Here is a 56,244-nt window from a genome sequence, read left to right as displayed (position 1 = left end):
TGGAGCGAAAACATCTTCCTCTTCGTATGGTTGTTGTAGTGGAATGTGTCCAAGGACATTCGTTTTCAAGGTTTCAGCAAGCTTCACGCCTCCACCACGACCAAAGACGAATTCCTTATTCCCTGTTTCTTTACTTTCGAAATACGCCATGTTTTCCACAACGCCGAGAATTTCATGATCCGTTTTTAATGCCATTTGACCTGCACGGGCCGCAACAAAAGCTGCTGTCGGGTGCGGAGTCGTGACAATGAGTTCTTTAGAAGATGGTAACATCGCGTGCACGTCAAGTGCGACGTCCCCTGTTCCTGGTGGAAGATCGAGGAGTAGATAATCCAAGTCTCCCCACTCCACTTCTTTGAAGAAGCTTGTCAGCATCTTACCAAGCATAGGTCCACGCCAAATGATTGGGGAATTGTCCTCTACAAAGAAGCCCATCGAAACAATTTTTACACCGAAGCGTTCAACAGGAATGATCTTCTCCCCACGAACGACCGGACGTTCTTCTACGCCCATCATATCCGGAACACTGAAACCATAAATATCTGCATCGATAATTCCAACTTTTTTCCCTAGGCGTGTCAAAGCAACAGCTAAATTGACCGTAACCGTAGACTTACCAACGCCACCTTTACCACTTGCAACCGAGATGAATTTCGTATCTGAACCGCCATCTAGCAGCGATTCCTCTTTTTGTTCTTCTGCAGCTGGTTGGAACCGCTGAATGACTTCGTCAGACAATTGATCGAAACGCAGGCCGACTGTAGCCGCTCCCCCGCTCTTCAGAGCATTCACAATGGTTTGTTGCAGCTCCATTTGTTCAGCTGTATTGGTTTTCGCAATGAGAATCTTCACACTGACGTGATTCTTCTCTTCTTTAATTTTTATCTCTTCAACCCCACCGGTTTCTTCTAACGTTTTATGTAAAAACGGATCCTGGATTCCATGAAGGATTTCTAATACTTGTTCTTGTGTAAGCAAGCCGGTTCACCATCCTTAGAAATTGTTTCATATGGCACTAGTATAACATACATGAAACGCTTTCTAAGTGATTTGCTCACGATCCATCAGTGGAAGGATATTCTCGCTCTGTCACAAAACGTAAAATACCTTGATAAATCGATGCGGCCATCTTTCTTTGGTAATCATCCGATTTCAACAACTCACGCTCTTGGTCATTTGATAAGAATCCTGCCTCAATTAGCGCACCAGGTGCTTCGACATGCTTAAGAAGATAAATATTATTCAAACCGAGCGCTTCTCTTGTGGTGTTTTCCAGGTTCGTGCGAATTTCGGACTGAATGAATTTCGCCAAGTTTTCACTTTCTTCTACGTTGGGGTTATAAAATGACTGTGCCCCTCTCCATTTTCCAGAAGGAATGGCATTCAGGTGAATACTTAAATAAAAGTCCGCTTCTTTCTCTTTCACATATTGAACGCGATTGCGAATGTCTTCTGATTTACGGCGCGACAAACTCCCTGCATCATCTGAGGAAAGATCCGTGTCTTCATACCTCGTCAAATAGACAAGTGCCCCTGCTTCTTGAAGGTAATCTTGTAAATAACGAGACATTTGCAGAGTGATCTCTTTTTCCTGTGTACCATCCGAGCCTTCTGCTCCTCCGTCTGGTCCCCCGTGTCCTGGATCAAGTACAATAACCTTGCCCGCCAAAGGTGATGACCAAACGGTCCAAGCGTCTTTCGCCTCTTGTATGGGATACGCAACTAAGCAAACAAGAAGCACAATACCACCTAACCATATGAATGTCTTCATCCGTCGAATCATTGTCTCCCCACTCCCTTGTACTCCCTATAACACTCTATGGGACAAGGCAGGAAGTTATGTATAGTGCGAGCAGATATTTTATGCATTCAAACATAAGAGTAAGGTGGGGGTGCAGAGTAGTATTTGGGGCTATATAAAGGGATCCTCATTTTAGTGTTAGACATTATAAAAAAGACTCCCAACCAATGGTTGAGAGTCTTTGTATAAAACGATAATTAACGTTTTGAGAACTGTGGAGCACGACGAGCACCTTTAAGACCGTATTTCTTACGCTCTTTCATACGTGCGTCACGCGTTAATAGTCCTGCGCGCTTAAGTGGTGTGCGGTATTCAGGATCTGCTTGTAGAAGAGCACGAGCGATTCCGTGACGGATCGCGCCCGCTTGTCCAGTGAAACCTCCACCATCAACGTTTACATGAACGTCGTAGTTGCCTTCTGTTTCTGTAACAGCAAGAGGCTGTTTCAGAATCATACGAAGTGTTTCATATGGGAAAAAGTCTTCAGCATCACGTTTGTTAACTACTACACGGCCGGTACCTGGAACAAGGCGTACACGAGCTGTTGAGCTCTTACGACGACCAGTACCGATGTATTGTACTTGTGCCACTTGATTACCTCCTTTAATTATCCGCGAAGTTCGTAAACTTCTGGTTGTTGTGCTTCATGCTTGTGGTCAGCGCCTGCATAAACATGAAGTTTCTTGCCCATTTTACGTCCAAGACTTCCTTTTGGAAGCATCCCTTTAACAGCAAGCTCTAGCATTTGCTCAGGGTATTTCGTACGCATTTCGTTCGCTGTACGTGACTTCAATCCACCTGGGTGGGTAGAGTGACGATAATAAACCTTATCGTTGATTTTGTTTCCTGTTAGTTGAATCTCACCTGCGTTAATGATGATTACATGATCACCAGTGTCAACATGTGGTGTGTAAGTTGGTTTATTTTTACCGCGAAGGATTACAGCAACTTCGCTTGCTAAACGGCCAAGCGTCTGTCCTGCAGCATCGACAACATACCATTTACGATCCACGTTGTTTTCATTTGCCATGAAAGTTGTGCGCATGTCGGTTTCCCTCCTGAATTGTTAGTTTCTCAAAGCTTTCGAATATTTATCTCAATACGATTAGTTCCGGGGCTAATCGTGGTATAGAAATAAAATGCCATAGAATATAATATAACACTCTCATCCCTGATGTCAAGAGTATGCACACCAGGAATCGTTGTTTTTTTAAATTTTGCTGAATAAAACTATATCATTGCCCATTGAACCCTTATCAGTCGTAGGAAACTTCCCACAAAAAGAGCCCTTGAGGAGGTGCGGTCTTCCCTGCAGACTCGCGGTCTTCAGCTGAAATGATGGCTGGGATGTCTGCTGCTTGGCGTTCGCCTAGTCCTACTTCTAATAAAGTGCCTACGAGTATCCGTACCATATTATATAAGAACCCCGATCCCTTAAAGACGAAAGAGACCTCTGGCCCCTCTGCCTTCACTTCTGCTTTAAAGATGGTCCGCACCTTATCTCCTTTAAGGTCTGTCTTCGGTGAACAGAAGGAAGTAAAGTCATACTCGCCTTCTAAGTATTCACACGCAAGGTTCATAGCCTCAATGTCCAACTGCGACCGAACATGATAACGATATAGCCTTTTGAATAAATCGGGTTCCTGTGCATTCCACACGAAATAACGGTACTCTTTTCCAGTCGTATCGTATCTCGCATGAAACCCCGGGTCTACAGTAGCTGCAGAACTGACTACAATATCATCTGGCAACAAAGAGGAGAGTGCCCGCCGCCAATTGGACTCTGGAATAGTCAGGGGCGTATCAAAATGGATCACTTGCCCTTTGGCATGAACACCCGAGTCGGTTCTGCCTGAAGCTGTCACCTTTACACGTTCTCCTTTATGCATTTTCTTCAACGCTTTCTCAAGTTCCGCCTGCACGGTATTGCCATTGGGTTGCACTTGGTATCCGGCATAGTTCGTTCCATCATATTGAATCACACAGCGTATTCGTTCCATAGCGGTTCCCCCAAGCTTAACTTCTCGTTAAAAACAGTCCGATGATTAAGAGTATAAAAAGAGCGTATAGATAGTAATCCAGTTTACTGATGCTCAACTCTCGTAATTTCGTCCTTCCTTCGCCTCCACGGTACCCACGTGCTTCCATAGCCATAGCCAGCTCCTCAGCGCGTTTGAAGGCACTGACAAACAAAGGTACCAAAAGAGGGATTACCGCTTTTATACGGTCTTTAAATGAGCCTGTACGGAAATCTACTCCCCTGGACGCTTGGGCTTTCGAGATTTTTTCGGTTTCCTGCATCAATGTCGGGATAAAACGTAACGAGATAGACATCATCAAAGCCAGTTCATGAACAGGAAATCGGATCTTCTTCAACGGACCGAGCAATTCTTCAATCGCATCCGTAATTTCAATCGGAGTCGTGGTTAATGTCAGCAATGACGTCACCAGAATCAACAGAAAGAAACGAAGGGAAATAGCGGCACCCTGGACGAGACCTTCCTCGTAAATTTTCCATCCCCATAAATTATAAAGAACGTCACCTTCTTTGGTCACAATCAAATGAAGCAAGAACGTGAAAATGATCAGGAACCAAACAGGCTTCAGCCCTTTCATAATATAAGGGAGCGGAACCTTCGAGCTCGCCGCAGCTCCAATAGCGAACAAGGCAAGTAGACCGTAACTCATAACAGAATTAGCAAAGAATACGATCAGAACAAAGAAAAAGATGATGGCGATTTTTGACCGAGGATCCAAACGGTGAACGAATGACTCTCCCGGTACATACTGACCGATTATCATTGAGTTACTCATGATCGCGGCCTCCTCTCACCATTTCGGCCAATTCCTTTGCTAACTCAGCTATGGTCTGCCCTTCATAAGGAATTTCAACACCGTGTTGTTCCTTCACCTTAGAAAGGAATTCAATCACTTCGGGTACATCCAGTTGAACATCTTCTAAAGCCTCTTTTTGTTTGAAAATATCGAGCGGAGGACCTTCCCGATACACCTCACCATGATTGAGAATGAGAATGTGATCCGCGTAAGATAAGGCATCCTCCATGCTATGGGTGACTAAAATGGTCGTCAACTGCTTTTCTTCGTGCAGCCGGTTAAACATCTCCATGATCTCCCGTTGCCCACTAGGGTCCAGCCCAGCCGTCGGTTCGTCTAAGACCAGCACCTCTGGATTCATGGCAAGTACACCCGATATCGCCACACGTCGCATCTGACCACCACTCAAATCAAATGGAGAACGATCGAGTAGCGAGTTATCTAATTGCGTCGCTTTCGCTGCGTCTTTCACTCTTGCTTGTACTTCTTCTTGATCGACACCGAAATTCTCAGGTCCGAATGCGATATCCTTCGCGACCGTTTCCTCAAACAGTTGGTGCTCAGGATACTGAAACACGACCCCTACTTTTTCTCGGAGTTCTCTAAGCTGCTTGTTCTTTACTCCAGCCTTTAATTGATAGGGACCAATGGTTACTTCTCCATCCGTCGGTTGGACAAGTCCATTCAAATGTTGAAGAAGTGTCGACTTTCCAGACCCGGTGTGCCCGATGATCGCGACAAACGATCCAGACTCGATCGAGAACGAGAGATTGTTAAGGGCCCTGTGCTCGAAAGGACTATTCGGTTGATACACATAGCTTACCTTGTCGAATCTAATGTCCATAGTTCCTCCAACAACTCCTGGTGATTAAGTGGCTCACGTGAAAGGGGCAGTCCAGCAGATTTCATTTCTTCTGCCAACTTACTTACAAATGGAGTATCTAAGCCAATTTCAACTAATCGATTTTTCTTAGAAAAAACGTCGCGTGGCGTTCCTTCCATCCACACTTCGCCATCGTTCATTACAATCACCCTGTCCGCCTGCGTCACCTCACGTAAATCGTGAGTGATTGTCACGACACTCAAACTTCTCTCGGATTGTAAATCACGAATGGTTTGCATGATTTCCATGCGGCCTTTGGGATCGAGCATAGCCGTAGCTTCATCAAAGATCATATATTTCGGTGAGACAGCGAGAACACTCGCAATGGCGACTCGTTGTTTTTGTCCTCCAGACAATCGATGGGGTTCTTGGCGTTCGTATTCCTGCATGCCAACAGCATCAAGACTCTCTTGGATCCGTTCAACCATTACCTCACGCGGCAGTCCATGGTTTTCCATGCCAAAAGCGACATCATCTCTCACCGTCGTCCCGACAAACTGGTTATCGGGGTTTTGGAAAACCATCCCTACTTGCTTCCTGACATCCCATATCGTTTCTGGAACCACTTTCTCACCTGAGACGTAAATCTCTCCTTCTTGCGGAAATAGCAAGCCATTCATCAACTTGGCAATGGTCGATTTACCAGAACCATTATGACCAATAATCGCTAACCATTCGTCCGAGTGGATTGTGAAACTAACATTCTTCAACACCCAAGGCGAATCGTCATGATATCGAAACGATACATTTCTAAACTCGATCTGGCTCTTTTCCATTCTCTATTCCCCCTCTGCTCACCTGACTATTTCCCAGGAAATACGACATGATTTCCTGTCTCTATCTTACTGATCTATTGCTTTTCTGACAAAAAATAAACCCTTGGATGCCACCAAGTCGAACGATAGCCCCGGCCGCATCCTTCTGTTAAAATTGCATAAAAAAAGGGCTGGATTCAACCTCTAGACGAGATTCATTCCTGCCCTTTTGCATCAATGGTATTCATTAAACTAGTTCAATGATCGCCATTTTAGCTCCATCACCTTTACGCTCGCCTAGCTTAAGCACGCGAGTGTAACCACCTTGACGGTCTTCATAGCGTGGTCCGATGTCAGAGAATAGCTTCTGTAAAGCTGTTTGGTTCCCCTCTTCATCAGCGTCAGCATTGTAAAGGAATGATTCAGCTTGACGACGGGCATGAAGATCGCCGCGTTTACCAAGTGTGATCATTTTTTCAACAACAGAACGAAGCTCTTTTGCTTTAGCTTCTGTCGTTTCCAAACGTTCATGAATAATCAAGTCTGTCGCTAAGTTACGAAGAAGCGCCATACGTTGATCTGTTGTACGTCCAAATTTTCTAGCCATTGATAATCCCTCCCTTTTCAGAAACTCTTAGATGTTCTCTATAGATCAATCGTCTTTTCTTAAACCTAGTCCAAGTTCATCAAGCTTGTACTTCACTTCTTCGAGGGATTTGCGACCAAGGTTGCGCACCTTCATCATATCCTCTTCTGATTTGTTCGCAAGCTCTTGAACCGTATTGATTCCGGCACGCTTCAAGCAGTTATATGAACGGACAGAAAGGTCAAGCTCTTCGATCGTCATCTCTAGAACTTTTTCTTTTTGGTCCTCTTCTTTTTCGACCATGATTTCAGCCTTTTGAGCTTCATCCGTTAAGCCTACAAAGATATTGAGGTGTTCCATATAGATTTTAGCTCCAAGAGAGATCGCTTCTTCCGGGCGGATGCTGCCATCCGTCCAGACATCTAAAGTGAGCTTGTCAAAGTTAGATGTTTGACCAATTCTTGTATTCTCTACTTGATACGTTACACGGGATACTGGCGTAAAGATAGAATCCACTGGAATCACGCCGATCGGTTGATCTTCGTGATTGTTTCCTTCTGCTGGACGATATCCTCGGCCACGCTCTGCAGTAATACGCATGCGTAGGTTTGCATTGCTATCTAATGTAGCAATATGAAGATCTGGATTTAGAACTTCTACATCACTATCGTGCGTAATGTCTGCTGCTGTTACTTTCCCTTGACCCTGAACATCGATCTCTAAAGTCTTCTCTTCGTCAGAATACACTTTCAAAGCAAGTTTCTTCAGGTTCAATACAACTGTCGTTACGTCCTCAACAACCCCTTCGATTGTGGAGAACTCGTGAAGGACACCGTCGATTTGAACTGATGTTACAGCAGCGCCAGGAAGTGAGGATAATAGGATACGACGCAAGGAGTTACCTAGAGTTGTACCATACCCACGCTCAAGCGGTTCTACGACGAACTTACCAAAAGTAGAATCATCGCTGATCTCAACCGTCTCAATTTTTGGCTTTTCAATTTCGATCATTTACACTAAACCCTCCTTCAAAACGTCGAAACCCCGGCTAGACTCACATGTCTAACCGAAATTCCTCAGGTAGGCAGTTCCGATTCGTGACAACTGCACGTTTTATCTGTCTAATGCGGTGCTGTTAGAATGCTATCATCATAACCCATTATAGACAGGGTGACAAATTCTATTCAGAACAATTATACGCGACGACGTTTTGGTGGACGGCAACCATTGTGCGGTACTGGTGTTACGTCAATGATAGCCGTGATATCAAGACCAGCTGCTTGTAGTGAACGAATAGCTGCTTCACGACCAGCGCCAGGGCCTTTTACTGAAACCTCTAGGGATTTCATTCCGTTGTCCATTGCATCTTTAGCTGCAGCTTCAGAAGCCATTTGAGCAGCGAATGGAGTAGACTTACGGGAGCCTTTGAAACCAAGAGCACCTGAACTGCTCCAGCTGATTACGTTACCTTGAACATCAGTGATCGTTACGATCGTGTTATTGAATGTAGAACGGATGTGAGCCACACCAGTTTCTATATTCTTTTTCACGCGACGCTTACGACTACGAGTATTTCCTTTACGTGCCATAGATTAGCTTACCTCCTTCGTATTTCGATTACTTACGTTTATTTGCAACTGTACGACGTGGACCTTTACGTGTACGAGAGTTGTTTTTCGTTCTTTGACCGCGAAGTGGAAGACCACGACGGTGGCGGATTCCGCGATAAGAGCCGATTTCAATTAGACGCTTAATGTTAAGAGAGTTTTCACGACGAAGGTCACCTTCAACGTTGAACTCCTCTACAACTTTACGGATCTTACCAAGTTCGTCTTCTGTAAGATCGCGAACACGAGTGTTGCCGTCAACGCCAGACTCTTCGATAATGTTCGCAGCTAGGGATTTACCGATACCATATACATAAGTTAGAGAGATAATCACGCGCTTATCGCGGGGAATATCTACACCTGCTATACGTGCCATTTAGGGTTGCACCTCCTTCAGTTTTAGCCTTGTTTTTGTTTATGCTTAGGGTTTTCACAGATAACCATGACTTTACCTTTACGTTTGATGACTTTGCATTTTTCGCAAATTGGTTTTACAGAAGGCCTTACCTTCATCATCCATACCTCCTTTAATATCGGAGCTTTATTTGTAACGGTACGTAATACGACCTTTAGTTAAATCATAAGGGGAAAGCTCTACCGTTACTTTATCTCCTGGTAAGATTCGAATAAAGTGCATACGGATTTTACCAGATACGTGAGCTAAAACGGTATGACCGTTCTCGAGTTCTACCTTGAACTGTGCGTTCGGTAAGGTTTCAACGATCGTTCCTTCTACTTCAATTACATCGTCTTTCGCCATCGAGTTGATCTCCCTTCTTCAAATCAGTCACTAGTTCATTGACATATTTAGAAACAGCAAAGCGTAATTTGCCATTTGTGACTCGACCAGTTTCTAGAAGGCTGTTCTGGACCTCCGGAGAGATGAAATCCATAAGCTCAATATGCTGCATATTCTTTTTCTTTGGTCGATCATACTTACGTTTCTCTCCGTCGGCAAGCAGCACAAAGCGGCCATCCAGTACATCGATCACAACCGCGTACTGTCCTGCCTCACGCCCCTGCACAATACGAACAATTTGACCTAATCGCGGACTCGACTCAGATTCGTTCAAACACGATCACCTTCATTTAGGATTTTGTTAATATTTCGTAACCCTCTTCCGTAATCGCAATGGTGTGTTCGAAGTGCGCACACATTTTACCATCTCTCGTGACTACCGTCCAATGATCATTCAGAGTCTTCACATGACGAGACCCTGCATTCACCATAGGTTCAACAGCCAAAACCATACCTGGCTTCAAACGAGGACCTTTATTAGGCGGACCATAGTGAGGGATCTGAGGATCCTCGTGTAGTTCCTGGCCTACTCCGTGTCCTACATACTCACGGACGATTGAAAAACCTTCCGATTCTGCATACGTCTGAATGGCATGAGATATATTTGAAAGGCGTTCACCAGGTTTTGCTTCATCAAGCCCTTTGAACAATGAAGTCTCCGTGACTTTCAGCAAATCCATAGTTCCTTCATCAACGTTGCCCACTGGATACGTCCAAGCGGAGTCACCGTGATAGCCTTTGTATTTAGCCCCAATGTCGATGCTAATAATATCACCTTCATTTAACACCCGGTCACCCGGAATGCCATGGACAAGCTCTTCATTAACAGATGCGCAAATACTACCACGGAATCCATTATAACCTTTAAAAGAAGGGATTGCATCCATACTGCGTATGAATTCATCAGCAATCTTATCCAATTCTCCAGTTGTTATACCTGGTTGGATCGCTTTCTCCAACTTTTGGTGCGTTAAGGCCACGATTCGACCTGATTCACGCATAATATCTAATTCCCGCGGTGTCTTACAAATAATCATTTTGTTAATTCTCCAAGCTTTTCGTCGATGTTGTTAAATACGTCATTGATATCTTTGTCACCTTCAAAGGAAACTAAATAGCCTTTGTCACGATAGAAGTCGAGTAGTGGTTGCGCTTGTTCTACGTTCACTTCCAAACGCGTTTTTACGGTTTCCGGCTGATCGTCCTCACGCTGAATCAACTCAGAACCATCATGATCGCATTTTCCGTCCACTTCTGGAGGATTAAATACGACATGATACGTGGCACCGCATGTCGGGCAAATGCGTCGTCCAGTCAGACGCTCGATGAGTTGGTCTTTTGGAACATCGATATGAAGAACATAATCAAGAGATTCGTTCATATCATTCAACAGATTTTCAAGGGCTTCTGCTTGAGCGATCGTTCTAGGGAAACCATCGAGCAGGAAGCCTTTTTGACAATCTGGTTTGCTTAGACGCTCGCGAACGATTCCGATAGTTACTTCATCGGGAACCAATTCACCTTTGTCCATATATGATTTGGCTTCTTTGCCAAGTGCTGTTCCTTCTTTGATAGCTAAACGGAACATATCTCCAGTTGAGATATGAGGGATGTCATATTTTTCGACTATCTTCTCTGCCTGAGTGCCTTTACCAGCACCAGGAAGACCCATCAGAATTAAATTCAACGTGTTCCCCTCGCTCTCATGTTTCATTAGCTTTAAAACTAATTATTTAATAAAACCTTTATAGTGGCGTTTCACAAGCTGACTCTCAAGCTGTTTCATCATTTCAAGTGCAACACCCACAACGATGAGTAAGCTCGTTCCTCCGATTTGAACAGTTGGTGGCAATCCTGCTACCGAACCTAAGATCAGTGGAAGAATCGATACAGCTGCTAGGAAGATGGCTCCAACGAAAGTTAAACGGTACATAACGCGTGTCAGATACGTTTCCGTATTGGCACCTGGGCGAATACCCGGGATGTAACCGCCTTGCTTCTTCAAGTTCTCTGCCATTTGTTCCGGGTTAACCTGAACAAATGTGTAGAAGTACGTGAAGGCAATGATCAACGCAACGTAGATAATCATTCCAGGCCAGTTTTGGTAGTCAAAGATAAATTGGATAACAGAAGCCACTTCGCTATCTTCGAAGAATCCAGCGACCGTCCTCGGCGCGATAATGAATGAAATCGCGAAGATTACCGGGATAACTCCTGCAGCATTTACTTTTAAAGGTAAGTGAGTGGAATGCCCACCTACTGGCGAGCGATTGACTAATCGCTTCGCATATTGGATAGGAATCTTACGAAGGGCTTGTTGGATGAAGATTACACCAACGACCACCGCAACGATAACAAGAACGATTAAACCAATGATGACTAAGTTAATGAACAGTTGTTCTCCTGCACCGGAAATATACTGATCATACAACTGGTTTACACCGGTTGGGATCGCAGCTACAATTCCTGCAAAAATCAGAATGGAAATACCATTTCCGACGCCGTGTGCTGTGATTTGCTCACCAAGCCACATTAGGAATGCTGTTCCACCTGTCAAAACTAACGCAATAATGGCGAATTTGGCAACGCCTGGGTTACTGATCAATTGACCTCCAGCCAAAGCGTTGAAACCAATAGACATACCGATTGCTTGAATGAAAGCTAGAACAATGGTCCCGTAGCGGGTAAACTGAGCTAACTTTCGACGGCCCACTTCCCCTTGCTTTTTCCATTCCGCAAACTTAGGGACTACATCCATCTGCAACAATTGCATGATGATAGAGGCAGTAATGTAGGGCATGATCCCCATCGCAAAGATGGAGAAGTTCTGCAATGCCCCACCTCCAAAGGTGTTCAAGAAGCCAAAAGCATTCTGTTCATCCATGAAGTTGATTGCATCTCTATTTGTAAATGGTACAGGGATGAATGTTCCTAGGCGAAAGACAACAAGCATTAATAAGGTGAAGATTATTTTCCGCCGAATATCACCCACGCGCATAAAATTGGAGATTGTCCGGAACATTAAATCACCTCAGTTTGACCGCCCGCTGCTTCAATTGCTTCTTTAGCTGAAGCAGAGAACTTATGAGCTTTCACTGTAAGTTTTTTCTCGACAGAACCTTTTGCTAGTACTTTAATTCCAGCTTTTTGGTTGCTTACCACGCCAGATTCAAGCAATAGTTCAGGTGTAACCTCTGTACCCTCTTCGAAACGGTTGAGAGCGTCAAGATTAATGATCGCAAATTCCTTACGGTGAACGTTAGTGAAACCACGCTTCGGAAGGCGTTGGAATAGTGGCATTTGACCACCTTCAAAACCTGGGCGAGTTTTACTACCAGAACGTTGACCTTGACCTTTGTGGCCGCGACCGGATGTTTTACCATTACCAGAAGCCATACCACGACCTACACGGTTACGTTCTTTACGTGTACCTTTAGCCGCTTTTAGTTCATGCAGTTTCATGCGAGCACCTCCTTATTTCTATACTTTAATTATACTTCTTTAACCGATACAAGGTGAGATACCTTATTAGCCATACCTCGGATCGCTGGGTTATCTTCAAGTACGACAGTTTGACGGATCTTGTTCAGACCTAGCGCCTTGACAGTAGAGCGCTGATCCTGCGGTCTACCAATAACACTGCGCGTGAGGGTAATTTCTAACTGTTTAGCCATTGTATTTCCCTCCTTATTCTACAGTTCTTCGACAGACTTCCCACGAAGTCGAGCAACGTCTTCAGCGCGCTTAAGCTCGCTAAGTCCAGTAAGTGTCGCACGCACCATGTTGATTGGTGTGTTAGAACCTAGTGACTTAGATAGGATGTCTTGAACACCTGCAAGCTCAAGTACCGCACGGACAGGTCCACCTGCAATGACTCCAGTACCTTCAGCAGCTGGTTTCATTAGGATGTTTCCTGCACCAAAACGACCGTTGATTTCGTGTGGGATCGTCGTACCTTTAACTGGTACTGTAATTAGATTTTTCTTCGCATCATCAATAGCCTTTTTGATCGCTTCTGGTACCTCTTGGGCTTTACCCGTACCGAAACCGACATGACCATTTTTGTCTCCTACAACAACCAATGCAGCAAAGCGGAAACGACGTCCACCTTTAACTACTTTTGCAACACGGTTGATCGTAACTACGCGTTCTTCAAGATCTAGTTTATTAGGGTCAATTGTTGTTGTAATCATATATGTCCCTCCTTTAACGATTAAAATTCTAGGCCGGCTTCGCGAGCCGCATCTGCTAGGGCTTTCACACGTCCATGATACAAGTAACCTCCGCGGTCAAATACAACAACTTTATATCCGTTGTCGACTGCACGCTTAGCAACCATTTCACCGACTTTTTGAGCTGCTTCAACGTTACCTGTTACGTCAAGATTGAAGTCGTTGTCTACAGTAGAAGCACTTGCTACTGTAACTTGGCTTTCATCATTGATAAGTTGAGCGTAAATGTGTTTGTTAGAGCGATATACGTTCAAACGTGGGCGTTCTGCTGTGCCAAAGACGTTTTTACGAACGCGTGCATGACGCTTTTTACGTACGACATTTTTATCTGCCTTCGTGATCATTCGGGTCACTCCTTTCTATACATTACCTAAGTCTTACTTGGCTGTTTTACCTTCTTTTCTGCGTACACGTTCGTTCTCAAAACGAATTCCTTTACCTTTATAAGGCTCTGGAGGACGGATTGCACGAATCTTCGCTGCAACTGCACCAACGAGTTCTTTATCGATACCTTTAACAATCACTTTCGTGTTTGAAGGTACTTCGATTTCGATTCCTTCGCGGTTTTCAACCTCTACAGGGTGAGAGTAACCAGCGTTGATGACTACTTGCTCTCCTTGCTTCTGCGCACGGTAACCTACACCGATGATTTCAAGATTCTTTTCAAAACCTTTAGTAACACCTTCAACCATGTTACCGATCAGGCTGCGGGTAGTACCATGAAGAGCACGGTGTTCTTTATGGTCACTAGGGCGAGCGACTGAAAGAACGTTGTCTTCAATTGTCACCGTAATGTCCTGGTGGAACTCACGAGTAAGCTCACCTTTTGGACCTTTTACTGTGATTGTATTGTTATCCTGAACGATTTCAACACCTTCAGGAATTTCAAGTGATTTTAATCCTACGCGAGACATATTGTTGCACCTCCTGTCTTCTCTGTTTTTTTACCAGACGTAAGCTAGAACTTCGCCACCGATGGCTTGTTCGCGAGCTTCTTTATCTGTTAATAGACCTTTTGAAGTAGATACGACGGCTACACCAAGACCATTAAGAACTTTCGGAAGCTCTTCTGCTTTGGCATAAACACGTAGACCTGGTTTACTAATACGCTTCACACCAGTAATAACACGCTCGTTGCTTTGTCCGTACTTAAGGAAGATGCGAAGTACACCTTGTTTGCTGTCTTCTACAAATTCGTAATCACGTACAAAACCTTCACGTTTAAGGATATCAGCGATTTCTTTCTTTACGTTTGAAGCTGGAAGCTCAAGCTTCTCGTGACGCACCATGTTAGCGTTACGAATACGCGTTAGCATATCTGCAATTGGATCTGTCATTGTCATAACTCATTTACCTCCTTCCCTAAATCGGGTTTACCAGCTGGCTTTTTTGACACCAGGGATTTGTCCTTTATATGCAAGTTCACGGAAACAAATACGGCAAAGCTTAAACTTACGAAGTACGGAGTGAGGACGTCCGCAACGTTCACAGCGAGTATATTCACGTACTTGGTACTTCTGTTTACGCTTCTGTTTCGCGACCATTGATTTTTTAGCCACTATTTTCCCTCCTTATCGCTAGCTCATTATTTTTGAAACGGCATACCGAATTGAGCTAATAGTTCACGGGATTCTTCGTCAGAGTCAGCAGTTGTGACGATAACGATATCCATTCCACGCACTTTACTTACTTTATCGTAATCAATTTCTGGGAAAATCAATTGTTCTTTAACACCAAGTGTGTAGTTTCCACGGCCGTCGAAGGCTTTCTTGGAAATTCCACGGAAGTCACGCACACGTGGTAGTGACACTTGGATTAGTTTTTGCAAGAACTGGTACATACGCTCTCCACGAAGTGTAACCTTCGCACCAATCGGCATACCTTCACGTAGACGGAAGCCTGCGATTGATTTCTTCGCTTTCGTAATAACTGGCTTCTGACCAGTGATCATTGTTAGTTCTTCTACAGCTGTATCAAGAGCTTTCGCGTTTTGAACAGCATCACCAACACCCATGTTAATAACGATCTTTTCAACCTTTGGTGTTTGCATGATTGAATCGTAATTAAATTTGTTCATCAGAGATGGAACAACTTCTTCTTGATATTGTTTCTTTAGTTCGTTCATCGTGTGGCCCTCCTTTCATCTCTGGGTTATTTATCTAGTGCTTCACCAGATTTTTTCGCGATACGAACTTTCTTGTCGCCCTCAACTTTGTATCCAACACGAGTTGGTTCACCAGTTTTCGGGTCAATTGGCATTACGTTTGATACGTGGATCGCTGCTTCTTGAGTCAAGATCCCACCTTGTGGGTTCTCTTGGGAAGGTTTAGCGTGTTTTTTCACTTCGTTCACACCTTCAACAAGAACACGATCTTTTTTCGGATAAGCTTCAAGGATTGTTCCTTGTTTGCCTTTATCCTTACCAGTAATCACCATTACTTTGTCACCTTTTTTTACGTGCATGCTTCGCGCACCTCCTTGACAAGGCATTTCTATTCGAACTTTATAATACTTCTGGAGCTAGAGAAACGATCTTCATGAATTTAGCTTCACGAAGTTCACGTGCAACCGGTCCAAAGATACGAGTACCGCGTGGTCCTTTATCATCACGGACGATTACTACTGCGTTTTCGTCAAAACGGATATAAGAACCATCTTTACGGCGTACTCCACTTTTAGAACGTACAATAACGGCTTTTACTACTTCACCTTTTTTAACAACGCCCCCTGGTGTTGCTTGTTTCACAGTAACAGTGATGATATCACCAATGTTTGCTGTTTTACGACCAGATCCGCCCAATACTTTGATCGTTTGGACTTCACGTGCACCAGAGTTATCTGCTACTTTCAGACGAGTTTCCTGTTGAATCATACCATGTAACCTCCCTTCGGATTAGATCCGAGCGAACTTGATTTAGATAATAACAGACTCTTCGACAACTTCTACGAGACGGAAACGCTTAGACGCTGATAGCGGACGAGTTTCCATGATGCTTACGATGTCACCATTTTTCGCTTGATTGTTTTCATCATGAGCCTTGAATTTTTTTGAATACTTTACGCGTTTGCCGTAAAGCTTGTGGAACTTATAAGTTTCTACTAAAACCGTGATTGTTTTGTCCATTTTGTCAGATACAACACGTCCAGTATAAACCTTACGATTGTTACGTTCAGTCATGTGAGGGTGACCTCCTCTCATCTATTAGTTATTTACGCCTAGTTCACGTTCACGAGCAACAGTTTTCATACGTGCGATAGCCTTGCGAACTTCACGGATACGTGCAGTGTTCTCAAGTTGACCTGTTGCCAGTTGGAAACGTAGGTTAAAAAGTTCTTCTTTAAGAGACTTAACTTTTTGTTCAATTTCGGCAGTGGTTAATTCACGGATTTCATTAGCCTTCATTGATTTCACCACCAATTTCTTCACGTTTTACGAATTTCGTACGGATCGGCAGCTTGTGAGAAGCAAGTCGCAATGCTTCGCGCGCTACTTCCTCAGATACACCTGCGATCTCGAACATGATTTTCCCTGGTTTTACAACAGCTACGAAACCTTCTGGAGCACCTTTACCAGAACCCATTCGTACTTCTAGGGGCTTAGCAGTATAAGGCTTATCAGGGAAGATTTTGATCCAAACTTTACCGCCACGTTTCATGTAACGAGTCATCGCGATACGCGCTGATTCGATTTGACGGGCTGTAATCCATGCTGGGTCAATTGCTTGCAATCCATACTCACCGAAAGCTACTTCAGTGCCGCCTTTCGCGCGACCTTTTAAGCTAGTACGGTGTTGACGACGATATTTAACACGTTTTGGCATTAACATAATGCTGTTCCCCCTTCCTTACTTGTTTGTTTTAGTTGGAAGGACTTCTCCACGATAGATCCACACTTTGACACCAAGCTTACCGTAAGTTGTGTCAGCTTCTGCAGTTCCGTAATCGATGTCTGCACGAAGTGTGTGTAGTGGTACTGTTCCTTCACTGTAATATTCTGCACGAGCGATATCTGCGCCACCAAGACGTCCAGATACTTGTGTACGGATACCTTTAGCACCCATACGCATTGTGCGTTGAATTGTTTGTTTTTGAGCACGACGGAAAGATACACGGTTTTCCAATTGACGTGCGATGTTGTCAGCTACAAGAGTAGCGTCTAAGTCTGGCTTCTTCACTTCAACGATGTTGATGTGAACACGTTTGCCAGTCAGTTGGTTCAAAGTTTTACGAAGTGCTTCGACTTCAGAACCGCCTTTACCGATAACCATTCCTGGCTTAGCTGTGTGTACAGTAATGTTTACGCGGTTCGCTGCGCGTTCGATCTCAACAGTAGAAAGTGCAGCATCTTTAAGACGATTTTCAACATATTCACGAATCTTAATGTCTTCATGTAACAAGTCTGCGTAGTCTTTGCCAGCGTACCACTTGGATTCCCAATCGCGGATGACGCCGATACGAAGACCTACTGGATTAATTTTTTGACCCACTGATTATCCCTCCTTTTTTTCTGATACAACCACTGTGATGTGGCTAGTGCGTTTGTTAATTTGGCTTGCGCGGCCCATAGCACGAGGGCGGAAACGTTTAAGTGTTACCCCTTCGTTTACAAACGCTTCGGAAACGTATAGGTTTTCCGGGTCCATTTCATAATTGTGTTCTGCGTTAGCGATTGCGGAGTTAAGAAGTTTCTCAACTACTGGAGATGCGCCACGTTGTTTTAGACGTAACGTCGCCATCGCTTCACCTACATCTTTTCCTCGAATCAAATCAATTACCAAACGAGCTTTACGAGGAGCGATACGAACGGTTTTAGCAACTGCTTTAGCTTGCATTAGAGTGCCTCCTCTCTTATTTAGCGTTTTGTTTTCTTGTCATCGCCAGAGTGTCCCTTGAACGTACGGGTTGGCGCGAATTCACCTAGTTTATGACCGACCATGTCTTCAGTGACATAGACAGGTACGTGTTTACGACCGTCATAAACGGCAATAGTGTGTCCGACGAAATTTGGGAAGATTGTTGAACGACGAGACCAAGTTTTCACCACTTGATGCTTGTTATCTTCGTTCAGCTTCTCAACTTTGTTCATTAAATGATCATCTACAAAAGGTCCCTTTTTTAGGCTACGGCCCATGAATAAACCTCCCTTCGCGATTGAGAGACGGGTGTTATCCCCCGTCTTACAACCCCGTTATTTTTTACCACGACGACGTACGATATATTTATCAGACGGCTTGTTGCGTTTTCTTGTTTTGTATCCAAGAGTTGGTTTACCCCATGGAGATACTGGAGAAGGCATACCGATTGGCGCGCGTCCTTCACCACCACCGTGTGGGTGATCGCTAGGGTTCATTACAGAACCACGTACTGTAGGGCGCTTACCTTTCCAACGAGAACGTCCAGCTTTACCGATACTGATTAGTTCGTGCTGCAAGTTACCAACTTGACCGATTGTTGCACGGCAAGTAGACAATACAAGGCGAACTTCACCAGAAGTCAGGCGTACTAGCGTGTATTTCTCTTCACGACCTAGGATTTGAGCAGATGCACCAGCAGAACGTACTAGCTGTCCACCGCGTCCAGGTTTAAGTTCTACGTTGTGTACAATAGTACCAACTGGAATGTCTTTAAGTGCTAGTGCATTACCTGGTTTGATGTCTGCACCTTCACCTGAAACAATTTCCGTGCCTACCTTAACATCTTTCGGAGCTAAGATATAGCGTTTTTCACCATCAACATAGTTGATTAGTGCAATGTTAGCGGAACGGTTTGGATCATATTCGATCGTAGCAACGCGTCCAGGTATTCCGTCTTTGTCACGCTTAAAGTCGATAATACGATAGTGACGCTTGTGTCCGCCGCCCTGATGACGAACCGTTAGCTTACCTTGGTTGTTACGTCCACCGCGCTTGTGTAGTGGAGCAATAAGGGAGCGTTCCGGCTTATCAGTAGTGATTTCAGCAAAATCAGATACTGTCATGTGTCGACGACCGTTAGTAATTGGTCGGAACTTTTTAATCGCCATCTTTTTTCCCTCCTTCTCAAATAAGTTTTATAGTTTATACTTCAAAGAATTCTAGTTCTTTACTGTCTTCAGTCAACTTGACAATTGCTTTCTTACGATCAGAACGGTAACCACCGTAACGACCCATACGCTTGAATTTACCTTTAAGGTTCATCGTCTTGACAGAATCAACACTTACACCAAAGATATCTTCAACTGCGACTTTGATCTCAGTCTTGTTAGCTTTAGGGCTAACTTCAAACGTATATTTCTTTTCTCCCATAAGGTCAGCAGATTGTTCAGTAATGACAGGGCGCTTAATAATATCACGTGGTTCTTTCATTATGAGAGCACCTCCCCTGCTTTTTCAGCTGCTTCCTTCGTCAGGATCAGCTTGTCATGCGTTAGTAAATCTAACACACTAACCTCTTCTACAGGAAGTGCTTTCGCTGTAGGGATATTGTTAGAAGAAAGAGTTACATTTTCATCTTTGTCAGCTGTAACAATCAATACCTTTTCGTTGACATCCAATGCGCTAAGCATGCTTACAACTTCTTTTGTTTTTGGTGCATCAAGAGAAAGACTTTCAAGAACAATGATGTTCTCTTCTTTCACTTTAGAAGAAAAAGCAGACTGTAGAGCTAGACGACGTACTTTTCTAGGCATTGTGTACTTATAGCTGCGTGGTGTAGGACCGAATACAACTCCACCGCCAACCCACTGTGGGGAACGGATGGAACCTTGACGCGCACGGCCGGTACCTTTTTGGCGCCATGGCTTACGTCCACCGCCACTAACTTCAGAGCGTCCTTTTACTTTGTGTGTGCCTTGGCGAAGATTCGCGCGTTGCATCAACACAGTTTCGTGTAATACGTGAGTATTAGGTTCAATACCGAAAACGGCGTCATTCAATTCGATTTCTCCAACATTAGAGCCGCTTTGGTTTAATAGTGCCACTTTAGTCATGACATATCCTCCCTTCCGTTAATTATTTGCTAGCCTTTACAGAGCTAGTAATTCTAACGTACGATTTTTTCGCACCTGGCACATTACCTTTGATCAGTAGCAAGTTACGCTCAGCGTCAACTCTCACTACCTCAAGGTTTTGAAGTGTTACTGTGCCTCCACCCATTTGTCCTGGTAGCTTTTTGCCTTTGAAGACGTGTGCAGGGTCTGCACCTTGTCCCATAGAACCAGGGCGACGTTGGAAACGTGAACCGTGAGTTTTAGGTCCAGTAGATTGATTATGGCGCTTGATTGCACCCTGGAAACCTTTACCCTTAGAAGTTCCAGTAACGTCAATTGCGTCACCAGCTTCAAAAATATCAACTTTAACCTCTTGACCAAGTTCATAGTCGTCAAGGTTTGTATTACGGAATTCACGAACGTAGCGCTTAGGTGTTGTGCTTGCTTTATCCGCGTGCCCTGTGGCAGCTTTCTTCAAGCGGTTTGACTTTTCATCAGCAAAACCTAGTTGAATGGCTTCGTAGCCGTCGTTTTCCATTGTCTTCATTTGAAGAACAACGTTCGGTTCAGCTTCTACAACCGTTACTGGAATCAATTCTCCGTTATCAGAGAAGATTTGAGTCATGCCGACTTTGCGTCCTAAGATTCCTTTCGTCATCCGTTACACCTCCTATTAGTAAACAATTTAGATTTATAGTTTGATTTCGATATCCACACCAGATGGTAGATCCAAACGCATTAATGAATCAACAGTCTGTGGTGTTGGATTAACAATGTCGATAAGACGTTTGTGCGTGCGCATTTCGAACTGCTCACGAGAGTCTTTATACTTGTGTGTCGCACGAAGTACTGTATAAACAGAACGTTCAGTCGGAAGCGGGATTGGACCAGATACATTAGCACCGGAACGCTTCGCTGTGTCGACGATTTTCTCAGCGGACTGATCAAGTACTCTGTGATCATACGCTTTTAAACGAATACGAATTTTTTCTTTTGCCATTATTTTCCCTCCTTTTTCGCCCATTTTCTTAAATAGACATTCTCCGCGAAAAAACTTGACTCACTAGCCATGGCAAAGGGGCCGGGTGTGTCAACAACCTTTCGCTTCATCGCCTTTTATGACCAACATTATTCATTATATAGAAGAAATGCGGTCATTGCAAGGATAAATCCATAAAAAGATTCTTTTTATGAACACCTCAAAATATTATACTAACGATCACACAAAATTTCAAGGCGATTCCTTACTTTTCTACAGTTTTTTTCGATTGGCATACCTATTCGTTCTCTTGAACACTTTTTCTATTGAAACAGATTTATAAAAAAGAATCAACCGTTACACCGAGATCGATTAAGTGCTAGAACATAACGAACCTTCATAGACTACATAAATAGACCTTTAAATGGATTTATGAACAAACAAAAAAAGAGGCAGCAGGAATACCTGCTACCTCTTCTATAGAAGTGTCATACTTCGATTACTTAGTGATTGTAGAAACAACACCAGAACCTACAGTACGTCCACCTTCACGGATTGAGAAACGAGTTCCGTCTTCAATCGCGATTGGAGAAATAAGTTCTACAGTCATTTCAACGTTATCTCCAGGCATAACCATTTCTACGCCTTCTGGAAGTTGAATAACACCAGTTACGTCCGTAGTACGGAAGTAGAACTGTGGACGGTAGTTAGAGAAGAATGGAGTGTGACGTCCACCTTCGTCTTTAGATAGTACATAAACTTCTGATTTGAAGTTTGTGTGTGGTGTGATTGAACCAGGCTTAGCTAGAACTTGACCACGGTTGATGTCTTCACGGTTAACACCACGAAGAAGGGCACCAATGTTGTCACCAGCTTCAGCGTAATCTAGAAGCTTACGGAACATTTCTACACCAGTGATTGTTGTCTTACGTGCTTCTTCAGCAAGACCGATGATTTCGATTTCGTCACCGACTTTAACTTGTCCACGCTCAACACGACCAGTTGCAACAGTACCACGACCAGTGATTGAGAATACGTCCTCAACTGGCATCATGAATGGCTTGTCAGTGTCACGGTCTGGAGTTGGAACATATGCGTCTACTTGATCCATTAGGTCGTAGATCGCTTGCTCGTACTTCTCTTCGCCTTCAAGGGCTTTAAGAGCAGAACCGCTTACTACTGGTACATCGTCACCATCAAAGTCATACTCAGATAGAAGGTCACGAACTTCCATTTCAACTAGCTCAAGAAGCTCTTCGTCGTCTACCATGTCAACTTTGTTCAAGAATACAACGATAGCTGGTACACCTACGTTTTTAGAAAGTAGGATGTGCTCACGAGTTTGTGGCATTGGACCGTCAGCAGCAGATACTACTAGGATCGCTCCGTCCATTTGTGCAGCACCAGTGATCATGTTCTTAACGTAGTCAGCGTGACCTGGGCAGTCAACGTGTGCGTAGTGGCGAGTTTCAGTTTCATACTCAACGTGTGCAGTGGAGATTGTGATTCCACGCTCGCGCTCTTCTGGAGCACCGTCGATCATGTCATATGCCATAGCTTCACCAGAACCTGATCTCTTGTGAAGTACAGTCGTGATCGCTGCAGTTAGAGTTGTTTTACCATGGTCAACGTGGCCGATTGTACCAATGTTGACGTGGGACTTGGACCGGTCGAATTTTTCTTTACCCATTGTATATTTCCTCCTTTAAATAAGTAGCAATTTTATAGTTTTTATATGCAGCCTAGGAGTAAGATTCATACTCCTAAGCTTACAATACAAGTTATACTTTAACTCGTGAAAAAAATCAATTATTCACCAGCATTTTTCTTAATAATTTCTTCTGAGATACTCTTCGGTACTTCTTCGTAGTGATCGAAGTGCATCGTGTACGTTCCGCGACCTTGCGTGTTAGAACGTAGCGCCGTTGCATAACCGAACATTTCAGAAAGTGGAACGAATGCTTTAACCACTTGAGCGTTACCGCGAGTTTCCATACCATCTACACGTCCACGACGGGATGTTACGTCACCCATGATGTCACCCATGTATTCTTCAGGAATAACAACTTCAACTTTCATCATTGGTTCAAGAAGAACTGGTTTACATTTGTTCTTAGCTTCTTTAAGTGCCATAGATGCAGCAACTTTAAAGGCCATTTCGTTGGAGTCGACATCGTGGTAAGAACCATCATAAAGAGTAGCTTTGATGTCTACCATTGGGTAGCCAGCAAGTACACCATTCTCTAGAGATTCTTTGATTCCTTGCTCTACGGAAGGAATGTATTCACGTGGTACAACACCACCGACGATTTTGTTGACGAATTCAAATCCGCCACCTTCTTCGTTTGGCTCGAACTCAACCCATACGTGACCGAATTGTCCACGACCACCTGATTGACGTACGAACTTACCTTCAACTTGTGCGCTAGCACGGAATGTCTCACGGTAAGCAACTTGTGGAGCACCAATGTTGGCTTCCACTTTGAACTCACGGCGAAGTCGGTCAACGATGATATCAAGGTGAAGCTCACCCATACCAGCGATGATCGTTTGGCCTGTTTCAACGTTTGTCTCTGTACGGAACGTCGGATCCTCTTCAGCAAGTTTACCAAGAGCGATAGACATCTTATCTTGGTCTGCTTTAGATTTCGGTTCGATCGCAACGGAGATAACTGGCTCAGGGAATTCCATAGACTCAAGAATAACTACGCTCTTCTCATCACAAAGAGTGTCACCAGTTCCTGTGTCTTTAAGTCCTACTGCACCTGCGATATCACCAGCATATACAGTGGAGATCTCTTCACGAGAGTTTGCGTGCATTTGTAGGATACGACCTACACGCTCACGCTTATCTTTCGTAGCGTTCTTCACGTAAGAACCAGCGCTAAGTGTACCGGAGTACACGCGGAAGAATGTCAGTTTACCAACGTAAGGGTCAGTTGCAACTTTAAACGCCAATGCAGAGAATGGCTCGTTGTCATCTGGCTTACGTACTACTTCTTCTTCCGTACCAGGAACGTGACCTTCGATTGGTGGTACATCTAATGGAGATGGAAGATAATCAATAACTCCATCGATTAGAAGTTGAACACCTTTGTTCTTGAAGGCAGAACCACAGAATACCGGGTAGAAGTCTACACTTAGAGTAGCTGTACGAATTGCTTCTACAAGCTGCTCGTTCGTGATTTCTTCTCCCTCAAGGTATTGCATCATCAAGTCTTCATCAAGTTCAGCAACAGCTTCTACAAGCTTGCCGCGGTACTCTTCGGCTTGATCTTTATACTCTTCAGGGATAGCACGCGCTTCAGCACGTGTACCTAGGTCATCCATGTAATAGTAAGCTTCCATTGTTACAAGGTCGATAATTCCTTCGAAATCATCTTCTGCACCAATAGGAAGTTGAACAGCAGCAGCATTTGCACCTAGACGCTCTTGAAGAGTTCCTAGAGAGTAAATGAAGTCTGCGCCGATTTTGTCCATCTTGTTAACGAAAACAATACGTGGAACACCGTACGTTGTAGCTTGGCGCCATACTGTTTCAGTTTGTGGTTCTACACCAGACTGAGCATCAAGTACAGCTACCGCCCCATCAAGTACACGCAATGAACGTTCAACCTCTACTGTGAAGTCTACGTGTCCAGGTGTATCAATGATGTTGATACGGTGGTCTTTCCACTGAGCAGTTGTCGCTGCGGAAGTGATTGTGATTCCGCGCTCTTGTTCCTGCTCCATCCAGTCCATTTGGGAAGCTCCTTCGTGAGTTTCACCAATCTTGTGGATACGTCCTGTGTAGAAAAGAATACGCTCTGTTGCTGTCGTTTTACCAGCATCAATGTGAGCCATAATCCCGATATTCCGAGTCTTTTCCAGGGAGAACTCTCTAGCCATGGCATTTGCTCCTTCCTGAGTGAAGTTTTATTTGATAGCTGATTACCAACGGTAGTGAGCGAATGCTTTGTTCGCTTCAGCCATTTTGTGCATTTCTTCACGGCGCTTAACAGCTGCACCTGTGTTGTTTGCTGCATCTAGAAGTTCGTTAGCTAGACGCTCTTCCATTGTTTTCTCTCCGCGTAGACGCGCATAGTTAACAATGAAACGCAAACCTAGAGCCTGGCGACGTTCTGGACGAACCTCAACAGGTACCTGGTAGTTGGAACCACCTACACGACGAGCGCGTACTTCCAATACAGGCATTACGTTTTTCATCGCTTGATCAAAAGCTTCCATAGCTTCGTTTCCGCTACGCTCTTGAACTAGTTCAAAAGCTTTATAAAGAATCTTTTGAGCTTTACCGCGCTGACCATTCACCATGATTTGGTTGATCAAACGAGTAACAAGCTTAGAATTGTACATCGGATCTGGTAACACATCACGTTTTGCTACTGGACCTTTACGTGGCATATGTTCCCCTCCCTTCAATCATTTGTTTTATTTAACCGATAGATAACTATCGCTTATTTTTTAGCTTTTGGCTTTTTCGTACCGTATTTAGAACGGCCTTGCATACGTCCGTCTACGCTTGCAGTATCTAGCGCACCACGTACTACTGTGTAACGTACACCTGGCAAGTCTTTAACCTTACCGCCACGGATTAGTACAACACTGTGCTCTTGAAGGTTGTGGCCGATACCAGGGATATAAGCGTTAACCTCAAGTTGGTTCGTCAAACGAACACGAGCATATTTACGAAGAGCGGAGTTCGGCTTCTTCGGTGTCATCGTACCAACACGAGTACAAACACCACGTTTTTGTGGAGAGTTCTCGTCCGTCATACGTTTCTTATAGCTGTTGTAACCTTTGTTCAAAGCTGGTGCCGTAGCCTTTCTAGACTTAGCAACACGTCCTTTACGAACTAATTGGTTAATAGTAGGCATGTTTGATGTCCTCCCTTCCTTAATTCTTAATACCACACATCCAGGTGGTTCATAAAAAGGCAAAAAACAAAGCTTTCGCGATTTACGCCAAAACTTTATTGCTTTATAGCTACTGTAGCAGCTCCAACATCAATACCACAAGCATCTCCCAATTCCTCCATAGAAGGAACGTTCGTGTGCGGTATATTTAACTGTTTAGCTAGCTTGACTACTTTTGCCGTCATCGACTGATCAGCATCGTCAGCCGTAATGACCTCATTCACTTCACCATTTTTCATGGCTTTCAGTGTTTGTTTGGTCCCGATTACTATCTCTGATTTAGCCTGTGCTACTTTTTCATAAGACATATTCAATATCCTCCAAAGTAACAAGGATAAACGGAAGCACCTTGATTATATTATCACTACCCAAAATGCATGTCAACTGCATTTTGGGTAGTTTTTATATTTTTGGCATCAAGCTTTGAAGTTGCTTCTGTATCTTTTACCCTTTGTTAACCTGAAATCTTTCTAAACTTATGGTTGTGTGACTTCTTCTGGCTGTTCGGCGGATGGCTTTCCGCTTTCGGACTGAGCTTGAATCTTACGATATCTTGTCATTCCTGTACCAGCCGGAACAAGTTTACCAATAATAACATTTTCTTTCAACCCTAGAAGTTCATCGCGCTTACCTTTAATTGCAGCATCAGTTAGGACACGAGTTGTTTCCTGGAAGGATGCAGCAGATAGGAAGCTATCTGTTTCAAGGGATGCTTTCGTGATACCAAGGATAACCGGACGTCCAACAGCTGGTTGTCCACCTTCCATAAGAGCTTTCTGGTTCGCTTCTTTGAATTGGTGGATCTCAAGTAGAGAGCCAGGGAGTACATCGGTGTCTCCGGAATCAAGGACACGGATTTTACGAAGCATTTGGCGAACCATGACTTCGACGTGTTTATCGGAGATTTCTACACCTTGCATACGGTAAACTTTTTGTACTTCTTTAAGAAGGTACTCTTGTACACCGTCGAGTCCCTGAATCGTAAGAAGTTCTTTAGGATCAATAGAACCTTCTGTGAGTGGTTCCCCTGCTTTTACATGGTCCCCAACAGATAGTTTCATACGAGCGCCATATGGAGCTGTGTATGAACGGGATTCTACTGCACCTTGAACAACGATTTCAAGCTTCTCTTTGACCTCGTTGACTTCTTGGACTGTACCGTCAATTTCACTGATGACAGCTTGACCTTTCGGATTACGCGCCTCAACGATCTCTTGGATACGCGGAAGACCTTGTGTGATATCGTCTCCGGCTACACCACCTGTGTGGAACGTACGCATTGTAAGCTGCGTTCCTGGTTCACCGATGGATTGAGCGGCAATGATTCCCACAGCTTCTCCAACTTCAACTTCTTCTCCTGTCGCCAAGTTGCGACCGTAACACTTCTTACAAACGCCGTGCTTCGTATTACATGTGAATGCAGAACGAATCACGATTTGTTCGATGCCGGAATCAACAATTTGTTTCGCAGCATCTTCAGAAATGACTTCATTACGCCCGACAATGAGTGCTTCCGTTTCTGGGTGCTTCACTGTCTGGAAGGAAGTACGGCCAATCAGTCGATCGAACAATGGTTCGATAACTTCTGAACCTTCTGTTAGAGAGTACACTGGAAGACCACGGTCTGTTCCACAATCATCTTCACGCACGATAACATCTTGAGCTACGTCAACTAGACGACGAGTCAGGTAACCTGAGTCGGCAGTCTTAAGGGCTGTATCGGCAAGACCTTTACGAGCACCGTGTGTAGAGATGAAGTATTCAAGTACCGTTAAACCTTCACGGAAGCTTGATTTGATCGGTAGTTCAATGATTCGTCCAGCCGGGTTGGCCATCAGACCACGCATACCAGCTAACTGTGTAAAGTTAGATGCGTTACCACGGGCACCGGAATCACTCATCATGAAGATCGGGTTGGTTGGGTCTAGTGATTTCATCAGACGGTTCTGAATGTCATCTTTAGCCGCAGACCAGATTTCAATGACGCGGTCATAGCGTTCTTCTTCTGTGATTAAACCACGACGGAATTGCTTAAGGACTTTATCAACTTTCTCTTGTCCTTCTACGAGGATTTCCTGCTTCTCTGGAAGTACCACGACGTCAGATACACCTACCGTGATACCTGCTTTCGTCGAATAAGCGAATCCTAAGTCTTTCATGCGGTCTAGCATTTTAGATGTTTCACTGATGGAGAAGCGTTTGAACACTTCGGCAATGATGTCACCCAAGATGCCTTTCTTGAATGGAGCCACTTCTTCGCGCTTGGCAATCTCTTCACGGATATTCGTTCCACTTGGGACGAAGTATTGATCCGGCGTCTTGACTTCAAGGTTCTCTTGAGTCGGTTCGTTGATATAAGGGAAAGAACTTGGCAGCATTTCATTAAAGATAAGCTTTCCTACGGTAGTAAGAAGAAGCTGCTGATTCTGTTCTTCTGTAAATGTGTCATTATTTAAGGAACTAGCTTGTACAGCTACACGTGTGTGCAGGTGAGCATAGCCATTCTGATAAGCCATCAGTGCTTCGTTCAAGTCTTTGAAGGTCATTCCTTCTCCAACAGCACCAATACGTTCAAGTGTCAGGTAATAGTTACCTAGTACCATATCCTGTGAAGGTGTTACGACAGGCTTACCATCCTTAGGGTTCAAGATGTTTTGGGCTGCAAGCATCAGAATTCGAGCTTCTGCTTGAGCTTCGGAAGACAATGGTACGTGAACCGCCATTTGGTCTCCGTCAAAGTCAGCATTATAAGCTGTACATACTAGTGGGTGAAGACGAATAGCGCGTCCCTCAACTAGTGTCGGTTCGAATGCTTGAATACCTAAACGGTGCAAGGTTGGTGCACGGTTCAATAGAACAGGGTGCTCTTTGATTACATCTTCAAGCACATCCCATACCTCATCATGAACACGTTCGATTTTACGCTTAGCAGACTTGATGTTGTGAGCAAGCCCACGAGACACAAGCTCTTTCATTACGAAAGGCTTGAATAGTTCAAGCGCCATTTCTTTCGGCAGTCCACACTGATACATCTTCAGGGAAGGACCAACAACGATAACGGAACGGCCTGAATAGTCGACACGCTTACCAAGCAAGTTCTGACGGAAACGACCTTGCTTACCTTTCAACATGTGAGAAAGGGATTTAAGCGGACGATTACCTGGTCCTGTTACCGGACGGCCACGACGACCGTTGTCGATTAATGCGTCGACTGCTTCCTGAAGCATACGCTTTTCGTTCTGGACAATAATCGTAGGAGCACCTAGATCCAACAAACGCTTCAGACGATTATTACGGTTGATGACACGACGATAAAGGTCGTTCAAGTCAGACGTCGCAAAACGTCCGCCATCAAGCTGTACCATCGGGCGAAGCTCTGGAGGAATAACAGGTAATACATCTAGAATCATCCAAGATGGATCGTTGCCTGAATGACGGAATGATTCAAGAACTTCCAAACGCTTAATAGCACGTGTACGACGCTGTCCTTGAGCCGTTTTAAGTTCTTCTTTCAATGTCTCTACTTCTCCATCAAGATCGATGTCGTATAGCAATTTACGAATAGCTTCAGCACCCATTGCTGCTTGGAAACCTTGACCGAATTTTTCACGGTATGAACGGTACTCTTTCTCAGAAAGCAACTGCTTTCTTTCAAGAGCCGTTTCACCTGGGTCTGTCACGATATACGCAGCAAAGTAAATGACTTCCTCAAGCGCACGAGGGGACATGTCAAGAACAAGGCCCATACGGCTCGGGATGCCTTTGAAGTACCAAATATGAGAGACAGGGGCAGCTAACTCTAAGTGCCCCATACGCTCACGACGTACTTTTGCTTTTGTCACTTCTACCCCACAGCGGTCACAAACGACGCCCTTATAACGGACGCGTTTGTATTTACCACAGTGACACTCCCAGTCCTTTTGAGGACCGAAGATTCGTTCACAGAATAAGCCATCTTTCTCTGGTTTCAGTGTACGGTAGTTGATCGTTTCTGGTTTTTTGACCTCACCATATGACCAAGAGCGGATCTTGTCTGGTGATGCCAAACCGATTTTCATATACTCAAAGTTATTTACATCTATCAAGGGGCCTACCTCCCTTTCAGTATCCGGGTTTTACCCTAAGCTCAGAACACTCATCCTTCGACGGATTCACTATCTTTAGTCGTCTAGGTTTAAATTCTCGGATTCTTTCGTTTGTTCTTCCTCGATATCACGCATTTCAATCTCTTCCTCATTACCATCCAGAATCTTAACGTCCATACCAAGGCTTTGAAGCTCTTTGATCAGAACTTTAAAGGATTCTGGTACGCCAGGTTCTGGAACGTTGTCGCCTTTGACTATCGCTTCGTACGTCTTCACACGACCAACGACATCATCAGACTTCACAGTCAAGATTTCCTGCAGTGTATATGCGGCACCATAAGCCTCAAGTGCCCATACCTCCATCTCACCGAAACGCTGTCCACCGAACTGTGCTTTACCACCAAGCGGTTGTTGCGTAACAAGAGAGTAAGGTCCTGTAGAACGCGCGTGTAATTTATCATCGACCATGTGCGCTAGTTTGATCATATACATGACACCTACCGACACACGGTTATCAAACGGTTCACCCGTACGACCATCATAAAGGATGGTCTTCGCATCACGAGCCATTCCTGCTTCCTGAAGTGTTTCCCACACGTCTTCCTCACGCGCTCCATCGAATACAGGAGTTGCTACACGTTCACCAAGTAGACGGGCAGCCATTCCCAAGTGCAACTCAAGCACTTGTCCGATGTTCATACGTGATGGTACACCAAGTGGGTTCAACATGATATCTACAGGAGTACCGTCCGGCAAGTACGGCATATCTTCTTCTGGAAGAATCTTAGAAATTACACCTTTGTTACCGTGACGACCGGCCATTTTGTCACCTTCAGAAATCTTACGCTTCTGAACGATATAGACACGGATCAACTGGTTAACTCCCGGTGGTAACTCATCGCCATCTTCTCTATTGAATATTTTCACATCAAGGACAATTCCGCCTGCGCCGTGTGGTACACGTAGGGACGTGTCACGCACTTCACGCGCTTTCTCGCCAAAGATAGCATGAAGGAGACGTTCTTCTGCAGATAATTCTGTTACACCTTTAGGCGTCACTTTACCGACAAGAAGGTCACCATCGCTTACTTCAGCACCGACACGGATAATTCCGCGATCATCGAGGTCGCGAAGAGCGTCTTCTCCGACGTTTGGAATGTCTCTTGTAATTTCTTCAGGTCCAAGCTTCGTATCACGTGCTTCAGACTCATATTCTTCAATATGAATAGAAGTATAGACGTCGTCTTTCACAAGACGTTCACTCATGATGATGGCATCCTCATAGTTATAGCCATCCCAAGTCATGAAGGCTACCAGCGGGTTTTGACCTAGCGCAAGCTCACCCATATCCATGGATGGACCATCAGCAAGGATTTCACCTTTTGTTACCCGGTCACCCTTCGCAACGATTGGACGTTGGTTATAGCAACTTCCTTGGTTGGAACGGATGAACTTCTGCAGACGGTAACGATCAAGGTCACCTTCAACTTCACGGCCGTCCACTTCAGAGATACGACGAACAAGTACTTCTTTCGCTTCCACTCGCTCGACTACACCTTCATGGCGGCAGATAACGGCTGCACCGGAGTCTTTACCAGATACATATTCCATACCTGTACCAACAAGAGGTGCATCAGGTTTCAGCAATGGTACAGCTTGACGTTGCATGTTCGCACCCATAAGGGAACGGTTGGAGTCATCGTTCTCTAAGAATGGAATACATGCTGTCGCAGCAGAAACAACCTGCTTCGGAGAAACGTCCATGTAATCAAGACGATCACGTTGAACGACCGTGTTCTCACCACGGAAACGAGCGATAACTTCTTCATCTTGGAAGGTACCGTCTTCATCAAGCTTCGCATTGGCCTGTGCTACAACGTAGTTATCCTCTTCGTCAGCTGTCAGGTAATCAATTTGAGCGGTAACCTTATTCGTATCTGGATCGACACGACGGTAAGGTGTTTCGATAAACCCGAATTCATTGACCTTCGCATAAGAAGACAAGGAGTTGATCAGACCGATGTTCGGTCCTTCCGGCGTTTCGATCGGACACATACGACCATAGTGGGAGTAGTGTACGTCACGAACTTCAAAGCCTGCACGTTCACGAGTCAGACCACCTGGCCCTAAAGCAGATAGACGACGTTTATGGGTCAATTCTGCAAGTGGGTTCGTTTGGTCCATGAACTGTGATAGCTGAGAGCTACCAAAGAACTCTTTGATCGATGCAATAACCGGACGGATGTTAATCAATTGTTGCGGTGTGATGGAGGATGTGTCTTGGATTGACATACGCTCACGCACAACACGCTCCATACGGGATAGTCCGATACGGAATTGGTTTTGCAATAGTTCCCCTACAGAACGAAGACGACGGTTACCTAGGTGGTCGATGTCATCTGTTCCGCCTACATTATGCAGCAAGTTAAAGAAGTAGCTGATAGATGATAGGATATCCGCTGGTGTAATGTTCTTCACATCACGGTCAATGTTCGCATTACCGATGACATTAATAGAACGTTCACCTTCTGGATCTGTCGGGTCGACGATTTTCACGGATTGTACTTGAATCGGATCTTCAAGCACTCCTTCAACCGGATCAAGAGATTGCTCGCTCAAGTTTGTTTCTTCATCCTCGAAGTGAGGAATTAGTTTGTTAAGCAAGCGACGATCGATTTTGTCCCCTTTTTCTGCTAGTACTTCACCAGTTTCTTCATCAACTAGTGTTTCCGCTAGCGTTTGGTTGAACAAACGATCTTTGATGTTTAGCTTTTTATTCATTTTATAACGTCCGACACGCGCTAAATCATAACGCTTCGGATCGAAGAAACGAGAAACAAGTAAACTTTTAGCGTTTTCTACCGTTGGTGGTTCACCAGGGCGTAGACGCTCGTAAATTTCCAGCAATGCTTTCTCGCTATTTTCAGTGTTATCTTTTTCTAACGTGTTCTTCAGGTATTCGTTGTCACCAATGAGGTCAATGATCTCTTGGTCTGTTCCGAATCCTAGAGCACGAAGTAGGACCGTAATCGGTAGTTTACGCGTACGATCAATACGTACGTGTACTACGTCTTTCGCATCGGTTTCAAATTCTAACCATGCACCACGGTTTGGAATAACGGTAGCTGTGTGACCACGTTTTCCGTTCTTATCAATCTTCTTGTTGAAATATACACTCGGAGAGCGAACAAGCTGAGATACGATAACACGCTCAGCACCATTAATTACAAAGGTACCTGTGTCCGTCATTAATGGGAAATCTCCCATGAATACTTCTTGCTCCTTCACTTCGCCTGTTTCATTATTTAATAAACGAACTTTGACACGAAGCGGTGCATTATATGTTACATCGCGATCCTTTGACTCATCCACTGGATACTTTGGCTCGCCTAGGCTATAGTCTACAAACTCTAGTGATAGGTTACCTGTGAAATCTTCGATTGGAGAAATGTCCTGGAACATTTCTTTCAACCCTTCTTCTAAGAACCAATCATAAGAAGCGGTTTGAATCTCAATCAGATTCGGTAACTCTAATACTTCACTGATACGTGCATAACTTCTGCGCTGGCGGTGTCGTCCATACTGAACTAGTTGACCTGTCAACTGATTCACCCCTCAAATCAAGCATTTTTATAACGAAAAAAGGGTTCGGCAAAGGCATGCCGAACAGGCTTGCGGTTGATCTTGCCACAAGCACTATTTAAACATTCGCCTTATAGCAAATGGTGATTCTTCATTTCTCTCTAACGTTAGACAAAAAAGAAAAAGGGTTTTCATAGCAAAAAACCTCATTTACTTTACGTGTTTGGTTTTCACCATACTAACCTACTATCAACCTTTTTATACATTTTCTGAAAAAAGACTTGACAGACAACGGTCATATTGGCATTTTTCAATACTAGCACAATTGCTAGAACTAGTCAAACCTTCGTGCCCTTCAAAATGTAGTAGCCTTTTTGCTTCGTGACTACTTCCACGTGACCGAGCAATTCTTCAAGCTTCTGTTTCGCTGAAGGTGCTCCTTGCTTTTTTTGAATAACGACCCATAACTCACCTTGGTCCACTAAGGCCTCGGCGGATTCTTCGAACATGTGATGAACAACCTCTTTACCCGCACGGATCGGCGGATTGGTTAAGATCGAGGCGAATGTGTAATCACTGATCCCCTGAAGACGATCGCTTTCCTTGATCGTGACATTATGGATATTGTTTTGCACAGCGTTTTTCTTCGCTAAATCCAACGCCCTCTCATTGACATCGACCATCACTATATTCCGTTCTTGAAAATCTTTAGCAAGTGACAAGCCAATCGGGCCGTACCCGCACCCTAAATCTAAAACATCACCTTCGACTTCTGGTTCAGTAAAAGCATCAATGAGCATACGCGAACCATAATCGACTTCACGCTTAGAGAAAACCGCATGATCCGTAGTAAAAGAAAGAGAGTGTCCTCTCAATTCATACGACCACGTCTTCTCTTCACTTTTGGTTGTTGTTTTTTTAGAGTAGTAATGCTCTGACATCTTAAGCACACCTTCTTTAAGTTAGATAGAAAAGCTCATGCGCCTCTGTCAATATAAGCAACTGTTGTTCTTTGTGGTTTTTTTGCCATGGAATGGAATTACTTATGACTAGGAGAGGCTAGGGTAGTAGAAAAGAAAAGAAAAGCTCGCCGATAGTCAGCGAGCTTTACTTCCAAAAATCAAATTACTTAACTTCGATCGTCGCGCCAGCTTCTTCAAGCTGAGACTTCATTTCTTCTGCTTCTTCTTTAGATACGCCTTCTTTGATAGCGCCAGGAGCGTTATCTACAAGATCTTTCGCATCTTTAAGACCAAGACCAGTGATTTCACGTACTGCTTTAACAACTTTGATCTTAGAAGATCCAGCTGATTCAAGTACTACGTCGAATTCAGTTTGTTCTTCAGCAGCTTCGCCACCTGCAGCAGCACCGCCGGCTGCAACTGGAGCTGCAGCAGATACACCAAATTCTTCTTCAATTGCTTTTACTAGGTCGTTAAGTTCAAGAACAGACATTTCTTTGATCGCTTCAATGATTTGTTCGTTAGACATGAGAAATTTCCTCCTTATGATTTTAAATAATAGTTTAGACGAGTGCTAACTTACGCACTTTCTTCTTCTTTTTGGTCCGCGATAGCCTGAGTAGCGTATGCGAAGTTTCTGATTGGCGCTTGTAGTACGCTTAGGAACATAGATACAAGACCTTCGTAGTTCGGAAGTTCCGCAAGCTCTTTGATTTGCTCAAGAGTTGCAACTTGTCCTTCAACTACTCCACCTTTGATTTCAAGGTTATCGTGATCTTTAGCAAAGTTGTTAAGAATTTTCGCTGGAGCTACAGCGTCATCTTCATGGAACGCTAGCGCAGTAGGTCCTGTAAGAACGTCGTTAAGCTCAGAAAGCTCAACTTCTTCAGCTGCACGGCGAGTCATCGTGTTTTTGTACACTTTGAAATCTACGCCAGCTTCACGAAGTTGTGAACGAAGCTCTGTAACTTCTGCGACATCAAGTCCGCGGTAATCTACTAGTACAGCAGATTTACTATTACGAAACTTATCAGCTAATTCAGTTACAACTTGCTTTTTCTGTTCGATAATGTTGCTCATCGTTCCACCTCCTATTGACTGATCATCATACCGTTTGAAGGCTAACAAAAAGTACCTCCATGCAGACATGGAGGTACGTATGAACAGTCCAGGGCTTTTCAGCGCTGTCCCGTATATTCACACACCTCGGCAGGAAGATTAAGCGGTTGTCCGCCCCTACTGTCTACGGTATAACGTATTCATTTATACAACGTTTCTAATTGTATCTAACTAGAAACGGAAAGTCAACACTTTTTATTACTTCGTGTAATTGGAAACGTCAACCTTGATTCCAGGCCCCATCGTAGATGCAACAGCTGCATTACGCATGTAAGTCCCTTTAGAAGCTTGTGGCTTCGCTTTAACAAGTGCATCTGTAATCGCTTCGAAGTTTTCAACCAATTTTTCTTTGTCGAAAGAAGCTTTACCGATTGCAACGTGAATGTTCGCTGCTTTATCAACGCGGTATTCTACTTTACCTGCTTTGATTTCGTTTACGGCTTTTTCTACTTCGAATGTTACAGTACCTGTTTTAGGGTTCGGCATTAGGCCTTTCGGTCCTAGTACACGACCTAGCTTACCAACTTCAGCCATCATGTCTGGAGTTGCAACAACTACATCAAACTCAAACCAACCTTGGTTGATTTTGTTGATTAAGTCCTGCTCTCCTACATAGTCAGCACCTGCAGCTTCTGCTTCTTTCGCTTTATCACCTTTAGCGAATACAAGCACACGCTGAGATTTACCTGTACCATGAGGTAGTACCATAGCGCCACGGATTTGTTGGTCCGCTTTCTTAGGGTCTACTCCAAGACGGAAAGCAGCTTCTACAGTTTCGTCAAAGTTAGCTTTTGACGTTTCTTTTACTAGATCAATCGCTTCTTGAACATCGTATGATTTCGTACGATCAACAAGCTTTAATAGCTCTTGTTGCTTTTTTGTTTTCTTAGCCATTGTTATTTCCTCCTCTTGTGGTTTTAACGGATTGTCCTCCCACGAATAAAGGTTGCGAAAGGGACAAAAAGCTCCATTTCCGCAACCTTTTCCTATCTACTCATAACGCTGTGGGATTAATCTTCGATTGTAATACCCATGCTGCGCGCTGTACCTTCAACCATGCGCATTGCAGCTTCAACGTCAGCAGCGTTTAAGTCAGGCATTTTCGTTTCTGCGATTTCGCGAACTTGATCGCGTTTAACAGAAGCTACTTTGTTACGGTTTGGTTCACCGGAACCTGACTCAACTCCAGCAGCTTTCTTAAGAAGAACAGCAGCAGGTGGAGTTTTCGTTACGAATGTAAATGAACGGTCTTCAAATACCGTGATTTCAACTGGGATAATCATACCCGCTTGATCTTGGGTACGAGCGTTAAACTCTTTACAGAAACCCATGATGTTAATACCAGCTTGACCTAGTGCAGGTCCTACCGGCGGTGCAGGGTTTGCTTTGCCCGCTGGGATCTGAAGTTTTACAACATTAATAACTTTTTTAGCCACGAGACACACCTCCTTAAAGTCCGTGATGTGGTAATAGGGAATGCCCCTCCCACTCTATGCAATATGCATCAACGCCTCGGGATTCGAGGCACATAAAGAACATAAGAATTTTAGCATTAATTCTGGAACAACGCAAGGGGAAGGACCATTTTTTATAAAATGAGTTATGGTTTACTCCTGTACTAAGCCACCACTTCCATGCTTAGCTTAGTTTCTCTATCTGAGAGAAGTCCAGCTCAACCGGCGTTTCTCTTCCGAACATATTAACGTGGACTTTCACTTTCTGCTTGTCCAAATCGATATATTCGATTGTACCTGTGAAGTTAGCGAAAGGTCCATCTATTACTTTAACACTTTCCTTCACTTCGAAGTCAACCTCTGTTTTCGGTTGCTCGTTCATACCCATTCGTTTCAGGACCGTCTCAGCTTCTTCTGGTAAGAGAGGGATAGGTTTAGAACCAGAACCAGTCGATCCGACGAACCCTGTCACACCAGGAGTGTTTCGAACGACATACCAAGAATCATCCGTCATCACCATTTCAGCTAATACGTAACCAGGGAACACTTTTTTCTTTGCAACTTTTCGCTTACCGTTCTTAATTTCCGTTTCTTCATCTTCAGGAACGAGCACGCGGAAGATTTTATCTTCCATTCCCATTGATTCTACTCGTTTCTCAAGGTTGGTTTTCACTTTGTTTTCATAACCTGAATAGGTGTGAACAACGTACCATCTTTTTTCCATTATTGCAGGACAAGTACTTGCCCTTCCCTCCCTTGTATCTAAAATTAATGAAAGTATTCCAACATGAAAAAACCCGCTGAACGGGTTTTTAGTAAGTCTATTTTCTATTATAGCATAAAATGAACACTACTATTCTTAAGAAATAAGTTCAAGTATTTGCGAAATGCCAAGGTCTACAATAGCAAAGAATACAGCTACGAAAGCTACTGTTGCAAGTACAGTAATCGTGTAGCGTGTAAGTTCTTGACCTTTAGGCCAGCTCACTTTCTTCATTTCTCGAGAAACGTTTTGAAAGAACTTAAACATACCAGCATACCCCCAAACTTGCGTCATGCTTGTCTACTTTGTCTCACGGTGTAAAGTATGTTTCCCACAACGCTTGCAAAATTTACGCACTTCTAGACGCTCTGATTGATTCGATCGATTTGTATATGAACTATAATTACGGCTTAAACATTCCGTACAAGCTAAAATCACTTTTTTACGCATACCTATTCACCTCTTCGCACGAGGTTTTCACACTTAGTATAATGTAGCACGCTTCCAATCGACTGTCAATCAGACATCTAGAGCGTAATTTCGCTGATTTCCAAGTACTTTTCCAGCTTCCTTTTGACACGTTGCAGCGCATTATCAATCGACTTCACATGGCGGTCAAGCTCCACCGATATCTCTTGATAGGATTGCCCGTCCAAATATAAGGCTAGTACTTTTTTCTCTAAATCACTGAGCAATTCAGAGATTTTCTCTTCCATATCGAACAGTTTCTCTTTGTTTACAATCAATTCTTGTGGGTCGATGGCTTTAGACCCACCAATAACGTCAAGCAGTGTACGGTCCGACTCTTCGTCGTAAATTGGCTTGTCTAGCGATACGTAAGAATTCAACGGGATGTGTTTCTGTCTTGTGGCGGTTTTAATAGCGGTAATAATCTGGCGGGTGACACATAATTCAGCAAAAGCCTTGAAAGAAGAGAGTTTTCCTTCACGGTAATCTCGAATGGCTTTATATAGACCGATCATACCTTCTTGGACGATATCTTCCCTATCTGCACCAATAAGAAAATAAGTCCGGGCTTTAGCGCGAACAAAATTTTTGTACTTATTGATTAAATAATCGAGCGCTTGAACCTGACCTTGATTGATCCGTTCAATGATCGCTTCATCATCAAGTTTACTCAGATCCACTTCATTGATGTCTGTCTTCGTTTGAATGATGCTCACACAGGATCCCCCCGACCGTGCTACCTCAATATAGCAATATTATACAGGAAAGATTTGAAAAGCGTCAACAAGTTGTCAGAATTATTTATCTCCTCGACGCCACTTTTCAAATAAATCCCTCATCTCTTTATTCATCGGAATTTTCGGTTGGTATTGAACCTGATTGTGCGTTTCGACATCTTTCTTAATGGCTTTTTCAATGTTCTTGACTTCGATATATAACTCTCTTGCTGACTTACGGAATGCACCTTGACCGAAAATCGTCCGTTGTTCCGCGTAGTCTGATGTAGCGACATAGACTTGGGTTCGGACGTCATTCAACTCACCTGCAAGTCTCTCGATCCGTTCGTCTGCCGTTTCGTTTTCTTTAGTGAAGATGACTTCGACTTTATAACTCTTCTGCTTCTTCGCAAGTCCTCTCACATGATAAGCATCAAAAACGATAATGAGTCGATCTCCTGTGTACGACTGGTATTCGGCCATCATTTCTATGAGAAGGTCCCGCGCTTGGCCTAAGTCCGTTTCTTTTAACTTTTTAAGCTCCGGCCAAGCGCCAATCATATTATAGCCATCCACAATGAGAACGATCATAATTTACTCCCCAATGGGGTGACGCTTTCTATAAACTTCATACATCAAGAGAGATGCGGCGACTGAGGCATTTAACGAAGTCACTTGCCCTGCCATCGGGAGGCTGACAGTCCAGTCACACTTGTCCTTCGTAAGACGACTCATTCCTCGACCTTCGCTGCCGATCACGAGCGCGATGGCCATTCCCCCATCTAACTGACGGTAATCTTCCGTACCTTCTGCATCTGTGCCCACGACCCAAACAAAACGCTCTTTGAGCTCATCAATCGTTCTCGCCAAGTTCGTGACGCGAGCGACAGGAATATATTCAATCGCACCGGTTGAAGTTTTGGCAACGGTAGCCGTCAACGAAACCGATCGTCTCTTCGGAATGATGACCCCGTGTGCGCCCGCAGCATCTGCTGTACGCAGAATAGATCCCAAGTTATGAGGGTCCTCAATTTCGTCACAAATGATAAAGAACGGAGCTTCTCCTTTTTCTTCTGCTTTGGCGAACAGATCTTCAATGTCACTGTATTCATAAGCTGCAACAGAAGCCACTACGCCTTGATGGTTTCCATCTACGAGTTGATCGATTTTTTTCTTCGGTACTTTTTGAACGTTCACCCCATTTTCTTTGGCTAATTGTTCAAGTTTTTTCACCGCCTGATGCTGTAGCTGGTCAGATACCCAAACCTTATTTATTGCTCGTCCAGAACGCAACGCTTCCTGAACAGGATTCTTTCCGATAATCCATTCATCTTTCATGTCCTTACACTCCTTTCTCTACGTATTCTATTGATTGTGAGATCAACTGTTCTAGTCTTTCGGTTTGTCCATCTAAATACAAGAACCCGAGAACCGCTTCGAATCCAGTCGAATTCCGGTACGTCTGGACATCTGTATTCTTAGGAACGGACCCAGACTTTGCATTGCGCCCTCGTCTGAGTACCCCTTCCTCTTCTTCCGTCAATCGTCCTTCTTCTTTCCAATAAGCGACCACGTCGGCTTGCGCATTAGCAGACACGAATTTCACGGCGGCTTGGTGCAGTTGCTGCGGCATCACTTCTCCACCCTCAAGCAGGTGGCGCCTTACATACAATTCATACACGGAATCGCCCATGTACGCTAAGGCTAAGCTTTTCATTTGTTTTGCATTCTGTATAGACATACCCGTTACCCTCGCTTCCAACGCGTGCCTTGCGATGTATCTTCAAGGATAATGTTCCGGTCTTTCAGCTCATCACGTATTTGGTCCGCTCGCTCGAAGTTCCGGTCTTTTCTTGCCTGGATTCGTTCTTCAAGCAACGCTTCGATGTCTTCATCCAACAGTTCTTCCGTTGCTTCGATCTCAAGTCCCAATACTCCAGTCAACTCTTTAAATGTATCTTCATACGCATTTAACACGTCGGAATGGGTTTGAGACTCTTGAAGGTACAAGTTCGCTGATTTTGCTAAATCGAAAAGGACTGAAATGGCATTCGCTGTATTGAAATCATCATCCATTTCTGTGATGAACTGTTCTTTCTGTGCTGTAATTTCATCGAGCCACTTCTGGTGATCGCCGGTTAAATCAAGACTCGTTTCTTTACGGTGCTTGACGTTCTCATAAGCATTTTTCAGTCGCTCAAAACTACTTTTCGCACCTTTCAGCAATTCGTTGCTGAAGTTAATCGGATGACGGTACTGAACACTCAACATGAAGAAGCGGATAACTTGAGGATCATGCTCTTTCACTAAGTCGTGAGCTAACACAAAGTTCCCTAATGATTTGGACATCTTTTCATTCTCGATATTGATGTACCCATTGTGCATCCAATAGCGAGCGAACGATTGGTCGTTATGCGCTTCGGACTGGGCAATTTCGTTTTCGTGGTGAGGGAACGTCAAGTCCTGTCCTCCTGCGTGAATGTCGATCGTGTCTCCTAAATACTTTTTAGCCATCGCGGAACATTCGATGTGCCACCCTGGCCTCCCTGTACCCCAAGGGCTTTCCCAAGAAATCTCCCCAGGCTTCGCATCCTTCCAGAGCGTGAAGTCGAGGGGATCTTCTTTCTTGTCCCCGACCTCAATTCTGGCACCAGAACGCAATTCATCAATCGACTGATGAGACAGCTTTCCGTATGTGTCGAAGGAGCGTGTACGGAAGTAGACATCTCCGCCAGATTCATAAGCGAAGCCTTTTTCAATCAACCCTTTGATGAAGTCGACAATCTCATCCATGTTTTCTGTCACGCGCGGGTGATCGACCGCTTCCTTGACTCCTAATGCGCCAACGTCTTCTTTATAGGCCGCAATAAATCGATTGGCCACCTCCGTGACCCCTTCCCCCATTTCATTGGCTGCTTTGATCAATTTGTCATCAACATCCGTGAAATTCAGGACGTAGTGTACTTCATAGCCGCGGTACTCGAAATACCGACGGACAGTATCGAACACTATGGCCGGGCGTGCATTCCCGATATGAATATAGTTATAAACGGTTGGACCGCACACATACATCTTCACTTTGCCTTCCTCTAGGGGTTCAAATGGTTCTTTGTTACGTGTCAGTGTGTTGAATACGCGAATCGCCACGTTACTTCACTCCTTTAGCTTCTTTAATTTCTTCTCGCAATTGTTCGAGTTCTGTTTCTAAATGGTTCAAGCGGTCATACACTGGGTCGGGAAGTTTATGGTGATCCAAGTCCTTCTTCCTTACTTTCTTACCGTTCTGAATGACGACACGACCTGGTATTCCGACGACTGTTGAGTTATCTGGAACATCGTTTAAGACAACAGATCCCGCTCCTACTTTCGAGTTTTCCCCAATGGTAATCGAACCAAGGACTTTCGCTCCGGTTGCCACTAATGAATTATCTAAAAGCGTCGGATGTCGTTTTCCTTTTTCTTTCCCTGTTCCACCTAATGTAACGCCTTGGAAAATCGTGACGTTATCACCGATTTCACACGTCTCTCCGATGACGACCCCCATTCCATGGTCAATGAAAAACCGTTGACCTATTTTGGCCCCTGGATGAATCTCAATTCCTGTAAAAAAACGGCTGATCTGCGAAATGACACGAGCCAAGAAAAAGAATTTTCTCTTGAAACAAGCATGGGCCACCCGATGCGCCCAAATGGCATGCAAGCCAGAATACGTTAGAATCACTTCCAAATAAGAACGAGCGGCAGGGTCTTGTTCGAACACGACATCGACATCCGCTTTAAACATCTTCAAAAGTCCCATACTTGCTCTCCTCCTTTTTCATGTCAATATAAGAAATGCGCAAGCGCCCTGAGAGACACGACACCCATAAGCAAAACGGCCGGAGGAAGATGTTCTTCTCTCCCGAAAACGGATTGCTTATGTGCGAGTGGCTGGACGCTGGAGCTAGCCAACAATAAAAATCATATTCTTCTTATCTAATTAAAAAGCGCGCCTCTGTGCGGTTAGGCACAGAGACGCGCTACACGTGGTTCCACTCTGTTTGGGAAATGACGGATTCCCCACTTCTCCTGTATAACGGCAGGTGACCGCTTCTGCCTACTCCGGTTTCGGCACAAGACTCTGAGGTGCATTTCAAAGGACTCCACTTCAACCACTTTCAGCCACGGTGGTTTTCTCTGTGTAAGGAAAGGACCCTTCTACTTCTCCTCTTCAGCGTTCTTTATAGATATCTCTACTATATGACAAAACGGGTCTTTTGTGAACGAATTAGCCTTGGAGTTTTGACAATACGTCATTCAAACGGACGGTTACCGTCTCAAGCCCAAGCAAATGAATCGCGTTCGGCAGTTCAGGACCGTGCGTTTGACCAGTTGTCGCAACACGGATCGGCATGAAGAGCTTCTTGCCTTTATGACCGGTTTCTTTTTGGACCGCTTTGATTTGCTTCTTGATGTTTTCTGGTGTGAATTCATCCAGCTCGTTCAAATTTTTCTTGAAGACTTCAAGCACTTCCGGTACTTGCTCACCTTCAAGCACGTTCATCGCTTCTTCATCGTAATCAATCTCTTGTTTGAAGAATAACTCTGTCAGTTCAACAATTTCAGCACCATAGCTCAATTGATCATGATAGAGAGCAATCAATTCACGCGCCCACTTACGATCCGCTTCACTCATATCATTCGATAGACGTCCTGCTTCCACTAAGTGAGGCAAAGCCAGTTCTTCTACTTGCTCAATATCTGAAGCTTTGATGTACTGGTTGTTCATCCACTTCAACTTAGCAGCATCGAAGACAGCTGGGGACGTGGATAAGCGATCAGCGTCGAAAATCTCAATCAGTTTCTCTTGCGTGAAGATCTCTTCTTCACCGACTGGAGACCAACCCAATAACGTAATGAAATTGAATAACGCTTCTGGAAGGTACCCAAGGTTCTTATACTGCTCGATGAACTGAAGAATGTGCTCATCGCGCTTACTTAATTTCTTACGATCTTCATTCAAAATCAGCGTCATATGGCCGAACTTTGGCGGCTCCCAACCGTACGCGTTATACACCATCATTTGCTTCGGTGTATTCGAAATATGCTCTTCCCCACGCAACACGTGAGAAATGGCCATCAAATGATCATCAATGGCTACAGCGAAATTGTATGTCGGTGTACCGTTTTTCTTTACGATGACCCAGTCACCGAAATCGCTGGATTCAAACGTGATGTCGCCACGGACGATATCATTGAATGTGTACGTCGTGTTCTCAGGTACGCGAATGCGGATACTCGGTTCGCGACCTTCCGCTTCGAATTGTTCGATTTGCTCTTGAGTCAAATCGCGATGAGCACCAGAGTATTTCGGCGCTTCGCCACGAGCCATTTGAGCTTCGCGCTCGGCTTCGAGTTCTTCGGAGGTCATGTAGCATTTATAAGCTAAACCACGCTCCATCAAATCATCAACATATTTCTTATAGATATCCAGACGTTCCATTTGACGGTATGGGCCAAATTCGCCACCTTTATCCGGACTCTCTTCCCAGTCGACTCCTAACCAGTTCAAGTAATTGAGCTGACTTCTTTCTCCACCTTCTACATTACGCTTCTCATCCGTATCCTCGATACGAATCACCATGGTTCCACCTAGGTGTTTGGCATATAGGTAATTGAATAGGGCTGTTCTCGCATTTCCGATATGGAGATTCCCCGTTGGACTTGGTGCATAACGCACACGTACTTCATTCGACATAATGATTCTCCCTTCGTCATTCCGGTCTTAACCTTGTTTTATTTTATCATTTTTTGCTTACGATTGTTGATTATTTTGCAAAAGAACCACCGCTTGAGCGGCAATCCCTTCCTTGCGTCCTGCGAAGCCGAGCTTCTCTGTCGTCGTTGCTTTTACGTTTATACGACTGGAATCCGCGTCGAGTAAACGTGCTACATTCGCTCGAATCTCTTCAATGTACGGAGCCATCTTAGGAGCCTCTGCAATGATGGTGCAGTCGATATTCCCAAGTTCATACCCTCGCTCTTGAACTAACTCCCATACGTGACGTAGGAGTTTTCCCGAGTCAGCATCTTTGAATTCAGGATCCGTATCCGGAAAATGCTTTCCGATATCCCCTTCTCCAATCGCCCCTAAACAAGCGTCGGCGATGGTATGAAGCAATACATCCGCATCCGAATGGCCAAGCAATCCTTTCTCAAATGGGATTTCTATGCCCCCAATAATACAAGGGCGGCCCTCCGTCAACTGATGAACGTCAAATCCTTGTCCAATTCGAAACATCGATGAATCCTCCACCTTTCCTTCACGCTGATTTCGTACGTAAGCCTCTGCTTTATGTAGATCCTCTGGTGTCGTAAGTTTTATATTGTCATAACTTCCCTCAACAATAGCGACCGCTTCACCTAACTCCTCCACAAGCGAGGCATCATCTGTCCCGTAGTATCCGCTTTTCCTTGCCTGTTGATGCGCGCTGACAATCAAGTCATAAGAAAAGGCTTGAGGCGTCTGAGCTGCCCACAACGTATCCCGGTCAAGCGTTTTCAACTGATCCTTTTGCTTCTGTTTGATCGTGTCTGTCACCTTCACAGCTAGCAAGGCGGCACGATCTGATTCCGCTTTTTCCGCCAAGCGGTGCAACGATTCCTGTTTTACAAAAGGCCGCGCCCCGTCATGGATAAACACGGGAACCGTTGTGTTTTGGATCGCCCTAAGACCAGCTAACACACTATCCTGCCTCTCGAGACCTCCATCTACGAAACGCACAGGCTGACTCACACCAGATGCGGCAAGGAGTTCCTCCATCGCCGTACGCTCCTTCTGGTTTGTGACCAACACGATTTCCTCACACCATTCATCACGTTCAAATGCTTGTAATGTATGTATAATCAGTGGCTGCTGATCAATCATTAAGAATTGTTTATTACGACCTGCCTTCATCCGCTTCCCTTGACCTGCCGCAAGAATCACTACTGTATAGTTTGTCATTCCATCCACCCTAAAGTTCTAACATATATCCCTCGAAAATAACAAAAGCGATAACACAACGGTTATCACTTTTGTTTGTCTCTATTTGTTTATACCGTTTTTACAAGGCTTTTTCAAGTGATTTTGGCTTCGCGAATATCATACGTCCTGCAGACGTTTGAAGAACACTAGTGACAACGACATCAATAGACTTGCCGATGTAGTTCTTCCCTTCTTCTACGACGATCATCGTTCCGTCATCCAAGTAGGCTACACCCTGGTTCTGTTCTTTTCCGTCTTTTATGACTTGGATCTTCATCTCTTCACCAGGAAGTACGACCGGTTTGACGGCATTCGCTAAATCGTTGATGTTCAACACTTGAACATTTTGGAACTCACACACTTTATTCAAGTTGAAGTCATTCGTCACAACAATGCCATCCATGACTTTAGCTAGCTTCACTAGCTTACTATCAACCTCTTGAATATCTTCAAAATCACCTTCGTAGATTTCCACGTTGACGGGTAAATCTTTCTGAAGACGGTTTAAGATATCAAGACCTCGACGTCCACGATTTCTCTTCAGACCATCAGAAGAGTCCGCGATGTGCTGAAGTTCTTCCAATACAAACTGCGGAATAACCACGGTACCTTCTAAGAAATGTGTTTCACAGATGTCTGCAATTCGGCCATCGATGATCACACTTGTATCCAGGATCTTTTCCTTTGGTATCAGTGAGGCATCTACCGAATTGGCTTCCGTTTGTTGATCCGATTCGTCATTCCTTTTCTCTTTTCGGGTCACCATACCTAAGAATTCATCTTTACGCTTAAAGCCGACTTGAAAGCCGAAGTACCCTAAGAAGAACGTAATGATGATCGGGACGACCTGATTGACGACAGGGATCTCAAATTGCTGCACAGGGATGTTGATTAAATACGCAATGATCAATCCGACGATTAAACCTAGACTACCGAATAAGAGATCAGCAGCAGGGGCCCGGACAAGTGTATCTTCCACCCACCTAAGAAAATCAACGATATAATCAATAAACCAAAACATCAATAAATATAAAATAAGTGCTCCTAAAACAGCTCCTAAGACTGACTGAATCAGTGCTGGCCAATCAAGACCCATAGTTGAAAACAGCTCAGGTAAATAGAGGTAACCGATTGTCCCACCGGTTATGACTATGAACAACTGTACAATACGTTTAAGCACTTCTCTTCACCTCCTCATTCACAGTATGACCAAACCGAATAACCATTAATCGTATAAAAAATGAATGATGAATTCTAAAGTATCACAATTTCCATTTTAAGTCAAAGGATAACTAAATATGATATCACGACTATTCTATTTAAGTCAATAGCCCTATATGTGGCGATCGACAAATAATTGTTCTTGGATGCGATCCAGCCCGTCTTTTATCTTGTTGGCACGGATCTCACCGACACCATCTACTTCAACCAATTCCTTTGTTGAGGCTTGAATCAATGCTTCAAGCGAACCGAAACGACCAACGAGATGCTCTATAATTAATGGAGGAAGTCTCGGGATCCGATGTAAAATACGGTAGCCCCTCGGATGAATCGGATCATCCATCTTCGTGTTCGGGGAATAGCCGAGCAACTTCAAGATCTGTTCATCGGATAGTAACTCCGTATTCGTCACCTCTTGCATTTTTCTTAAAATATAATACGGCTCATAATCCGGACGCTTACTATAGTCTTTCAATAGAAGCGCAGCATCCTGCTCGATATTGGAGACGAGCTCGGTCATTTGCAGTTGAATCAAACGACCTTCTGTCCCTAGTTCATTGACGTAATTGATGATCTCGGTTTTCGTACGAAGCACCATTTCAATTCGGTGAACAACCTGGACCACCTCCGAGAAGGAAACCATATCCTCAAACTCCATAGCCCCAAGATTCGTCGTACTTTGATTCAACACGTTCTTGTATTTCTCAAGCGTTTGAATCGCCTGGTTCGCTTTCGTTAGGATAACACCGATATCTTTTAATGAATAACGCAAAGACCCTTTGTATAGAGTGATCACGTTTCTTCGTTGAGAGATCGCAATGACCAACGTTCCCGTTTGCTTCGCAACACGCTCAGCCGTCCGGTGACGCATCCCCGTCTCTGTTGATAAAATGTCTGGGTCAGGCATCAATTGAGCATTGGCATACAAAATCTTCGACCCTTCTCCGTTCAAAATCAAGGCACCATCCATTTTTGCTAATTCATAAAGGTGAGCGGGGGTGAATTCAGATTGGATATGAAAGCCACCGTCCACAAGCTCCCGAACGCCATCGTCGTGACCGAGAACAATGAGTCCACCCGTGTTTGCTCTAAGGACGTTATCAATACCATCCCGTAGGGGCGTTCCGGGTGCTACAAACTTCAATATTTCTCCGATTCCATGATCTTTCATTTCATGCCATTCCATTTAAGCATCCCCTAACGTTACCTTCATCGCTTCTTGTACGGAACTAACTCCGATCACTTCAATATCCGAAGGTGGTGTCCATCCATCGATATTTTTCTTAGGAATAATTACACGCTTAAACCCTAGCTTAGCCGCTTCCTGTACACGCTGTTCAATGCGCGCGACACGACGGACTTCGCCTGTCAAACCAACCTCGCCGACTACGACATCATCTGGTTTGGATGAACGATCTCGGAAGCTTGAGGCTACACTCAGTGCTACAGCTAAATCGATTGCCGGTTCATCCAATTTAACTCCGCCAGCCACCTTAACATAAGCATCTTGGTTCTGAAGTAGAAGACCTGCCCGTTTCTCTAATACCGCCATCAATAAAGGAACACGACTATTATCAATACCCGTTGCCATACGTCTCGGATTGCCATAGGCGGTCGGGGAAATCAACGCTTGAATCTCAACAAGAACAGGCCTCGACCCTTCCATGGATGCAACGACGATGGATCCTGCCGCTCCTTGCGATCGTTCTTCTAAGAAAATCTCTGAAGGGTTCAATACTTCTCGCAACCCCTCTTCTTTCATTTCAAAAATACCCATTTCATGTGTGCTTCCGAAGCGGTTCTTAACACTTCGTAAGATTCTGAACGTATGGTGTCTTTCCCCTTCGAAATAAAGCACAGCATCCACCATATGCTCAAGTAGACGTGGTCCGGCAATGGATCCTTCTTTAGTAACATGCCCTACAATAAAAATAGGGATACCTTTACTTTTCGCAATTCTCATTAAATGACTCGTGCATTCTCTTACTTGAGACACACTTCCGGGCGCGGACTGGACATCTTCTTTATAGATGGTCTGAATGGAGTCGATCACGACAAATTTAGGATCCACATTTTCGATATGGGTGACGACATCCTGCAAATTCGTTTCGGATAAGACGTATAGTTCATCGGATGTAATCGCTAAGCGCTCTGCCCTTAACTTCGTCTGTCTTGCCGATTCCTCACCAGAAATATAAAGGACCGGCATATTTTTATCGGCAATTTGAGCCGATACTTGGAGAAGTAAAGTTGATTTCCCGATACCCGGATCCCCGCCAATTAAAACTAAGGACCCCGCCACAATACCTCCACCAAGGACACGGTTGAACTCTGGCATATCCGTTGGAAGTCTCGGTTCTTTTTGGGATTTTATCGAATTGATTTTTTCAGGTTTAGATGTTGCGGAAGTGGAACTCGTCTGGAACACATGCCTAGAGTTGTTGCCTGTCATACTAACCTCTTCGACTAACGTGTTCCATTGATGACACCCTGGACATTTCCCCATCCATTTAGGTGTTTCATATCCACATTCCTGGCAAACAAATTTAGTTTTTCTTTTTGCCAAGATGATCGCTCCTCTATTTAATATTTTATACGATATTGCTTGTGAAAAAGTTTCATAGCCATATCAATTGTATTAAGTTTCGCTTACCAAAAGCAACTAGAAGACCACGGGAGTACAAGAAAGGCCATTATATGACAAAAAAATCGGAAGGTGCCAAGACCTTCCGATTTCTCTCTATCACTTAATTTGTAGATTCTTGCTGTGTGTGAACCGTAAACTCTTTATTATCATTCAAGTCAATTTTCACTTTTTGACCTTTCGAGATGTTCTCTTTCAACAACTCTTCTGATAACAAGTCTTCTACGTTCTTTTGAAGGGAACGACGTAGTGGTCGAGCTCCATATTCAGGGTCGAAGCCTTGTTCGGCGATGTGTTCAATCGCTGCATCAGACAAGGTAAAGTCGATTTCCTGTTCTTGAAGACGTTGTCTTAACTGATCGGCCATCAGTGTTACGATATTTTTCATGTGTTTTCTCTCTAGAGAGTGGAACACAATCGTTTCATCGATACGGTTCAAGAACTCTGGGCGGAATGCTTTCTTCAGCTCATCTGTCACTTTTGATTTCATATCTTTATAATCTTGACCAGATTCGCCCATGGAGAACCCTACATATTTGTTTGATTTCAATTCTTGAGCACCAACGTTTGATGTCATAATCAAGACTGTATTACGGAAGTCTACGACACGACCTTTTGAATCTGTCAAACGACCGTCTTCTAGTACTTGAAGCAAGATATTGAATACTTCAGGATGTGCTTTCTCAATTTCATCAAGCAGGACAACTGAATAAGGTTTATTACGCACCTTCTCTGTCAGCTGGCCACCCTCTTCATAACCGACGTAGCCTGGTGGTGAACCGACGAGACGAGAGGTGCTGTGTTTCTCCATATACTCAGACATATCGATACGGATCATCGCATCTTCTTCACCGAACATGCTTTCAGCTAACGCGCGAGCCAATTCTGTTTTACCAACCCCAGTAGGTCCTAAGAAAATGAAGGAGCCAATAGGACGCTTCGGATCTTTCAAACCGGCACGAGCACGGCGAATGGCTTTAGAAATAGATTTGACCGCCTCTTCTTGACCGATGACACGGTTGTGCAGCGTTTCTTCAAGAGCGAGCAGGCGCTCACTTTCGTCTTTGGTCATTTTAGATACTGGTACACCCGTCCATGTAGATACGACAGATGCGATATCTTCAACCGTCACTTCAGAGTCTTCTTGTCCTTGCTTCTCTTTCCACTCATCCTTCGTTTGATCGAGTTCGTCTCGCAGACGCTGTTCGCTGTCTCTTAGAGAGGCTGCCTTTTCAAATTCCTGACTTTGAACAGCAGCATCTTTTTCTTTTCTTACTTCTTCAAGCTTCTGTTCTAGCTCCTTCAAGTTTGGTGGAGCTGTATAAGAACGAAGGCGCACTTTCGATGCCGCCTCATCAATCAAGTCGATCGCTTTATCCGGAAGGAAGCGGTCTGTGATATAGCGGTCAGAGAAACGAACTGCAGATTCAATTGAATCATCTGTAATCGTTACACGGTGGTGAGCTTCATAGCGATCACGCAACCCTTTTAGAATTTGAACCGATTCATCTAACGTCGGCTCATCTACTTGGATCGGTTGGAAACGACGCTCAAGAGCCGCATCCTTTTCGATATATTTACGATATTCATCAAGTGTTGTCGCACCAATACATTGCAACTCCCCGCGAGCAAGAGACGGCTTCAGAATGTTGGACGCATCAATCGCCCCTTCTGCACCACCTGCACCAATCAAGGTGTGCAACTCATCAATGAATAGAATGATATTGCCGGCCTGACGAATCTCTTCCATCACTTTCTTCAAGCGGTCTTCGAATTCACCGCGGTATTTAGTTCCAGCAACCACTGTCCCCATATCTAGTGTCATGACACGCTTATCTCTCAAAATTTCCGGGATTTCGTTATTCATGATTTGTTGGGCTAACCCTTCAGCAATCGCCGTTTTACCAACACCTGGTTCACCTACAAGTACAGGGTTATTCTTCGTACGACGGCTCAACACTTGGATAACACGTTCGATTTCTTTGCTACGTCCGATGACCGGATCGATGTTCCCCTCTTTGGCGATCGCTGTTAAGTCGCGAGCCAGGGAATCTAGAGTAGGAGTGTTAGCATTCGTTGCTTGGCCTCCAGCGGCTCCACCACGACGGTTTTGCCCACCAGTAGACTCATTGTTCCCTAAGAGCTGCAACACTTGCTGACGGGCCTTATTAAGGCTCACACCTAAGTTGTTCAATACACGAGCGGCAACACCTTCGCCTTCACGAATAAGACCAAGAAGGATATGTTCTGTTCCGACGTATGAATGACCTAACTTACGCGCTTCATCCATAGATAATTCAATCACCTTTTTGGCACGAGGTGTGTAGTGGATCGTCTGGGATACTTTATCCCCTTTTCCAATCAACTTCTCCACTTCTTGTTGAATCTTCGCTGATTCAAGCCCTAGTGCGGTTAAAGCTTTCGCTGCAATCCCTTCACCTTCACTGACAAGACCTAATAAGATATGTTCAGTCCCAATATTATTGTGACCTAAACGAACAGCTTCTTCTTGTGCTAATGCCAGTACTTTTTGTGCTCTTTCAGTAAATCGCCCAAACATCATGGACATTCCCTCCTAACATTATTCTTCATTCTCTAATTGAAGTCTTTCTCTGATTAGTGATGCTCTTCTAATATCTCGTTCTTCTGGGTTGAGTGTAGCTTTCGCATATTGTTGCAAAAATCCAGGCTGAGTTAAAATCATCAGCTCATTCAATATCGTTTGAGGTATATCATCAATCAGACCAAGATCGATCCCTAACCTTAGATCCGATAAACATTTAGCCGCCTCTTTAGACTCTATGATACGACTGTTTCTTAAAACACCATACGACCTAAAAATACGATCTTCCAACTGGATACCTGACCGATTGATTAAAGCCTCTCTTGCTCTTCGTTCTTGGTCGATCAACTGTTTTACGACACTATGAAGGTCTTCGACGATATCCTGCTCGGACTTGCCTAGCGTGATTTGATTCGAGATTTGAAAAATATTACCTACAGCCTCACTACCTTCGCCATAGATCCCACGAACTACTAATCCTAACTGGTTAATTGCGGGTGTCATACGGTTGATTTGATGAGTCATAGACAAGGCAGGTAAATGCATCATCACCGACGCCCTCATCCCCGTCCCGACATTCGTCGGACACGCCGTCAAATATCCACGCTTTTCATCAAACGCATAATCAATCTTTTCTTCAAGCCAATCATCCAATTGAGAAGCCTGTTCTAAAGCCCGATCTAATTGAAAGCCTGGGAAATATAATTGTATGCGTATATGGTCCTCTTCATTAATCATGATGGAAACTTGTTCATTTTGAGAAATCAACGTTCCCGAATGATCAGGTTTTTCAGCTAAGTGAGGACTGACCAAGTGCTTTTCAACTAAAACCCTTTTTTCGATTGGCTGCAAATCTTTCATCTTAATGACTTCAAAATCCGCATAATCCCTAAACGTTTTGTGCTTGAACGTCTCTTCAAAAAACGTCATCACTTCTTCTAGAGTCTTCTCAGATGCAATCAGGGGAAAAGGATAGTGAGAAAAGTTACGAGCCAACCTGATCCGGCTACTCATCACAATATCGCTATCAGGGCCTTCTTGATTCATCCAAGGACTGATTGCCTCATTCATGAAATGTTGCAGTGACATGATTACTCACCATCCTCTCCTTGATGAAGTTGGCTTTCTAATGTTCTGATCTTATCTCTAAAGTTCGCCGCTTGCTCAAACTCTTCCTGCTCGATTAACTCTTTAAGCTTAGATTTGTATTCATCTATTTCTCGCTTGAGGTGGAGTTTTCCTCCTTCGCGCTTCGGAATCTTGCCATCGTGACGCGTATTTCCACTGTGTACTCGCCTTAAAATCGGGTTAATACGATCATCAAATGTTTTATAGCATGAGGCGCAACCGAATTTACCTATACGCGCAAATTCTTGATAGGTTAATCCACAAGTCGGACACTTTAATTGAGAGGCCTGCTGATAAGACTGTGCCTGTTGATTGTGGGTACTGAACGGAGAAGGCCCCTCAGAATGGAAAAGCCCTGACAACAAATCATTCAACGTGAAGTTTTCCTCACCATAACTCACATACCCTTTTTCTTTGGCGCATTGCTCACAAACATGAATTTCCGTTTTCTGCCCATTTACGATTTGTGTTAAGTGAACTGTTGCCTGCCTTTGATGGCACTCTTGACATTCCATACCTTTCTCCCCCTTCCACCTTACGTTTTATATTTCAATGTGAATAACATGGCCGTCATCATCCTTGAACGAACTTCATCTCTTAAAGGGAGCGGAAATGCCAGAACTTCTCTGCCTATCATACTTTCAATGAGTTTCGCTTCCCTCATCGTCACTAATTCGTTATCTACTAATCGTTCAAGTACATCAACCGCAGCGGTTTGTGAAATACGAGGCTGAACAATGTCAGTGATCTCATCAATCATATCCGACTGTGAAAGATGCTGAATACGACTAATACGGATGTAACCTCCTCCACCTCGCTTACTTTCCACTATATATCCTTTTTCCACAGTGAAGCGGGTCTTAATCACATAATTGATTTGAGAAGGTACACATTGAAACTGATCAGCGACCTCACTACGTTTGATTTCAATGCTTTCGGTTTGGTTTCGATCCAGAATATTCTTTAGATATTCTTCTATGACGTCGGATATATTCCGCATTTTCCCTCCCCCTTTTTTGACTTTGACTATCTTTGACTTTAATTTTATTATACTCATTTTTAATTGTCACGCAACTAAATTGTTTGTACGTCAACACATCTATCATGTTTCCCTTAAGAGAGGTCGATTAAAACAAAAACTACGCAATAAATTTGCGTAGTTTAAAAAGAACACTTCACCTCTTGTACAGAGTCTTGATTGCATATTTTTTCAACTAATTCATTGACTTGGACCTTCCTTTTCACTTCAATCACAAATCGCATGGTATGAATCGGCTCTCCCTTTTTCATCTGCGAAGAACGTAAAACAATTCCTGGTTGATCCAACGTCGACAACACGTTTTGAATCGAATCTTTATAGGCTACAATAATTTCTACCCTCTGCTTACCTGAATCTTTCATTTTTCTTTTCTCAATCTTGTTTAAGAACATAAGTGAAAGCAATACGATGGCCGTTGATAATAGCGCAATATCATACATACCAGCCCCTACTACAAGACCAATCCCCGCCACCGTCCATATTGATGCAGCTGTTGTTAATCCACGTATGGTTACCCCGTGCACCATGATTGTTCCAGCACCTAGAAAACCAATCCCACTAATCACATACGATGGAATTCGGGCTGGGTCAAAACGTACATTGTCGTACTCATCAATATAAGATTCAAATCCATATAATGATAATAGCATCATTAGACATGCGCCCACTCCTACTAAAATGTGTGTTCGAAAACCAGCAGACTGATTCTTGATTTCTCTTTCAAAACCAATGAGCCCACACAACACCAGTGCTATAACGAGTCTCACTGCATATAGACTTGTATGAGAACCAAAATACTCTAACAAAGACATGCCTCCTCCCTACTTCATTATATGAGGGAGAACTATAATAATACGAAGGAATAAAACTCTCATCTTTTACTAGAAATCGTTCAGAGCGCTTCAACAAAACAGCCAATCAAAAGAACAAAGACTTCCACTCATTTTGCGAAATCATTTCACGAAAAAACCCCTTAGAAGAATGAATCTTCTAAGGGGTTTTTCAAATGACGTGGCGGCGTCCTACTCTCACGGGGGTAAACCCGACTACCATCGGCGCTGAAGAGCTTAACTGCTGTGTTCGGCATGGGAACAGGTGTGACCTCTTCGCCTTCACCACCACATCATCATATAAGGT

Annotated in this window: 70 protein-coding genes, 1 rRNA gene and 2 other annotated features (1 of these 73 only partly in view); all 71 genes read right to left on the bottom strand. The window is 44.1% G+C overall.

Annotation, left to right across the window (positions count from 1 at the left end):
- A protein-coding gene (locus tag H0266_RS18950) for an Mrp/NBP35 family ATP-binding protein (protein ID WP_181474017.1) crosses the window boundary here: on the bottom strand, positions 1-978 show its 5' portion. 75 nt of this gene lie to the left of the window's left edge; 978 of the gene's 1,053 nt are visible here — the first part of the coding sequence; its start codon is at positions 976-978; its stop codon lies off the left edge, out of view.
- Between the two features lie 76 nt (positions 979-1,054).
- Positions 1,055-1,783, bottom strand: coding sequence for an N-acetylmuramoyl-L-alanine amidase CwlD (gene cwlD / locus H0266_RS18945; protein WP_181474016.1), 729 nt, complete (start codon positions 1,781-1,783; stop codon positions 1,055-1,057).
- 215 nt (positions 1,784-1,998) lie between these two features.
- Positions 1,999-2,391, bottom strand: a complete 393-nt coding sequence (gene rpsI, locus H0266_RS18940) for a 30S ribosomal protein S9 (protein ID WP_181474015.1) — start codon at positions 2,389-2,391, stop codon at positions 1,999-2,001.
- Positions 2,392-2,408: 17 nt separating this feature from the next.
- Entirely contained in the window at positions 2,409-2,846 is a 438-nt protein-coding gene (rplM, locus tag H0266_RS18935) for a 50S ribosomal protein L13 (protein WP_181474014.1), read from the bottom strand.
- 211 nt (positions 2,847-3,057) lie between these two features.
- The gene (gene truA, locus H0266_RS18930) at positions 3,058-3,801 is read right to left on the bottom strand and encodes a tRNA pseudouridine(38-40) synthase TruA (RefSeq protein WP_181474013.1); all 744 of its coding nucleotides are present in this window, start codon (positions 3,799-3,801) and stop codon (positions 3,058-3,060) included.
- 16 nt (positions 3,802-3,817) lie between these two features.
- Positions 3,818-4,615: an energy-coupling factor transporter transmembrane component T family protein gene (locus tag H0266_RS18925; protein ID WP_181474012.1), complete on the bottom strand. Its 798-nt coding sequence runs from the start codon at positions 4,613-4,615 to the stop codon at positions 3,818-3,820.
- The gene (locus H0266_RS18920) at positions 4,608-5,480 is read right to left on the bottom strand and encodes an energy-coupling factor ABC transporter ATP-binding protein (RefSeq protein ID WP_181474011.1); all 873 of its coding nucleotides are present in this window, start codon (positions 5,478-5,480) and stop codon (positions 4,608-4,610) included. Before H0266_RS18920 ends, H0266_RS18925 begins: the two co-directional genes overlap by 8 nt.
- On the bottom strand, positions 5,456-6,295 hold the full coding sequence (locus H0266_RS18915; protein WP_181474010.1) for an energy-coupling factor ABC transporter ATP-binding protein: 840 nt from the start codon (positions 6,293-6,295) through the stop codon (positions 5,456-5,458). The genes H0266_RS18920 and H0266_RS18915 overlap by 25 nt, the downstream gene beginning before the upstream one ends.
- Before the next feature lie 226 nt (positions 6,296-6,521).
- Positions 6,522-6,881 (bottom strand): 50S ribosomal protein L17, encoded by a 360-nt coding sequence (gene rplQ, locus H0266_RS18910; RefSeq protein WP_181474009.1) that lies wholly within the window; start codon positions 6,879-6,881, stop codon positions 6,522-6,524.
- Positions 6,882-6,926: 45 nt separating this feature from the next.
- The gene (locus H0266_RS18905; RefSeq protein ID WP_181474008.1) at positions 6,927-7,871 is read right to left on the bottom strand and encodes a DNA-directed RNA polymerase subunit alpha; all 945 of its coding nucleotides are present in this window, start codon (positions 7,869-7,871) and stop codon (positions 6,927-6,929) included.
- Between the two features lie 182 nt (positions 7,872-8,053).
- Positions 8,054-8,449, bottom strand: a complete 396-nt coding sequence (gene rpsK / locus H0266_RS18900) for a 30S ribosomal protein S11 (protein WP_181474007.1) — start codon at positions 8,447-8,449, stop codon at positions 8,054-8,056.
- Positions 8,450-8,477: 28 nt separating this feature from the next.
- Positions 8,478-8,843 carry a 30S ribosomal protein S13 gene (rpsM, locus tag H0266_RS18895; protein WP_181474006.1) on the bottom strand — a complete coding sequence of 122 codons (366 nt, stop codon included), beginning with the start codon at positions 8,841-8,843 and terminating at the stop codon, positions 8,478-8,480.
- Between the two features lie 23 nt (positions 8,844-8,866).
- On the bottom strand, positions 8,867-8,980 hold the full coding sequence (gene rpmJ, locus H0266_RS18890) for a 50S ribosomal protein L36 (protein WP_002509257.1): 114 nt from the start codon (positions 8,978-8,980) through the stop codon (positions 8,867-8,869).
- 28 nt (positions 8,981-9,008) lie between these two features.
- Complete coding sequence (gene infA, locus H0266_RS18885) at positions 9,009-9,227, bottom strand: translation initiation factor IF-1 (protein ID WP_035543089.1); 219 nt, start codon at positions 9,225-9,227, stop codon at positions 9,009-9,011.
- On the bottom strand, positions 9,205-9,540 hold the full coding sequence (locus tag H0266_RS18880) for a KOW domain-containing RNA-binding protein (protein WP_181474005.1): 336 nt from the start codon (positions 9,538-9,540) through the stop codon (positions 9,205-9,207). Before H0266_RS18880 ends, infA begins: the two co-directional genes overlap by 23 nt.
- A gap of 16 nt (positions 9,541-9,556) precedes the next feature.
- Entirely contained in the window at positions 9,557-10,303 is a 747-nt protein-coding gene (gene map, locus H0266_RS18875; protein WP_181474004.1) for a type I methionyl aminopeptidase, read from the bottom strand.
- Positions 10,300-10,953 carry an adenylate kinase gene (locus H0266_RS18870; RefSeq protein WP_181474003.1) on the bottom strand — a complete coding sequence of 218 codons (654 nt, stop codon included), beginning with the start codon at positions 10,951-10,953 and terminating at the stop codon, positions 10,300-10,302. Before H0266_RS18870 ends, map begins: the two co-directional genes overlap by 4 nt.
- Before the next feature lie 42 nt (positions 10,954-10,995).
- Positions 10,996-12,288 carry a preprotein translocase subunit SecY gene (gene secY, locus H0266_RS18865; protein WP_181474002.1) on the bottom strand — a complete coding sequence of 431 codons (1,293 nt, stop codon included), beginning with the start codon at positions 12,286-12,288 and terminating at the stop codon, positions 10,996-10,998.
- Positions 12,288-12,728 carry a 50S ribosomal protein L15 gene (gene rplO, locus H0266_RS18860; RefSeq protein WP_181474001.1) on the bottom strand — a complete coding sequence of 147 codons (441 nt, stop codon included), beginning with the start codon at positions 12,726-12,728 and terminating at the stop codon, positions 12,288-12,290. Before rplO ends, secY begins: the two co-directional genes overlap by 1 nt.
- A gap of 29 nt (positions 12,729-12,757) precedes the next feature.
- Positions 12,758-12,940: a 50S ribosomal protein L30 gene (gene rpmD, locus H0266_RS18855; RefSeq protein WP_089654426.1), complete on the bottom strand. Its 183-nt coding sequence runs from the start codon at positions 12,938-12,940 to the stop codon at positions 12,758-12,760.
- An 18-nt stretch (positions 12,941-12,958) separates the two neighbouring features.
- Positions 12,959-13,459, bottom strand: coding sequence for a 30S ribosomal protein S5 (gene rpsE, locus H0266_RS18850; protein WP_181474000.1), 501 nt, complete (start codon positions 13,457-13,459; stop codon positions 12,959-12,961).
- Between the two features lie 20 nt (positions 13,460-13,479).
- Positions 13,480-13,842: a 50S ribosomal protein L18 gene (gene rplR / locus H0266_RS18845; RefSeq protein WP_181473999.1), complete on the bottom strand. Its 363-nt coding sequence runs from the start codon at positions 13,840-13,842 to the stop codon at positions 13,480-13,482.
- A 33-nt stretch (positions 13,843-13,875) separates the two neighbouring features.
- Entirely contained in the window at positions 13,876-14,412 is a 537-nt protein-coding gene (gene rplF, locus H0266_RS18840) for a 50S ribosomal protein L6 (protein WP_181473998.1), read from the bottom strand.
- 30 nt (positions 14,413-14,442) lie between these two features.
- On the bottom strand, positions 14,443-14,841 hold the full coding sequence (gene rpsH, locus H0266_RS18835; RefSeq protein ID WP_181473997.1) for a 30S ribosomal protein S8: 399 nt from the start codon (positions 14,839-14,841) through the stop codon (positions 14,443-14,445).
- Between the two features lie 30 nt (positions 14,842-14,871).
- Complete coding sequence (locus tag H0266_RS18830) at positions 14,872-15,057, bottom strand: type Z 30S ribosomal protein S14 (protein ID WP_079477340.1); 186 nt, start codon at positions 15,055-15,057, stop codon at positions 14,872-14,874.
- A gap of 26 nt (positions 15,058-15,083) precedes the next feature.
- Positions 15,084-15,623, bottom strand: a complete 540-nt coding sequence (gene rplE, locus H0266_RS18825; RefSeq protein ID WP_181473996.1) for a 50S ribosomal protein L5 — start codon at positions 15,621-15,623, stop codon at positions 15,084-15,086.
- Between the two features lie 26 nt (positions 15,624-15,649).
- Positions 15,650-15,961 carry a 50S ribosomal protein L24 gene (gene rplX / locus H0266_RS18820; RefSeq protein ID WP_181473995.1) on the bottom strand — a complete coding sequence of 104 codons (312 nt, stop codon included), beginning with the start codon at positions 15,959-15,961 and terminating at the stop codon, positions 15,650-15,652.
- A 40-nt stretch (positions 15,962-16,001) separates the two neighbouring features.
- On the bottom strand, positions 16,002-16,370 hold the full coding sequence (gene rplN / locus H0266_RS18815; protein ID WP_181473994.1) for a 50S ribosomal protein L14: 369 nt from the start codon (positions 16,368-16,370) through the stop codon (positions 16,002-16,004).
- Between the two features lie 42 nt (positions 16,371-16,412).
- Positions 16,413-16,676: a 30S ribosomal protein S17 gene (gene rpsQ, locus H0266_RS18810; RefSeq protein ID WP_181473993.1), complete on the bottom strand. Its 264-nt coding sequence runs from the start codon at positions 16,674-16,676 to the stop codon at positions 16,413-16,415.
- 24 nt (positions 16,677-16,700) lie between these two features.
- Entirely contained in the window at positions 16,701-16,901 is a 201-nt protein-coding gene (gene rpmC / locus H0266_RS18805; RefSeq protein ID WP_181473992.1) for a 50S ribosomal protein L29, read from the bottom strand.
- On the bottom strand, positions 16,891-17,325 hold the full coding sequence (gene rplP / locus H0266_RS18800; protein ID WP_181473991.1) for a 50S ribosomal protein L16: 435 nt from the start codon (positions 17,323-17,325) through the stop codon (positions 16,891-16,893). Before rplP ends, rpmC begins: the two co-directional genes overlap by 11 nt.
- 18 nt (positions 17,326-17,343) lie before the next feature.
- On the bottom strand, positions 17,344-17,985 hold the full coding sequence (gene rpsC / locus H0266_RS18795; protein ID WP_181473990.1) for a 30S ribosomal protein S3: 642 nt from the start codon (positions 17,983-17,985) through the stop codon (positions 17,344-17,346).
- A 3-nt stretch (positions 17,986-17,988) separates the two neighbouring features.
- Positions 17,989-18,330, bottom strand: coding sequence for a 50S ribosomal protein L22 (rplV, locus tag H0266_RS18790; RefSeq protein WP_181473989.1), 342 nt, complete (start codon positions 18,328-18,330; stop codon positions 17,989-17,991).
- A 20-nt stretch (positions 18,331-18,350) separates the two neighbouring features.
- The gene (rpsS, locus tag H0266_RS18785) at positions 18,351-18,629 is read right to left on the bottom strand and encodes a 30S ribosomal protein S19 (protein WP_035543746.1); all 279 of its coding nucleotides are present in this window, start codon (positions 18,627-18,629) and stop codon (positions 18,351-18,353) included.
- A 57-nt stretch (positions 18,630-18,686) separates the two neighbouring features.
- Positions 18,687-19,520, bottom strand: coding sequence for a 50S ribosomal protein L2 (rplB, locus tag H0266_RS18780; protein WP_181473988.1), 834 nt, complete (start codon positions 19,518-19,520; stop codon positions 18,687-18,689).
- 34 nt (positions 19,521-19,554) lie between these two features.
- Positions 19,555-19,842: a 50S ribosomal protein L23 gene (rplW, locus tag H0266_RS18775; RefSeq protein WP_181473987.1), complete on the bottom strand. Its 288-nt coding sequence runs from the start codon at positions 19,840-19,842 to the stop codon at positions 19,555-19,557.
- Positions 19,842-20,465 (bottom strand): 50S ribosomal protein L4, encoded by a 624-nt coding sequence (gene rplD, locus H0266_RS18770; RefSeq protein ID WP_181473986.1) that lies wholly within the window; start codon positions 20,463-20,465, stop codon positions 19,842-19,844. Before rplD ends, rplW begins: the two co-directional genes overlap by 1 nt.
- Positions 20,466-20,487: 22 nt before the next feature.
- Positions 20,488-21,123, bottom strand: coding sequence for a 50S ribosomal protein L3 (gene rplC / locus H0266_RS18765; RefSeq protein WP_181473985.1), 636 nt, complete (start codon positions 21,121-21,123; stop codon positions 20,488-20,490).
- A 33-nt stretch (positions 21,124-21,156) separates the two neighbouring features.
- Positions 21,157-21,465, bottom strand: a complete 309-nt coding sequence (rpsJ, locus tag H0266_RS18760; protein WP_089654435.1) for a 30S ribosomal protein S10 — start codon at positions 21,463-21,465, stop codon at positions 21,157-21,159.
- 478 nt (positions 21,466-21,943) lie between these two features.
- Complete coding sequence (tuf, locus tag H0266_RS18755; RefSeq protein WP_181473984.1) at positions 21,944-23,134, bottom strand: elongation factor Tu; 1,191 nt, start codon at positions 23,132-23,134, stop codon at positions 21,944-21,946.
- 119 nt (positions 23,135-23,253) lie between these two features.
- On the bottom strand, positions 23,254-25,332 hold the full coding sequence (fusA, locus tag H0266_RS18750) for an elongation factor G (RefSeq protein WP_181473983.1): 2,079 nt from the start codon (positions 25,330-25,332) through the stop codon (positions 23,254-23,256).
- Between the two features lie 42 nt (positions 25,333-25,374).
- Positions 25,375-25,845, bottom strand: a complete 471-nt coding sequence (rpsG, locus tag H0266_RS18745; RefSeq protein ID WP_181473982.1) for a 30S ribosomal protein S7 — start codon at positions 25,843-25,845, stop codon at positions 25,375-25,377.
- Positions 25,846-25,898: 53 nt separating this feature from the next.
- Positions 25,899-26,318 (bottom strand): 30S ribosomal protein S12, encoded by a 420-nt coding sequence (gene rpsL, locus H0266_RS18740; protein ID WP_181473981.1) that lies wholly within the window; start codon positions 26,316-26,318, stop codon positions 25,899-25,901.
- Between the two features lie 95 nt (positions 26,319-26,413).
- On the bottom strand, positions 26,414-26,665 hold the full coding sequence (locus H0266_RS18735) for a 50S ribosomal protein L7ae-like protein (protein WP_181473980.1): 252 nt from the start codon (positions 26,663-26,665) through the stop codon (positions 26,414-26,416).
- 168 nt (positions 26,666-26,833) lie between these two features.
- Positions 26,834-30,442 carry a DNA-directed RNA polymerase subunit beta' gene (gene rpoC, locus H0266_RS18730; RefSeq protein ID WP_181473979.1) on the bottom strand — a complete coding sequence of 1,203 codons (3,609 nt, stop codon included), beginning with the start codon at positions 30,440-30,442 and terminating at the stop codon, positions 26,834-26,836.
- Positions 30,443-30,517: 75 nt separating this feature from the next.
- Positions 30,518-34,045, bottom strand: a complete 3,528-nt coding sequence (gene rpoB / locus H0266_RS18725) for a DNA-directed RNA polymerase subunit beta (protein ID WP_181473978.1) — start codon at positions 34,043-34,045, stop codon at positions 30,518-30,520.
- A 317-nt stretch (positions 34,046-34,362) separates the two neighbouring features.
- Positions 34,363-34,965, bottom strand: coding sequence for a class I SAM-dependent methyltransferase (locus H0266_RS18720; protein ID WP_181473977.1), 603 nt, complete (start codon positions 34,963-34,965; stop codon positions 34,363-34,365).
- Positions 34,966-35,149: 184 nt separating this feature from the next.
- Positions 35,150-35,515, bottom strand: coding sequence for a 50S ribosomal protein L7/L12 (rplL, locus tag H0266_RS18715; RefSeq protein ID WP_181473976.1), 366 nt, complete (start codon positions 35,513-35,515; stop codon positions 35,150-35,152).
- Positions 35,516-35,565: 50 nt separating this feature from the next.
- Positions 35,566-36,066 (bottom strand): 50S ribosomal protein L10, encoded by a 501-nt coding sequence (gene rplJ / locus H0266_RS18710; protein ID WP_181473975.1) that lies wholly within the window; start codon positions 36,064-36,066, stop codon positions 35,566-35,568.
- A gap of 36 nt (positions 36,067-36,102) precedes the next feature.
- Positions 36,103-36,253: a sequence feature (ribosomal protein L10 leader region), on the bottom strand.
- Between the two features lie 50 nt (positions 36,254-36,303).
- Entirely contained in the window at positions 36,304-36,999 is a 696-nt protein-coding gene (gene rplA, locus H0266_RS18705) for a 50S ribosomal protein L1 (protein WP_181473974.1), read from the bottom strand.
- A gap of 116 nt (positions 37,000-37,115) precedes the next feature.
- Complete coding sequence (rplK, locus tag H0266_RS18700; protein WP_079477364.1) at positions 37,116-37,541, bottom strand: 50S ribosomal protein L11; 426 nt, start codon at positions 37,539-37,541, stop codon at positions 37,116-37,118.
- Positions 37,542-37,743: 202 nt separating this feature from the next.
- Positions 37,744-38,283 carry a transcription termination/antitermination protein NusG gene (gene nusG, locus H0266_RS18695; RefSeq protein WP_181473973.1) on the bottom strand — a complete coding sequence of 180 codons (540 nt, stop codon included), beginning with the start codon at positions 38,281-38,283 and terminating at the stop codon, positions 37,744-37,746.
- Between the two features lie 135 nt (positions 38,284-38,418).
- On the bottom strand, positions 38,419-38,589 hold the full coding sequence (gene secE, locus H0266_RS18690; protein ID WP_181473972.1) for a preprotein translocase subunit SecE: 171 nt from the start codon (positions 38,587-38,589) through the stop codon (positions 38,419-38,421).
- Positions 38,590-38,622: 33 nt separating this feature from the next.
- Complete coding sequence (gene rpmG / locus H0266_RS18685; RefSeq protein ID WP_181473971.1) at positions 38,623-38,772, bottom strand: 50S ribosomal protein L33; 150 nt, start codon at positions 38,770-38,772, stop codon at positions 38,623-38,625.
- A gap of 77 nt (positions 38,773-38,849) precedes the next feature.
- Positions 38,850-39,506, bottom strand: a complete 657-nt coding sequence (sigH, locus tag H0266_RS18680) for an RNA polymerase sporulation sigma factor SigH (RefSeq protein ID WP_181473970.1) — start codon at positions 39,504-39,506, stop codon at positions 38,850-38,852.
- A gap of 81 nt (positions 39,507-39,587) precedes the next feature.
- Complete coding sequence (locus H0266_RS18675; RefSeq protein ID WP_181473969.1) at positions 39,588-40,097, bottom strand: NYN domain-containing protein; 510 nt, start codon at positions 40,095-40,097, stop codon at positions 39,588-39,590.
- A 3-nt stretch (positions 40,098-40,100) separates the two neighbouring features.
- Positions 40,101-40,844: a 23S rRNA (guanosine(2251)-2'-O)-methyltransferase RlmB gene (gene rlmB / locus H0266_RS18670; protein ID WP_181473968.1), complete on the bottom strand. Its 744-nt coding sequence runs from the start codon at positions 40,842-40,844 to the stop codon at positions 40,101-40,103.
- A 4-nt stretch (positions 40,845-40,848) separates the two neighbouring features.
- Complete coding sequence (locus H0266_RS18665; protein WP_181473967.1) at positions 40,849-41,247, bottom strand: Mini-ribonuclease 3; 399 nt, start codon at positions 41,245-41,247, stop codon at positions 40,849-40,851.
- 5 nt (positions 41,248-41,252) lie between these two features.
- Positions 41,253-42,653 (bottom strand): cysteine--tRNA ligase, encoded by a 1,401-nt coding sequence (cysS, locus tag H0266_RS18660; RefSeq protein WP_181473966.1) that lies wholly within the window; start codon positions 42,651-42,653, stop codon positions 41,253-41,255.
- 1 nt (position 42,654) lies between these two features.
- Positions 42,655-43,305 carry a serine O-acetyltransferase gene (gene cysE, locus H0266_RS18655; protein WP_181473965.1) on the bottom strand — a complete coding sequence of 217 codons (651 nt, stop codon included), beginning with the start codon at positions 43,303-43,305 and terminating at the stop codon, positions 42,655-42,657.
- Between the two features lie 208 nt (positions 43,306-43,513).
- Positions 43,514-43,729: a binding site (T-box leader), on the bottom strand.
- Between the two features lie 44 nt (positions 43,730-43,773).
- Positions 43,774-45,243: a glutamate--tRNA ligase gene (gene gltX / locus H0266_RS18650; RefSeq protein ID WP_181473964.1), complete on the bottom strand. Its 1,470-nt coding sequence runs from the start codon at positions 45,241-45,243 to the stop codon at positions 43,774-43,776.
- Between the two features lie 57 nt (positions 45,244-45,300).
- Positions 45,301-46,491 carry a bifunctional 2-C-methyl-D-erythritol 4-phosphate cytidylyltransferase/2-C-methyl-D-erythritol 2,4-cyclodiphosphate synthase gene (locus H0266_RS18645; protein ID WP_181473963.1) on the bottom strand — a complete coding sequence of 397 codons (1,191 nt, stop codon included), beginning with the start codon at positions 46,489-46,491 and terminating at the stop codon, positions 45,301-45,303.
- Between the two features lie 100 nt (positions 46,492-46,591).
- A complete protein-coding gene (locus H0266_RS18640; RefSeq protein ID WP_181473962.1) occupies positions 46,592-47,692 on the bottom strand; it encodes a PIN domain-containing protein in 1,101 nt (366 codons plus the stop codon).
- Between the two features lie 153 nt (positions 47,693-47,845).
- A complete protein-coding gene (gene disA, locus H0266_RS18635) occupies positions 47,846-48,919 on the bottom strand; it encodes a DNA integrity scanning diadenylate cyclase DisA (RefSeq protein WP_181473961.1) in 1,074 nt (357 codons plus the stop codon).
- Positions 48,920-50,299 carry a DNA repair protein RadA gene (gene radA, locus H0266_RS18630; RefSeq protein ID WP_181473960.1) on the bottom strand — a complete coding sequence of 460 codons (1,380 nt, stop codon included), beginning with the start codon at positions 50,297-50,299 and terminating at the stop codon, positions 48,920-48,922. It abuts the gene before it with no gap.
- A 181-nt stretch (positions 50,300-50,480) separates the two neighbouring features.
- Entirely contained in the window at positions 50,481-52,940 is a 2,460-nt protein-coding gene (clpC, locus tag H0266_RS18625) for an ATP-dependent protease ATP-binding subunit ClpC (RefSeq protein WP_181473959.1), read from the bottom strand.
- A gap of 18 nt (positions 52,941-52,958) precedes the next feature.
- Positions 52,959-54,029: a protein-arginine kinase McsB gene (gene mcsB, locus H0266_RS18620; RefSeq protein ID WP_181473958.1), complete on the bottom strand. Its 1,071-nt coding sequence runs from the start codon at positions 54,027-54,029 to the stop codon at positions 52,959-52,961.
- Between the two features lie 2 nt (positions 54,030-54,031).
- Positions 54,032-54,583, bottom strand: coding sequence for a protein-arginine kinase activator protein McsA (gene mcsA / locus H0266_RS18615; protein ID WP_181473957.1), 552 nt, complete (start codon positions 54,581-54,583; stop codon positions 54,032-54,034).
- A 20-nt stretch (positions 54,584-54,603) separates the two neighbouring features.
- On the bottom strand, positions 54,604-55,068 hold the full coding sequence (locus H0266_RS18610; RefSeq protein ID WP_181473956.1) for a CtsR family transcriptional regulator: 465 nt from the start codon (positions 55,066-55,068) through the stop codon (positions 54,604-54,606).
- Between the two features lie 161 nt (positions 55,069-55,229).
- A complete protein-coding gene (locus H0266_RS18605) occupies positions 55,230-55,919 on the bottom strand; it encodes an MgtC/SapB family protein (protein ID WP_181473955.1) in 690 nt (229 codons plus the stop codon).
- A gap of 197 nt (positions 55,920-56,116) precedes the next feature.
- Positions 56,117-56,230, bottom strand: a 5S ribosomal RNA gene (gene rrf / locus H0266_RS18600).
- Between the last annotated feature and the right edge of the window lie 14 nt (positions 56,231-56,244).

Origin of the sequence: Halobacillus locisalis, from assembly GCF_013694105.1 — a bacterium.
GTDB lineage: Bacteria > Bacillota > Bacilli > Bacillales > Halobacillaceae > Halobacillus > Halobacillus locisalis.
The sequence above is the reverse complement of the archived record's forward strand: the minus strand, read 5'-3'. Positions and strand labels throughout refer to the sequence as shown.

What these genes read in the sequence shown, in the direction of transcription:
- rpsG (WP_181473982.1), bottom strand. Translation starts at nt 25,845, where the DNA reads ATGCCACGTAAAGGTCCAGTAGCAAAACGTGATGTGTTACCAGATCCG.
- secE (WP_181473972.1), bottom strand. Translation starts at nt 38,589, where the DNA reads ATGTTTAAGTTCTTTCAAAACGTTTCTCGAGAAATGAAGAAAGTGAGC.
- rplO (WP_181474001.1), bottom strand. Translation starts at nt 12,728, where the DNA reads ATGAAACTGCATGAACTAAAAGCGGCTAAAGGTACACGTAAAGAACGT.
- rplP (WP_181473991.1), bottom strand. Translation starts at nt 17,325, where the DNA reads ATGTTAATGCCAAAACGTGTTAAATATCGTCGTCAACACCGTACTAGC.
- H0266_RS18920 (WP_181474011.1), bottom strand. Translation starts at nt 5,480, where the DNA reads ATGGACATTAGATTCGACAAGGTAAGCTATGTGTATCAACCGAATAGT.
- rpsL (WP_181473981.1), bottom strand. Translation starts at nt 26,318, where the DNA reads ATGCCTACTATTAACCAATTAGTTCGTAAAGGACGTGTTGCTAAGTCT.
- rpmG (WP_181473971.1), bottom strand. Translation starts at nt 38,772, where the DNA reads ATGCGTAAAAAAGTGATTTTAGCTTGTACGGAATGTTTAAGCCGTAAT.
- secY (WP_181474002.1), bottom strand. Translation starts at nt 12,288, where the DNA reads ATGTTCCGGACAATCTCCAATTTTATGCGCGTGGGTGATATTCGGCGG.
- rlmB (WP_181473968.1), bottom strand. Translation starts at nt 40,844, where the DNA reads ATGAAAGATGAATGGATTATCGGAAAGAATCCTGTTCAGGAAGCGTTG.
- rpsS (WP_035543746.1), bottom strand. Translation starts at nt 18,629, where the DNA reads ATGGGCCGTAGCCTAAAAAAGGGACCTTTTGTAGATGATCATTTAATG.
- rpmJ (WP_002509257.1), bottom strand. Translation starts at nt 8,980, where the DNA reads ATGAAGGTAAGGCCTTCTGTAAAACCAATTTGCGAAAAATGCAAAGTC.
- rpsH (WP_181473997.1), bottom strand. Translation starts at nt 14,841, where the DNA reads ATGACAATGACAGATCCAATTGCAGATATGCTAACGCGTATTCGTAAC.
- H0266_RS18665 (WP_181473967.1), bottom strand. Translation starts at nt 41,247, where the DNA reads ATGTCTATACAGAATGCAAAACAAATGAAAAGCTTAGCCTTAGCGTAC.
- rplW (WP_181473987.1), bottom strand. Translation starts at nt 19,842, where the DNA reads ATGAAAGAACCACGTGATATTATTAAGCGCCCTGTCATTACTGAACAA.
- rplJ (WP_181473975.1), bottom strand. Translation starts at nt 36,066, where the DNA reads ATGAGCAACATTATCGAACAGAAAAAGCAAGTTGTAACTGAATTAGCT.
- rplC (WP_181473985.1), bottom strand. Translation starts at nt 21,123, where the DNA reads ATGACGAAAGGAATCTTAGGACGCAAAGTCGGCATGACTCAAATCTTC.
- rplD (WP_181473986.1), bottom strand. Translation starts at nt 20,465, where the DNA reads ATGACTAAAGTGGCACTATTAAACCAAAGCGGCTCTAATGTTGGAGAA.
- H0266_RS18720 (WP_181473977.1), bottom strand. Translation starts at nt 34,965, where the DNA reads ATGTCAGAGCATTACTACTCTAAAAAAACAACAACCAAAAGTGAAGAG.
- rpmD (WP_089654426.1), bottom strand. Translation starts at nt 12,940, where the DNA reads ATGGCTAAACAGTTAGAAATTACCCTCACGCGCAGTGTTATTGGTAGA.
- H0266_RS18675 (WP_181473969.1), bottom strand. Translation starts at nt 40,097, where the DNA reads ATGATCGTTCTCATTGTGGATGGCTATAATATGATTGGCGCTTGGCCG.
- rpmC (WP_181473992.1), bottom strand. Translation starts at nt 16,901, where the DNA reads ATGAAGGCTAATGAAATCCGTGAATTAACCACTGCCGAAATTGAACAA.
- rplX (WP_181473995.1), bottom strand. Translation starts at nt 15,961, where the DNA reads ATGCACGTAAAAAAAGGTGACAAAGTAATGGTGATTACTGGTAAGGAT.
- H0266_RS18610 (WP_181473956.1), bottom strand. Translation starts at nt 55,068, where the DNA reads ATGCGGAATATATCCGACGTCATAGAAGAATATCTAAAGAATATTCTG.
- cwlD (WP_181474016.1), bottom strand. Translation starts at nt 1,783, where the DNA reads ATGATTCGACGGATGAAGACATTCATATGGTTAGGTGGTATTGTGCTT.
- rpsE (WP_181474000.1), bottom strand. Translation starts at nt 13,459, where the DNA reads ATGATTACAACAACAATTGACCCTAATAAACTAGATCTTGAAGAACGC.
- rplA (WP_181473974.1), bottom strand. Translation starts at nt 36,999, where the DNA reads ATGGCTAAGAAAACAAAAAAGCAACAAGAGCTATTAAAGCTTGTTGAT.
- H0266_RS18905 (WP_181474008.1), bottom strand. Translation starts at nt 7,871, where the DNA reads ATGATCGAAATTGAAAAGCCAAAAATTGAGACGGTTGAGATCAGCGAT.
- nusG (WP_181473973.1), bottom strand. Translation starts at nt 38,283, where the DNA reads ATGGAAAAAAGATGGTACGTTGTTCACACCTATTCAGGTTATGAAAAC.
- rpsM (WP_181474006.1), bottom strand. Translation starts at nt 8,843, where the DNA reads ATGGCACGTATAGCAGGTGTAGATATTCCCCGCGATAAGCGCGTGATT.
- cysE (WP_181473965.1), bottom strand. Translation starts at nt 43,305, where the DNA reads ATGGGACTTTTGAAGATGTTTAAAGCGGATGTCGATGTCGTGTTCGAA.
- H0266_RS18645 (WP_181473963.1), bottom strand. Translation starts at nt 46,491, where the DNA reads ATGACAAACTATACAGTAGTGATTCTTGCGGCAGGTCAAGGGAAGCGG.
- rplF (WP_181473998.1), bottom strand. Translation starts at nt 14,412, where the DNA reads ATGTCTCGCGTAGGATTAAAATCACTTGAAATTCCTGAAGGTGTTGAA.
- gltX (WP_181473964.1), bottom strand. Translation starts at nt 45,243, where the DNA reads ATGTCGAATGAAGTACGTGTGCGTTATGCACCAAGTCCAACGGGGAAT.
- rplN (WP_181473994.1), bottom strand. Translation starts at nt 16,370, where the DNA reads ATGATTCAACAGGAAACTCGTCTGAAAGTAGCAGATAACTCTGGTGCA.
- clpC (WP_181473959.1), bottom strand. Translation starts at nt 52,940, where the DNA reads ATGATGTTTGGGCGATTTACTGAAAGAGCACAAAAAGTACTGGCATTA.
- rpsQ (WP_181473993.1), bottom strand. Translation starts at nt 16,676, where the DNA reads ATGACTGAACGTAACAATCGTAAGGTTTATACTGGACGTGTTGTATCT.
- rpsJ (WP_089654435.1), bottom strand. Translation starts at nt 21,465, where the DNA reads ATGGCAAAAGAAAAAATTCGTATTCGTTTAAAAGCGTATGATCACAGA.
- disA (WP_181473961.1), bottom strand. Translation starts at nt 48,919, where the DNA reads ATGGAATGGCATGAAATGAAAGATCATGGAATCGGAGAAATATTGAAG.
- mcsA (WP_181473957.1), bottom strand. Translation starts at nt 54,583, where the DNA reads ATGGAATGTCAAGAGTGCCATCAAAGGCAGGCAACAGTTCACTTAACA.
- rplR (WP_181473999.1), bottom strand. Translation starts at nt 13,842, where the DNA reads ATGATCACGAAGGCAGATAAAAATGTCGTACGTAAAAAGCGTCATGCA.
- rplM (WP_181474014.1), bottom strand. Translation starts at nt 2,846, where the DNA reads ATGCGCACAACTTTCATGGCAAATGAAAACAACGTGGATCGTAAATGG.
- rplQ (WP_181474009.1), bottom strand. Translation starts at nt 6,881, where the DNA reads ATGGCTAGAAAATTTGGACGTACAACAGATCAACGTATGGCGCTTCTT.
- rplV (WP_181473989.1), bottom strand. Translation starts at nt 18,330, where the DNA reads ATGCAAGCTAAAGCAGTTGCTAAAACCGTTCGTATCGCTCCTCGTAAA.
- tuf (WP_181473984.1), bottom strand. Translation starts at nt 23,134, where the DNA reads ATGGGTAAAGAAAAATTCGACCGGTCCAAGTCCCACGTCAACATTGGT.
- rplE (WP_181473996.1), bottom strand. Translation starts at nt 15,623, where the DNA reads ATGAACGAACTAAAGAAACAATATCAAGAAGAAGTTGTTCCATCTCTG.
- truA (WP_181474013.1), bottom strand. Translation starts at nt 3,801, where the DNA reads ATGGAACGAATACGCTGTGTGATTCAATATGATGGAACGAACTATGCC.
- map (WP_181474004.1), bottom strand. Translation starts at nt 10,303, where the DNA reads ATGATTATTTGTAAGACACCGCGGGAATTAGATATTATGCGTGAATCA.
- rplB (WP_181473988.1), bottom strand. Translation starts at nt 19,520, where the DNA reads ATGGCGATTAAAAAGTTCCGACCAATTACTAACGGTCGTCGACACATG.
- infA (WP_035543089.1), bottom strand. Translation starts at nt 9,227, where the DNA reads ATGGCGAAAGACGATGTAATTGAAGTAGAAGGAACGATCGTTGAAACC.
- mcsB (WP_181473958.1), bottom strand. Translation starts at nt 54,029, where the DNA reads ATGTCACTGCAACATTTCATGAATGAGGCAATCAGTCCTTGGATGAAT.
- fusA (WP_181473983.1), bottom strand. Translation starts at nt 25,332, where the DNA reads ATGGCTAGAGAGTTCTCCCTGGAAAAGACTCGGAATATCGGGATTATG.
- H0266_RS18735 (WP_181473980.1), bottom strand. Translation starts at nt 26,665, where the DNA reads ATGTCTTATGAAAAAGTAGCACAGGCTAAATCAGAGATAGTAATCGGG.
- rpsK (WP_181474007.1), bottom strand. Translation starts at nt 8,449, where the DNA reads ATGGCACGTAAAGGAAATACTCGTAGTCGTAAGCGTCGCGTGAAAAAG.
- rplL (WP_181473976.1), bottom strand. Translation starts at nt 35,515, where the DNA reads ATGTCTAACGAACAAATCATTGAAGCGATCAAAGAAATGTCTGTTCTT.
- H0266_RS18925 (WP_181474012.1), bottom strand. Translation starts at nt 4,615, where the DNA reads ATGAGTAACTCAATGATAATCGGTCAGTATGTACCGGGAGAGTCATTC.
- H0266_RS18605 (WP_181473955.1), bottom strand. Translation starts at nt 55,919, where the DNA reads ATGTCTTTGTTAGAGTATTTTGGTTCTCATACAAGTCTATATGCAGTG.
- H0266_RS18915 (WP_181474010.1), bottom strand. Translation starts at nt 6,295, where the DNA reads ATGGAAAAGAGCCAGATCGAGTTTAGAAATGTATCGTTTCGATATCAT.